This is a genomic window from Anaerotruncus sp. 1XD42-93, assembly GCF_009917605.1.
Lineage (GTDB): Bacteria > Bacillota > Clostridia > Oscillospirales > Ruminococcaceae > Anaerotruncus.
Genome location: NZ_QZEG01000006.1, coordinates 54,718 through 112,388 on the forward strand (window position 1 = coordinate 54,718; position 57,671 = coordinate 112,388).

General features: G+C 52.2%; 57 protein-coding genes and 2 tRNA genes (2 of these 59 only partly in view). 31 read left to right on the top strand and 28 right to left on the bottom strand.

Features of this window, described 5'->3' with window-relative positions; all coding sequences use genetic code 11:
* The 3 genes in view from D5269_RS04025 to D5269_RS04035 are tightly spaced (at most 35 nt apart) and all read left to right on the top strand, a layout consistent with a single transcriptional unit that may run on beyond the window.
* Window positions 1-238: the end of an O-acetylhomoserine aminocarboxypropyltransferase/cysteine synthase family protein gene (locus D5269_RS04025; protein ID WP_016317564.1), read on the top strand. Its footprint begins 1,055 nt before the window's first position; the window shows 238 of its 1,293 coding nt (coding positions 1,056-1,293); its start codon lies off the left edge, out of view; its stop codon occupies window positions 236-238.
* Window positions 239-263: 25 nt separating this feature from the next.
* Window positions 264-941, top strand: coding sequence for a hypothetical protein (locus D5269_RS04030; protein WP_147407935.1), 678 nt, complete (start codon window positions 264-266; stop codon window positions 939-941).
* Between the two features lie 35 nt (window positions 942-976).
* Complete coding sequence (locus D5269_RS04035) at window positions 977-1,645, top strand: metallophosphoesterase (protein ID WP_016317562.1); 669 nt, start codon at window positions 977-979, stop codon at window positions 1,643-1,645.
* 293 nt (window positions 1,646-1,938) lie between these two features.
* Here the strand turns inward: D5269_RS04035 and D5269_RS04040 are convergent, their stop codons facing one another.
* The 3 genes from D5269_RS04040 to D5269_RS04050 all read right to left on the bottom strand — a co-directional run bounded on the left by D5269_RS04040 (window position 1,939) and on the right by D5269_RS04050 (window position 4,037).
* Window positions 1,939-2,523, bottom strand: coding sequence for a DUF2812 domain-containing protein (locus tag D5269_RS04040; protein WP_120484561.1), 585 nt, complete (start codon window positions 2,521-2,523; stop codon window positions 1,939-1,941).
* The gene (locus D5269_RS04045) at window positions 2,520-2,843 is read right to left on the bottom strand and encodes a PadR family transcriptional regulator (RefSeq protein WP_120484562.1); all 324 of its coding nucleotides are present in this window, start codon (window positions 2,841-2,843) and stop codon (window positions 2,520-2,522) included. Before D5269_RS04045 ends, D5269_RS04040 begins: the two co-directional genes overlap by 4 nt.
* A gap of 291 nt (window positions 2,844-3,134) precedes the next feature.
* Window positions 3,135-4,037 carry a M14 family metallocarboxypeptidase gene (locus D5269_RS04050; RefSeq protein WP_120484563.1) on the bottom strand — a complete coding sequence of 301 codons (903 nt, stop codon included), beginning with the start codon at window positions 4,035-4,037 and terminating at the stop codon, window positions 3,135-3,137.
* Between the two features lie 98 nt (window positions 4,038-4,135).
* Here D5269_RS04050 and D5269_RS04055 point away from each other — a divergent pair, with 98 nt between their 5' ends.
* Together D5269_RS04055 and D5269_RS04060 are read left to right on the top strand one after the other, a co-directional pair.
* A complete protein-coding gene (locus tag D5269_RS04055; RefSeq protein WP_243126699.1) occupies window positions 4,136-4,678 on the top strand; it encodes an NUDIX hydrolase in 543 nt (180 codons plus the stop codon).
* A 200-nt stretch (window positions 4,679-4,878) separates the two neighbouring features.
* The gene (locus tag D5269_RS04060) at window positions 4,879-5,856 is read left to right on the top strand and encodes a polysaccharide deacetylase family protein (RefSeq protein ID WP_016317557.1); all 978 of its coding nucleotides are present in this window, start codon (window positions 4,879-4,881) and stop codon (window positions 5,854-5,856) included.
* A gap of 43 nt (window positions 5,857-5,899) precedes the next feature.
* Here D5269_RS04060 and D5269_RS04065 read toward each other — a convergent pair whose 3' ends face one another.
* From D5269_RS04065 to rpmH, 18 genes are all read right to left on the bottom strand, one after another.
* Window positions 5,900-7,555, bottom strand: coding sequence for an SPASM domain-containing protein (locus D5269_RS04065; RefSeq protein WP_166545136.1), 1,656 nt, complete (start codon window positions 7,553-7,555; stop codon window positions 5,900-5,902).
* Window positions 7,556-7,859: 304 nt separating this feature from the next.
* Entirely contained in the window at window positions 7,860-8,420 is a 561-nt protein-coding gene (locus D5269_RS04070) for a YdeI/OmpD-associated family protein (RefSeq protein WP_120484566.1), read from the bottom strand.
* 99 nt (window positions 8,421-8,519) lie between these two features.
* Entirely contained in the window at window positions 8,520-10,268 is a 1,749-nt protein-coding gene (locus D5269_RS04075; RefSeq protein WP_243150713.1) for a Na/Pi cotransporter family protein, read from the bottom strand.
* Window positions 10,269-10,697: 429 nt separating this feature from the next.
* Window positions 10,698-10,772: transfer RNA gene (locus tag D5269_RS04080), tRNA-Glu, on the bottom strand.
* A 39-nt stretch (window positions 10,773-10,811) separates the two neighbouring features.
* A tRNA-Met gene (locus D5269_RS04085) sits at window positions 10,812-10,888 on the bottom strand.
* A gap of 83 nt (window positions 10,889-10,971) precedes the next feature.
* A complete protein-coding gene (locus D5269_RS04090; protein WP_016317553.1) occupies window positions 10,972-11,703 on the bottom strand; it encodes an acyl-ACP thioesterase domain-containing protein in 732 nt (243 codons plus the stop codon).
* A 215-nt stretch (window positions 11,704-11,918) separates the two neighbouring features.
* On the bottom strand, window positions 11,919-13,211 hold the full coding sequence (serS, locus tag D5269_RS04095; protein WP_120484568.1) for a serine--tRNA ligase: 1,293 nt from the start codon (window positions 13,209-13,211) through the stop codon (window positions 11,919-11,921).
* A gap of 27 nt (window positions 13,212-13,238) precedes the next feature.
* Entirely contained in the window at window positions 13,239-14,093 is an 855-nt protein-coding gene (locus D5269_RS04100) for a ParB/RepB/Spo0J family partition protein (protein ID WP_016317551.1), read from the bottom strand.
* A 126-nt stretch (window positions 14,094-14,219) separates the two neighbouring features.
* Window positions 14,220-14,987 (bottom strand): AAA family ATPase, encoded by a 768-nt coding sequence (locus tag D5269_RS04105; RefSeq protein ID WP_120484595.1) that lies wholly within the window; start codon window positions 14,985-14,987, stop codon window positions 14,220-14,222.
* Window positions 14,988-15,374: 387 nt separating this feature from the next.
* Window positions 15,375-16,208, bottom strand: a complete 834-nt coding sequence (locus tag D5269_RS04110; protein ID WP_016317549.1) for a ParB/RepB/Spo0J family partition protein — start codon at window positions 16,206-16,208, stop codon at window positions 15,375-15,377.
* Between the two features lie 113 nt (window positions 16,209-16,321).
* On the bottom strand, window positions 16,322-17,035 hold the full coding sequence (gene rsmG / locus D5269_RS04115) for a 16S rRNA (guanine(527)-N(7))-methyltransferase RsmG (RefSeq protein WP_120484569.1): 714 nt from the start codon (window positions 17,033-17,035) through the stop codon (window positions 16,322-16,324).
* Window positions 17,032-18,921 carry a tRNA uridine-5-carboxymethylaminomethyl(34) synthesis enzyme MnmG gene (gene mnmG, locus D5269_RS04120; RefSeq protein WP_120484570.1) on the bottom strand — a complete coding sequence of 630 codons (1,890 nt, stop codon included), beginning with the start codon at window positions 18,919-18,921 and terminating at the stop codon, window positions 17,032-17,034. Before mnmG ends, rsmG begins: the two co-directional genes overlap by 4 nt.
* Before the next feature lie 14 nt (window positions 18,922-18,935).
* The gene (gene mnmE, locus D5269_RS04125; RefSeq protein WP_120484571.1) at window positions 18,936-20,303 is read right to left on the bottom strand and encodes a tRNA uridine-5-carboxymethylaminomethyl(34) synthesis GTPase MnmE; all 1,368 of its coding nucleotides are present in this window, start codon (window positions 20,301-20,303) and stop codon (window positions 18,936-18,938) included.
* A 197-nt stretch (window positions 20,304-20,500) separates the two neighbouring features.
* Window positions 20,501-21,751, bottom strand: a complete 1,251-nt coding sequence (gene jag / locus D5269_RS04130) for an RNA-binding cell elongation regulator Jag/EloR (protein ID WP_120484572.1) — start codon at window positions 21,749-21,751, stop codon at window positions 20,501-20,503.
* Between the two features lie 54 nt (window positions 21,752-21,805).
* The gene (gene yidC / locus D5269_RS04135; RefSeq protein WP_016317544.1) at window positions 21,806-22,876 is read right to left on the bottom strand and encodes a membrane protein insertase YidC; all 1,071 of its coding nucleotides are present in this window, start codon (window positions 22,874-22,876) and stop codon (window positions 21,806-21,808) included.
* Window positions 22,877-23,146 carry a membrane protein insertion efficiency factor YidD gene (gene yidD / locus D5269_RS04140; RefSeq protein ID WP_196809963.1) on the bottom strand — a complete coding sequence of 90 codons (270 nt, stop codon included), beginning with the start codon at window positions 23,144-23,146 and terminating at the stop codon, window positions 22,877-22,879.
* On the bottom strand, window positions 23,140-23,475 hold the full coding sequence (rnpA, locus tag D5269_RS04145; RefSeq protein ID WP_016317542.1) for a ribonuclease P protein component: 336 nt from the start codon (window positions 23,473-23,475) through the stop codon (window positions 23,140-23,142). Before rnpA ends, yidD begins: the two co-directional genes overlap by 7 nt.
* 102 nt (window positions 23,476-23,577) lie before the next feature.
* A complete protein-coding gene (gene rpmH, locus D5269_RS04150; RefSeq protein WP_016317541.1) occupies window positions 23,578-23,712 on the bottom strand; it encodes a 50S ribosomal protein L34 in 135 nt (44 codons plus the stop codon).
* Between the two features lie 872 nt (window positions 23,713-24,584).
* On the opposite strand from rpmH, the gene dnaA reads away from it, so the two are divergent.
* From dnaA to gyrA, 8 genes are all read left to right on the top strand, one after another.
* Window positions 24,585-25,907 (top strand): chromosomal replication initiator protein DnaA, encoded by a 1,323-nt coding sequence (gene dnaA, locus D5269_RS04155; RefSeq protein WP_120484573.1) that lies wholly within the window; start codon window positions 24,585-24,587, stop codon window positions 25,905-25,907.
* 370 nt (window positions 25,908-26,277) lie between these two features.
* Complete coding sequence (gene dnaN / locus D5269_RS04160) at window positions 26,278-27,384, top strand: DNA polymerase III subunit beta (RefSeq protein ID WP_120484574.1); 1,107 nt, start codon at window positions 26,278-26,280, stop codon at window positions 27,382-27,384.
* Between the two features lie 64 nt (window positions 27,385-27,448).
* Window positions 27,449-27,664, top strand: coding sequence for an RNA-binding S4 domain-containing protein (locus D5269_RS04165; protein WP_120484575.1), 216 nt, complete (start codon window positions 27,449-27,451; stop codon window positions 27,662-27,664).
* Between the two features lie 6 nt (window positions 27,665-27,670).
* Window positions 27,671-28,774 (top strand): DNA replication/repair protein RecF, encoded by a 1,104-nt coding sequence (recF, locus tag D5269_RS04170; RefSeq protein ID WP_147407936.1) that lies wholly within the window; start codon window positions 27,671-27,673, stop codon window positions 28,772-28,774.
* Window positions 28,775-28,863: 89 nt separating this feature from the next.
* Window positions 28,864-29,139 (top strand): extracellular matrix/biofilm biosynthesis regulator RemA family protein, encoded by a 276-nt coding sequence (locus D5269_RS04175; protein WP_016317536.1) that lies wholly within the window; start codon window positions 28,864-28,866, stop codon window positions 29,137-29,139.
* A 44-nt stretch (window positions 29,140-29,183) separates the two neighbouring features.
* Window positions 29,184-31,130: a DNA topoisomerase (ATP-hydrolyzing) subunit B gene (gene gyrB, locus D5269_RS04180; RefSeq protein WP_016317535.1), complete on the top strand. Its 1,947-nt coding sequence runs from the start codon at window positions 29,184-29,186 to the stop codon at window positions 31,128-31,130.
* Window positions 31,131-31,142: 12 nt separating this feature from the next.
* On the top strand, window positions 31,143-31,829 hold the full coding sequence (locus D5269_RS04185) for a YcxB family protein (protein WP_016317534.1): 687 nt from the start codon (window positions 31,143-31,145) through the stop codon (window positions 31,827-31,829).
* A gap of 180 nt (window positions 31,830-32,009) precedes the next feature.
* Complete coding sequence (gyrA, locus tag D5269_RS04190) at window positions 32,010-34,463, top strand: DNA gyrase subunit A (RefSeq protein ID WP_243126703.1); 2,454 nt, start codon at window positions 32,010-32,012, stop codon at window positions 34,461-34,463.
* Between the two features lie 55 nt (window positions 34,464-34,518).
* Here the strand turns inward: gyrA and D5269_RS04195 are convergent, their stop codons facing one another.
* The 6 genes from D5269_RS04195 to D5269_RS04220 form a co-directional block, all read right to left on the bottom strand.
* A complete protein-coding gene (locus tag D5269_RS04195) occupies window positions 34,519-34,776 on the bottom strand; it encodes a hypothetical protein (protein ID WP_120484577.1) in 258 nt (85 codons plus the stop codon).
* A 3-nt stretch (window positions 34,777-34,779) separates the two neighbouring features.
* Window positions 34,780-35,250, bottom strand: coding sequence for an FUSC family protein (locus D5269_RS04200; RefSeq protein WP_016317532.1), 471 nt, complete (start codon window positions 35,248-35,250; stop codon window positions 34,780-34,782).
* 52 nt (window positions 35,251-35,302) lie between these two features.
* Window positions 35,303-35,926 carry a hypothetical protein gene (locus D5269_RS04205; protein ID WP_120484578.1) on the bottom strand — a complete coding sequence of 208 codons (624 nt, stop codon included), beginning with the start codon at window positions 35,924-35,926 and terminating at the stop codon, window positions 35,303-35,305.
* A gap of 240 nt (window positions 35,927-36,166) precedes the next feature.
* Complete coding sequence (locus tag D5269_RS04210) at window positions 36,167-37,648, bottom strand: altronate dehydratase family protein (RefSeq protein ID WP_120484596.1); 1,482 nt, start codon at window positions 37,646-37,648, stop codon at window positions 36,167-36,169.
* A gap of 2 nt (window positions 37,649-37,650) precedes the next feature.
* Entirely contained in the window at window positions 37,651-39,141 is a 1,491-nt protein-coding gene (locus D5269_RS04215; RefSeq protein ID WP_120484579.1) for a tagaturonate reductase, read from the bottom strand.
* Window positions 39,142-39,899: 758 nt separating this feature from the next.
* Window positions 39,900-40,337, bottom strand: a complete 438-nt coding sequence (locus D5269_RS04220; protein WP_120484043.1) for an Rrf2 family transcriptional regulator — start codon at window positions 40,335-40,337, stop codon at window positions 39,900-39,902.
* 144 nt (window positions 40,338-40,481) lie between these two features.
* Between D5269_RS04220 and D5269_RS04225 the strand changes: the two genes are divergently transcribed.
* The 17 genes from D5269_RS04225 (at window position 40,482) to D5269_RS04305 (ending at window position 54,765) form a co-directional block, all read left to right on the top strand.
* Window positions 40,482-41,246, top strand: a complete 765-nt coding sequence (locus D5269_RS04225; protein ID WP_120484044.1) for a 4Fe-4S binding protein — start codon at window positions 40,482-40,484, stop codon at window positions 41,244-41,246.
* 102 nt (window positions 41,247-41,348) lie between these two features.
* Window positions 41,349-41,690, top strand: coding sequence for a hypothetical protein (locus tag D5269_RS04230; RefSeq protein ID WP_243150710.1), 342 nt, complete (start codon window positions 41,349-41,351; stop codon window positions 41,688-41,690).
* A gap of 109 nt (window positions 41,691-41,799) precedes the next feature.
* On the top strand, window positions 41,800-42,528 hold the full coding sequence (locus D5269_RS04235; protein WP_120484045.1) for a GntR family transcriptional regulator: 729 nt from the start codon (window positions 41,800-41,802) through the stop codon (window positions 42,526-42,528).
* Window positions 42,529-42,582: 54 nt separating this feature from the next.
* On the top strand, window positions 42,583-42,990 hold the full coding sequence (locus D5269_RS04240) for a cupin (protein ID WP_120484046.1): 408 nt from the start codon (window positions 42,583-42,585) through the stop codon (window positions 42,988-42,990).
* A gap of 118 nt (window positions 42,991-43,108) precedes the next feature.
* Entirely contained in the window at window positions 43,109-44,485 is a 1,377-nt protein-coding gene (locus D5269_RS04245; RefSeq protein ID WP_120484047.1) for a sodium/glutamate symporter, read from the top strand.
* Window positions 44,486-44,500: 15 nt separating this feature from the next.
* The gene (locus D5269_RS04250) at window positions 44,501-45,334 is read left to right on the top strand and encodes a TIM barrel protein (protein ID WP_120484048.1); all 834 of its coding nucleotides are present in this window, start codon (window positions 44,501-44,503) and stop codon (window positions 45,332-45,334) included.
* A 126-nt stretch (window positions 45,335-45,460) separates the two neighbouring features.
* Window positions 45,461-46,297 carry a sugar phosphate isomerase/epimerase gene (locus tag D5269_RS04255; RefSeq protein ID WP_158604867.1) on the top strand — a complete coding sequence of 279 codons (837 nt, stop codon included), beginning with the start codon at window positions 45,461-45,463 and terminating at the stop codon, window positions 46,295-46,297.
* Window positions 46,298-46,386: 89 nt separating this feature from the next.
* Window positions 46,387-47,751, top strand: a complete 1,365-nt coding sequence (locus tag D5269_RS04260; RefSeq protein WP_120484050.1) for an MATE family efflux transporter — start codon at window positions 46,387-46,389, stop codon at window positions 47,749-47,751.
* 197 nt (window positions 47,752-47,948) lie between these two features.
* Window positions 47,949-48,107 (top strand): hypothetical protein, encoded by a 159-nt coding sequence (locus tag D5269_RS04265; protein WP_158604868.1) that lies wholly within the window; start codon window positions 47,949-47,951, stop codon window positions 48,105-48,107.
* A 33-nt stretch (window positions 48,108-48,140) separates the two neighbouring features.
* On the top strand, window positions 48,141-49,667 hold the full coding sequence (locus tag D5269_RS04270) for a recombinase family protein (RefSeq protein WP_120484051.1): 1,527 nt from the start codon (window positions 48,141-48,143) through the stop codon (window positions 49,665-49,667).
* Between the two features lie 234 nt (window positions 49,668-49,901).
* Window positions 49,902-51,293 carry an SPFH domain-containing protein gene (locus tag D5269_RS04275; protein ID WP_120484052.1) on the top strand — a complete coding sequence of 464 codons (1,392 nt, stop codon included), beginning with the start codon at window positions 49,902-49,904 and terminating at the stop codon, window positions 51,291-51,293.
* A 55-nt stretch (window positions 51,294-51,348) separates the two neighbouring features.
* A complete protein-coding gene (locus D5269_RS04280) occupies window positions 51,349-52,434 on the top strand; it encodes a hypothetical protein (protein WP_120484053.1) in 1,086 nt (361 codons plus the stop codon).
* A gap of 12 nt (window positions 52,435-52,446) precedes the next feature.
* Window positions 52,447-53,247, top strand: coding sequence for a TPM domain-containing protein (locus tag D5269_RS04285; protein WP_120484054.1), 801 nt, complete (start codon window positions 52,447-52,449; stop codon window positions 53,245-53,247).
* 320 nt (window positions 53,248-53,567) lie between these two features.
* On the top strand, window positions 53,568-53,969 hold the full coding sequence (locus tag D5269_RS04290; RefSeq protein ID WP_120484581.1) for a hypothetical protein: 402 nt from the start codon (window positions 53,568-53,570) through the stop codon (window positions 53,967-53,969).
* Entirely contained in the window at window positions 53,966-54,238 is a 273-nt protein-coding gene (locus tag D5269_RS04295; protein ID WP_120484582.1) for a hypothetical protein, read from the top strand. Before D5269_RS04290 ends, D5269_RS04295 begins: the two co-directional genes overlap by 4 nt.
* On the top strand, window positions 54,231-54,416 hold the full coding sequence (locus tag D5269_RS04300) for a hypothetical protein (protein WP_120484583.1): 186 nt from the start codon (window positions 54,231-54,233) through the stop codon (window positions 54,414-54,416). The genes D5269_RS04295 and D5269_RS04300 overlap by 8 nt, the downstream gene beginning before the upstream one ends.
* A gap of 82 nt (window positions 54,417-54,498) precedes the next feature.
* Complete coding sequence (locus D5269_RS04305; RefSeq protein WP_120484584.1) at window positions 54,499-54,765, top strand: hypothetical protein; 267 nt, start codon at window positions 54,499-54,501, stop codon at window positions 54,763-54,765.
* 253 nt (window positions 54,766-55,018) lie between these two features.
* On the opposite strand, the gene D5269_RS04310 is transcribed toward D5269_RS04305, so the two are convergent.
* Entirely contained in the window at window positions 55,019-56,293 is a 1,275-nt protein-coding gene (locus D5269_RS04310; RefSeq protein ID WP_120484585.1) for a glycosyltransferase family 4 protein, read from the bottom strand.
* Window positions 56,294-56,730: 437 nt separating this feature from the next.
* On the opposite strand from D5269_RS04310, the gene D5269_RS04315 reads away from it, so the two are divergent.
* Window positions 56,731-57,671, top strand: partial view of a mannose-1-phosphate guanylyltransferase gene (locus D5269_RS04315; RefSeq protein ID WP_120484587.1) — the 5' portion only. 136 nt of this gene lie beyond the right edge of the window; the window shows 941 of its 1,077 coding nt (coding positions 1-941); it begins with the start codon at window positions 56,731-56,733; the stop codon falls past the right edge of the window.

Here is a 57,671-nt window from a genome sequence, read left to right on the forward strand (position 1 = left end):
CGGGCGGGAGAGCGGTGCAAAGTTCATCAATGCGCTCAAGCTGTTCAGCCATGTCGCCAATGTGGGGGACGTGCGTTCGCTCGTCATCCATCCGGCAACCACCACCCACAGCCAGCTTTCGGAGGAGCAGCTGGCCGAAAGCGGGATCACCTCGTCAACCGTCCGGCTGTCGGTCGGCATCGAGGATGTCAAAGACCTGATCGCTGATCTGGAGCAGGCGATTGCAGCGGCCTGCTGAACGGGCACAGAAAGAAGGAATGGTTATGAAACAAAAAGGACTGATGGCTGCGGTGATGGCTGCCGCCCTGCTGTTCACCAGCTGTGGGGGGAGCCCCGAAAAGGAACTGGACCAGTTCCTCCTGCGGGAGGGGGCGGCGCTGACCGTTCAGCTTGAGGAACTCGCGGGCAGCGAGGCGTATATCGACCTGATGACCGGGGAAGAGATGATCAAAGCTGAGCTTGCCGTAATCAAAGGTTCCGGATTCCAGGCTCCAAAGCAGGTGTATCTGATTGCCTTTCCCGAAAACCATTGGATCGAAATTCTGGACCAGTTGACCGACCGCGAAACTGCTGAACTTCCCGACAACATCCGGGAAGTTGTCAACAGCCGGATCAACAGCACCCTGTTTTCCTCGATGGTGAACGCGGGGTACGGTACAGTGACACTTGCTTCTGCCACACTGGTTTCGTTTGGGAAGTCCTATCCGATGCCGAAGGGGTGGCAAGATAACGCGCTGCTTCTGTTCGAGTGCGAGGGGGACTATTCCAGTCTGGTTTCATTCACCCGGACTGGGGATGGCGTCATCAGCGGCTATGTCAGCCCGCTGAAAAATGGGGATGCAGGCACATGGAGCTCACTGGAAGAGCTGCTTGACCTCGATGGAAGCCTGCAATATTCGGTCTATTCCGGGGAAGATGTGGCCGCTCTGCTGGCCGGCTGACCGGCTGAAAATTTCTGCGAAAAGGGGTATATGCAATGCTCTATGTGACGGGCGACATCCATGCGGATATTCGCCGGTTAAAAGGACGGGCCGCAAAACAGCTGAAAAAAGGGGATATTCTGCTGGTCTGCGGGGATTTCGGATTTTTGTGGGACGGCTCCCCAAAAGAGCTTCGGCTGCTTGACTGGCTCGGGAAACGCCCTTATCAGATTTTGTTTGTCGAGGGCACCCATGACAACATCGACCTGCTGTCCGGCTATCCGGAGGAAACGCTTTATGGCGGGCAGGTGCGCCGGGTGAGCGGGAACTGCTGCCAGCTCCTGCGCGGTGAGTGCTATGAGATTGAGGGGAAACGCGTCTTCGCACTGGGCGGAGGGGAGAGCACCGATATGGATATCCGGGTTGAGGGGGAAACCTGGTGGAGCCGCGAACTGCCTTCTGCCGAAGAGCTGGCACATGCGCGGGAAACCCTTGCGTCGCTCAACCAGCAGGTGGATTATATCATCACCCACAGTGTCGCCCCGACTGTCAACAAATTCCTCGACCGGGAACAGATGCAGATCAACCTGCTGCTGGCATTTCTCAATGAGATTTCCGAGACGGTGCAGTTCAAACGCTGGTATTTCGGCAGCTGCCATCTGGATAAGGCAATCCCGCCGAAATATTGCGCGGTCTATCAGGAAATCCTGCCGGTCATGGATTAGGGCTTGTTTGAAAAGAGAAAGGCCGGCGGTTTTCCGCAGGAAAAACAACTGCAAGAGGGAATCTTTCCGCGCCCCACGCGGTTCCGGCGCAACAGATGCCGCTTTTGTCAAAAAAGGCGGACGCTTTGATTTTTCAAACAGTCTCTGGAAACTGTTTCAGGAGACTCCTGTCCGCGTAAGTGCGTTTCGGCGTTTGCCGGGCAGCGAGGACGGTATTGGGGTCTGGAACCCAAAGCACCCTGAAAAGGAGGGTCCGGGATGAAACCCGGACCCTCCTTTTTGATCTATATTCGTCATTCTTCCAATCTGGCCTGCCTGTTTAACCGCACAAGTTCCATCTGGTACAGAACCAACGGAACCAGGAACAGGGCTGCGAAGCCGATCCCCACCCAATTCCGCATCAAAAGTCCAAAAACAGCGGACATGGAGCAGAAAAACAGGTACGGCTTTCTCAATGTTTTATAGTAAGTTTTCCTGTCCTCACAGGTCGTGTGCAGCTGAAACGCGGTCCCGTCATTGTGTTTTTCCACAATCAAAAGTTCCCGATTGAAGGTGGAAGCATTGGTTGCGATCTGCCCGGATTTCTCAGCCCACGGACGCCAGCGTACCTTTCCAACAGAAAGATTCAGATTGATATTTTTATAGAATACCCGATACCCCATATCCTCAAGAAAAGTACGGTATTCCTCCGCACTGCCTCTCGCCTTCTGCCCGATAAATTCCAAACCGTACTGGACCTGGCCCGGCTCGCACTCTGCAAACTCATACAGGAGTTTTCCTGTGCGCACCAGCCGGTAGCCGCGATCCGCCATCCGGTTCAACCAGGTTTCCTGCGCCGTGAGCAGGCCGCCGAAAAAACGATACACTCTTTTTCTCATATGGCACCTCCAATAATCCCAGCCGCTGTCTGTACCAGCTCCGCAAGACGCGCAAACTCTCTTTCAGCGGCCTGTTTTCCCTGCGCCGTAATGACAAATTCCTTTTTCCTTCCCCCGCTGGCGCCACAAGGTGCAATCCAGCCTTTCTCCTGCAAAGCGTTCAGCGCGCCATACAATGTGCCTGCCCCCAGTAAAAGGCGTCCGCCGGTTTTTTCCTCGACAAACTGCATCACAGCATATCCATGCCTGGGGATGTAAAGGGATAGCAAGATATAGAATGTCACCTCTGTAAGCGCCCCACCTCGCACATGATCCCGCATGGCGCTCCCTCCTTACTACGGCTTCCGTAATAATTATATCAGTAACCGTAATAAAAGTCAATGGGGATGCGAATGCATCCCCATTGGTCAATCCCGGTCAAAGATTGCCGCTTTTTCCCCTGTGCATTTCTACCCTGCGGTTTATCCCGGGCCGGCGGCCTCCCATTCCATCGAAGCGGCTTTCAGCCATCGTGCCACCCTACTTGTACGTCTGCCGCAGCATTCTTCTGCTGTACCCAGCAAAGCCCGTCGGACTTGACGTTCAGGGCTTGCGGCTTTGTTCGATACGCATTATAATAGGATGGAGATTAACAGCATCTCCAACAGCCGCGCATAGATCGGCTCCAGCTCCTCGACGGGGAGTGGATTCCTGCCGCGCCCGATCTCGATTGTGAACGCTGGGCGGTGCAGGCAGTCAATAAACCAGTCTTTGAACCCCGCGTGGGAAGCCATCGGGTCGGGCGGTACCAGCCGATAGCCCGATGCGGAGGCGAGCACCTGCGCCATGAGCTGTGAACGCGCCGGTGTGTGCGCTCCATAACGATAGTAGATCTCCTCCCCCTGGGAATGGAACGCATACGCCTGCCGGATTTGAAAGGTGGTGCAAAAATCCACCAGCGCCCGGCTCTCCGGCTCGCTGTGCGGGGCAGTCCCGCCATATCGGGTCGGCGCGGGGGAACAGATGCCCGCCTGCTGTTCCATCTGTTTTGCCAGCGGATAACCTGCGTCAAAATTGTGGTTCAGGTCAATCCCCCTCGCATTTGCCTGCCAGCGGGAGGTATCTCCCCCGCTCACCCGCCTGACAAACTCCGCAAGGTGCTTTGCCGAACAGGGCCCATTCAGGGAAATCTCTACCCCGTCCGGGTTCAGACAGGGGATCAGCACGACCGAACGGTTTTCGAGTGTCCTGTTTACGTCGATCTCTGCCAGCGGTTCCCCGGTCGCAATCGCACGCAGCAGGTCCTCTGTAAACCGAAAGAGCAGCAATGTGGTCAGCCATTCCATCCCATGTACGCCGCCCACATACAGTGCGCCATGGTACAGCTCCCCAATCCCAAATGCATAGATACTCCGCCCAAGCACCGATTTCCCAATCGGAAATACTTTCACAAACGGATAGGTTTCCCGCAGTTCACATGCTGCCCGGCGGATATTTGCATAACAGGGCGGTTGGGTGTAAAATCCGTCAAACATCGTTCGTTTCACCTCTGTGCCAGTCTATGTGGCGCGGGGCATGTATTATACACTCCGCTTGGAATTTGCGGGGTGCAGCACTGAAAGGAGTGTTTCGCGTGAAACATTATGAAAAAAAAATCAGTTCCGAGCAGATTTATGATGGGATGATCGTCTCCCTGCGGCGGGATCAGGTCGAGCTGGAGAATGGGGACACCGCCCTGCGCGAGGTGATCGACCATCCGGGCGGGGTTGCGGTTCTGGCGGTTGACACGGATGGCAACATCCTGTTTGTTTCCCAGTACCGCTATGCAGTGCAGGAGGAACTGATCGAGCTGCCCGCCGGTAAGCTCGAACGCGGCGAAGACCCGGCTGCTGCTGGTATGCGGGAGCTGGAGGAGGAGTGCGGCTGCATCGCCGGAAGGTTCGAGCCGCTTGGCAGGCTCTATCCGACCTGCGCCTATGACACCGAGGTGATCCACCTCTATCTGGCACAGGACCTGCGCCCTTCCAAACAGCATCTGGACGAAGGGGAATTCCTGACCGTCCGCAAGATTCCTGCGGAGGAGGCGCTGCGGATGGTTCTGTCCGGTGAGCTGCCCGACGCCAAAACCCAGGTTGGTATCCTGAAATGGCATGCAATGCAGCAGAACAAAGCCTGACCAAACGGATTGCCGCGTTTTTTTGGAAAATAATTCTTTTTGCGGCCTGTATGATTGATGCATTCATTGTACACACTAACTCCGAAATAAAAGTTTTATTTCACGACCTTTGCGCCATCCATTGTTAGAAGCTAGACCCTTTTTGGATGGCCTTTGTTTCGCAATCGCTTTTCCCAGTCTATTTTGAAAGGAAGTTTACAATGAAAGCGTTTATCTGTACCTTTATGACGCTGGCTTTGGTCTTCTCTATGACAGCCTGTTCCTCCCGCAAGAGTGAGACGCCCTCTTCCAGCGCGGAACCCTCCTCTTCGTTTGAATCTTCCTCTGCTCCGCCGGTCTCTTCGATCGCACCGTCCTCCGAGCCTTCTTCTTCCATGTCCAAACCGGAGATCGTGGAGGACATCGAAAGTGGCGCATCCAATCTGAAATCCAATGTGGAAAGTATGGTCACCCCGACCATGAGCACCGATTTTGACAAAATCGGTGCTCTTGACGCTGCTCAAGTCAAATGGGGGCCTGGCGTGCAGGTGGATGAGCAGAACCGTACGGTGGGCAGCGAGATGATGCAGGAGCAGTATGGCCGTTTTGATGCCTACTTTATCGCTCCCGAGGACTGCGGAAAACTCTATCTGACCTTCGACGAAGGATATGAAAATGGGTATACCCCACAGATTTTAGACGTACTTAAAGAGAAGCAGGTCAGCGCGGTCTTTTTTGTCACACTGCCGTTTGTAAAATCCGAGCCTGAATTGATCCAAAGGATGATTGACGAGGGGCATGTGGTCGGCAACCACACCAGCCACCACTGGAACCCTACTCAGAAATCACTCGACGAGGCAGCACAAGACATCAAAGAACTGCATGACTATATGAAGGACACCTTTGATTATGAGATGAGCCTTTACCGCCCGCCCGAGGGGGCCTTCAGCGAACAGACACTGGCCATGGTCCAGCAGATGGGATACACCACTGCGCTCTGGAGCTTTGCCTATGCCGACTGGGACCCGAACAACCAGATGGGGTACGACAAAGCGCTCGAGCGCACCTGCCGGTTCATCCACGAAGGCGGGATTTATCTGCTCCATGCGGTGAGCAAGGACAATGCCGAGATTCTCGGCGAGCTGATCGATAACATCCGGGATAAGGGTCTGACCGTCTCTAAGTGGGATTTGAGTTAAAAAAGCGGGGTCTTACAGGTTTCTGCAAGACCTCGCTCCTTTTTTATTGGATCAAAAATGTTTTAGGATGGCTCTCCAAAAGCCCTGACTGACTGAACCATTGCACAAGTTCTTCCACAATATCCATTTGCAGGCGGTATTCGCCGGCTGTTTCGGGCAGTTGAATTGGCATGAACAGGCGTATCCTGTCCTCCACCGCAACAGGCGGCTCAAACCGCGGATAATCCCAATGGTAGATTGTTCCGTCCTGATTGAACCAATGGTAGGAGAAAAAGACATCTTTTTTCGATAAAAGCGGCTTTACCCGTTCCGGGATTTTCAGTTCGATCTCCGCGGTATAGGTGAGCTCCTTTTTCATGGCCTGCGGCAGGTGAATCTTGAGAACGTCGCCGTATGTCTGACCGTCTGCTGTCTCTTCGCGGAAGGTGCCAATATTCTCGGTCTCGTAAAGATAGTAACAGTCGCACCCGTTTCCTGGTAACAGGCGTTCATAATACCTGACCTTCTCTTCCCTTTTTTCCCTGCTGTTCCAGATCAGGTCCCAGTGTTGGATGCAGAACTGGTTGATCGTTGCATTTTTACCCATAATGTTTTTGGAAGCATGGATGCAGTTTGGAAGTTCGATAATCGCCGGAAGATTTCGATAAAGCCTCAGCTGATAGTCCGGCATCCAAGGGCTGGTTACAATATGTTCTTCGGGGGAGATGTACCATTTTCTCGGAATCCAATATGCCGCCTTTGTCCGATCTGAAACATACTGTTGGAGCAGTTCACGTGTGCATTCCGGGCTTAATGTTTCGTCATCATCCATCCGGAAAATCCAGTCTTTTGTGCAAATGTTGAAAATATCAAGTTCGTATGCCTCAAAACAGCCTTTCCCAACCATTACCTCTACCCGGTCTGCCACTTTTGAAATCTCCTCGTAGGCGTATTGATCTGTACTGTCCAGGATGACACATAGTTCATCCTTCAAAGGGACAAGGGAGTGCAGTAGGGAGTGCAGCCGACCGAGATGGATTGCTCTGGTTACCACTACAAAGGAAATACTGCTTTCCCTTGATTCGAGCAACCGGTAGTCTTGCTCAATGAACGTGCTGACCCTATCCGGATTTGTACAGGATTTACATACATCCGGACATCTTTCGAGATCCAAAAGAGGCTGGTTTACAGATGCCTCGAAGTTCAGGAAAGCCTCTGATTGGATAATCTCGCTCAATGGGGTTTCTTTAATATTTCCGATGCGATAGGTATTATCCCAGTCCCTACAGCACAAATGCACATCCCCATAACAATCAATGGGCAGTTCAATATTGATTGGCCTACAGCAGCCATATTTGTTTCTCACCTCGTTTGTATAGATTTCCTTCCGATCATCCAGATCGTCTAAAGACTGATAATTGATAATTCGAGTGATATTGGGGTATCTTTTTTGCAGCTCACAGTAGAAACGATAGCGGCTTTCCCCTCCGTAATTGGAAATGACGATACTGTGAAACAAGTTTAAATACGCATTCTCCTCTATATCGTCTTTTAATAATTCCCCATTTGTCCACAAAAGATAGTCCATCTGCGGTCTTGCTTCGATGATGCTCTGTATCTGATCCAGATATAATAACGGTTCATTATAATAGTGGAATGCAATTTCTCCGGAAAAATGGTGTTCCGCCACGTCGTCAATCACCGAAAGAATTTGATCCATCGTTATGATCTCTGTTTTGTCTTTTTTTAACCGGGCTGATGAAGGAGATTTTTGATGCTGATTACTAAGATTGCATTTTTCACCCAATTCTATAGAGATGATTTTTACTGTACTGAAATCCTTCATCTGATAAACTTCCTTTCTTTCATGGAAGTTTTACTGCTTTCTTTTGAAAGCAGTAAAACGGACGTCCGTTTTACTGCTTTCTTTTGAAAGCAGTAAAACGGACGTCCGTTTTACTTTTTTGAACCATATTTTTCGCCGGGACAAAAAGGTAAAAAACTACCAAAGGTGCGCCTAACAGCTACATCGGTTTGAGATTCTGATTGAGCCTATCCACCATCCAGGCAATTCGCTTTTCCCGTCCAGCATCTGTCTTTGCGTCAAAATATGCTCGCGTGTAGGTTTTCTTCACCGATAAGGACATAGCTCGAAAATTGGTATAGGCCGGCTCATACCCTTCCAGCAGCGCGGATAAACAGGAAATTTGCTCCTCTGTAACCGCCATGGATTTTTTGGCGTACCACTGGCCGTTTTTTTGGGCTTCCTCTATTTTCTTTCTGCCGAAATCGGTCATAAGCCCCCGTTCTTCAAGGCTTTGGGCCAACGCCTTATTTTTCTCCGACCACTTGCTTTTCTCCCTGCGCATAGAAAAATACTTCTTGTAAGTTTTATCGTCAATGCTTTGCATCTGTCCGTCAATCCATCCAAAACAGAGTGCTTCTTCAAGCGCTTCCCCTGCTTTTATCGTTTTCGGTCCGCCAGCCTTCCCAAACAAAAGCCAAATCCCGGCATTTGACAGACAATGATCAGAAAGCCATTTTCGAAATGCCTCCCTGTTGGCAAACTCTATAATATCATCCATCGTGCGCCCTCCTCTGGCTTACCCTGTCCACCGAAGGCGAAAAAACACGCAATGCGTTTATCCCACTTTCTCTGCCAGAAGTGAAAGCAGATTGACCCTTTATTTTTTAATCCGGTTCAGGTACTTGGTGGTATAGACAATATATTTATCCTGATAGCTCTCACTCTGTACCTGTGCCTTTTTATAGAGATGCCGGTCGATCGACTTGCGGTCACCGTCATAGGTGCCCACCGACTCCGCCACGTTGGAGCAAAGGTCCGCGATCCGCTCGATATTGCTCAAGGCCTCAACGAACGGGAACGCTGAATCCAGGGTACACTTTCCCTTGCGCAGACGCTCAAAATGCTTGTCCCGCAGAATCTGCTCCATCTCATCGACCACCTCTTCCAGTGGCTCCACGTTCTGTGCTACCTGCACATTCGCCTTTTTGAACGCATCTATTGCGAGGTCCAAGATTTCCTTGACCGCCTCACTGATCACATGCATCTCTTCAGATGCACGTTTGGAGAGGTTTGACTTGCTCTGGAACAGCTTTTCAGCACATTCCGCGATGTTCTGTGCATGGTCTGCAACCCGCTCGAACTCACCGCAGGTGTGCAGCAGCTCTGAGATTTCGCGGCTCTCGCTTTCGGAAAGTTCCTTCTCCGAAAGGGTCAGCAGATAGGTCTCCACCCGGTTTTCCAGCTTATCCACGACATCTTCGTTTTCATTGATCCGGTCAACGGTCTTGGGGTCAAACGCATCCAACAGGGACACTGCGTTGATAAAATTATGCCGGGCGACCACTGCCATCTGCACCACTGCCTCCCGCGCATGCTCAAGCGCAAGTCCAGGGGAAACCATCAGGCGGTCATCCAGGGTGACAGTTGTAATGTCGATCTCGTTGCTCTGCGGATCATCTTTTACAACTGTGCATGCGATCTTTTCCAGTATACCGGCAAACGGGATAAACAGGAAAGTCGCCACGACGTTAAAAATCGTGTGGAAATTCGCAATACCGCCTTTATCGATCGAAAGGTCCCAGAACGGGAACCCGATCGTATACTGGATCGCATAACAGCCGATCAGGAAGATCACTGTACCCAGAATATTGAAGGTGATATGCACACAGGCCGCACGCTTCGCATTCTTGGAGGCGCCGATCGACGCCAGAATCGGGGTGATCGTCGTACCGATGTTCTGGCCCATGATAATCGGGAACGCCATCGCATAGGTGATCTGCCCGGTAGAAGAGAGCGCTTGCAGGATACCGACCGACGCGGACGACGACTGGATCACCGCAGTGACCACCGCACCGACAATCACGCCGAGCAGCGGGATGCTTCCAAATGCCGCGAACATCTGCGAAAAGGCGGGCAGGTCTGCAAGCGGCTTGACCGCTGCCTCCATTGAGAACATCCCGGTAAACAGGATGCCAAATCCGAGCAGAATCTGCCCAATATCCCTGCGGCGCGCACGCTTGGACCCCATAAACAGCAGGATGCCGATGAGCGACGCGAGCGGCGCAAGGGCTGTGGGCTTCAGGATACTGAGGATAAAGTTGGAGGACTCCAGATCGGTCAGCCGGATGATGTGCGCGGTAATCGTTGTACCGATATTCGCGCCCATGATCACCCCGATTGCATTGCGCAGTTTGAGCACCCGGGCGTTGACCAAACCAACGACGATAACCGTTGTCGCTGAGGAGGACTGAATGGCAGCGGTGACCAGTGCACCGAGCAAGGCTGCCTTAAAGATATTGCTTGTCAGTTTTTCCAGCGTACTTTCAAGCCGTCCTCCTGAAATCCGCTCCAGGCCAGAGCCAAGGATTGACATACCATAGAGGAAGAGCGCGAGTCCGCCAAACATTGAAATCAAACTAAATACATCCATTCACATTCACCATTTCTTTTTTTACATTCTTTACTCACTTCTTTTACGCCTATATTATATCGGATTGGCCCGCTTTTGTATACCCTCTGTCCGCAAATTTGCAGTTTGTTACAAACCAGTTCCCCTAACACAGGCTGTATTGGGGGAATCTACCAACGTTTTCTGTTTTCTATTCCGATGTTCTTTCAGATTTTCCACCGGCCTGCCCTCAAAATGGGGAAAACTATATGCCTTTGGTCAGGCTTGATACACGCAGATTTTATGTGCTCCTGAACGTCCCTGCCAGATAGCCCTACGCGAACGGAGCCTGCTTACGCAGCCAAAATGGAAAGCAGCCAGCCCACTGTTTCGTCTGAGTCTTGCATGGAAAATAAAAAAGTTGCTGAAAACATTTCAGCAACTTTTTGGTGACCTGTACGGGATTCGAACCCGTGAACCCGCCGTGAAAGGGCGGTGTCTTAACCACTTGACGAACAGGCCTTTTATTCAGAAAGCCTCACCTCTCGGTGAGGCTTTCGCTGGTAGCGGTAACTGGATTCGAACCGGTGACACTTCGGGTATGAACCGAATGCTCTAGCCAACTGAGCTATACCGCCATCTTTCGCTCACCTGTATATCATAAGTGAGCGAATATAATTATATCCGACGATTCACAATTTGTCAAGCCATATTCTGCATTTTATCGGAATTTTATTTCAGATTCGAAACAGCGTGCCTCACCGAGCCTGCCTCCCACATAAAATGTGTCCCCGTCCTCTGCGCAGACCAGTTCCAGGTCGATCACCTGGCCGGCCCTCGCTTCCTTCTGGTAAAGGATTCCGAAACTTGCGATCTCCCGTTCGAGCAGGATCTCGAGCGGGACCAGATCACAGACGATGTTGGAGTAAATCGCATTGTTGACATGGAAGTTATAATCAAGATCGCTGTATTTGACCTGGCGCAGATGCCTTTCCCCCGGCCCTTCCGGACGCCTGATCCGATACCCGGTGATGTATTCGCCATCGTTGGGGAACATCTCGATTCCATAGCGGTCAAACTTGGACGGACGCAGGATTTTATGTTCCTGCGGATCGACCAGCAGCCACGCGATACTTACTTCCACCAGCCGCTCCCCTGATATGGTGTCAAAATAGGTGTCGCGGATAAACTGCGCGCCTTTCGGTTTTTTCGGAACAGTGGTGAGCAGGAGCGGTTCGTCGAATCCAGGGCGGCGGTGAATGGTAATCAGCATCTTCGAAACGATGAATACCATCCCGTCCTCATACATCCTGTTGTATCCAATCCCGACCTCATGCAGGTGATAACTGCCCATCTGCTGGGCATGGCGCATGATATTCGCCAATGACATCCGTTTCGTGATGTCGCACTCCGGCTCGATCACCGTGATCTGTTTTGTAAATTCTCTGGGCAAACAACCCCGCCCCTTCTGAAATTTTTGGATGGAACACGGATCAAACACCAAGGCCGCTCCGCTTCACAAACGCTGCCCCACACCATTGCAGGTCTAAAAAGCTGCCTGCAATGGTCTCCCAAACTGTGGACATAGCTTTCTTTCAGAAGCCACCCTGTTCAATCCCTGAATGGCATATATCCTACATCCGGCCTATTGACACGAAAACCTCTTTTTTATTTCTCAGCTGGAACAAGTTTTTCTTTCCCACCCATGTACATCCGCAACGGCTGGGGAATATTCACCGAACCATCCTCATTGAGGTTATTCTCCAAAAAAGCAATCAGCATTCTAGGCGGTGCAACCACCGTATTGTTGAGGGTATGCGCGTAGTAGTTGCCGCGCTCCCTGTTCTTGACACGGATGCCCAGCCGGCGTGCCTGTGCATCACCCAGGTTGGAGCAGCTCCCGACCTCGAAATATTTTTTCTGTCTGGGCGACCATGCCTCGACATCGATGCTCTTGACCTTCAGGTCCGCCAGATCACCGGAACAGCATTCGAGTGTCCGCACCGGAATATCAAGCGAACGGAAAAAATCCACCGTATTTTTCCAGAGATTGCAGAACCACTCCGCACTTTCCTCCGGCTTACAGACCACTACCATCTCCTGTTTTTCAAACTGGTGGATACGGTAGACGCCGCGCTCCTCGATCCCATGCGCACCCACCTCTTTGCGGAAACAGGGCGAATAGCTGGTCATTGTCTGCGGGAGCTGGCTCTCATCCAGGATCGTGTCAATAAATTTGCCGATCATCGAATGTTCGCTCGTACCGATCAGATAAAGGTCCTCACCCTCGATCTTGTACATCATATTTTCCATCTCGGCAAAGCTCATCACACCGGTGACTACATTGCTCCGGATCATATAGGGAGGGATATAATAGGTGAAGCCGCGGTCGATCATGAAATCACGTGCATACGAAAGGATCGCCGAATGCAGGCGAGCAACATCCCCGCGCAGATAATAGAACCCGTTGCCGCTCGTCCTGCGCGCGCTGTCCAGGTCGATCCCGTTGAGACGTTCCATGATATCCACATGATAGGGCACCTCGAAAGCCGGAACAGCCGGATCCCCAAACTTCTCGACCTCAACATTTTCACTGTCGTCCTTCCCGAGCGGTACGGACGGGTCAATGATGTTCGGAATCACCAGCATACGCTCGCGGATTTCCCCTTCCAGACGGGCTTCCAGCTGCTCAAGCTCCATAAGCTCCTTTGCCATCTCCGCAACCTTTGCTTTTGCCTGCTCCGCTTCTTCCTTCTGCCCTTTTGCCATCAGCCCGCCGATCTGCTTGCTGATCGTGTTGCGCTGCCCGCGCAGATAATCCCCGCGGGTTTTGGCATCGCGGTATTGCTGGTCTTTCTCGATCACTTCGTCAACCAGCGGAAGTTTTTCGTCTTGGAATTTTTTTCTAATATTTTCCTTTACTGCCTCCGGGTTCGCACGTACAAATTTTATGTCCAACATGGTTTTGTCCTCCTCATGGTATGGTTTCTATTCTTTGGAAATAGATGCGACGATCTCTTTGAGGTCCGCCTCATCATAAAATTCAATAATCAGCCGCCCTTTGTTTTTCTCCCCCTCAATTTTGACCTTTCGGGAAAGGCTCTGGCTCAACGCAAGCTGCACCTCTGCAAAATAGCTGTTGTCCCAGGCCGTGGGCGGGGCTTTGGGCGGTTTTACCAGCTGCTTGCTTTTTTTGACAATCGCTTCGACCTGCCGCACCGACAACCCCTTCTTGATGATCTCGCGTGCGAGCACCCGGATCATCTCCTCATCCTCGAGCGAGAGCAATGCGCGGGCATGTCCCGCGGACAGCCTGCCGTCCACCACCATCTCCCGCACATCCTCAGGCAGATTCAACAGCCGCATCGCATTGGTAATCACCGGGCGGGATTTGCCCACCCGCTGTGCAACCTGCTCCTGCGTCAGCCCAAACCGGTCCATCAGCTCCCGGTAACCGGCAGCTTCCTCGATGGCATTGAGGTCTTCACGCTGCAAGTTTTCGATCAGCGCAAGTTCCATCGCCTGGGAGTCGGTCAACTCACGGATAACCACCGGCACCGACGAAAGCCCCGCCATCCGCGACGCTCTCCATCGGCGCTCCCCTGCTACCAGCTGATAGGAACCATCCGGAAGCGGACGTACCACCAGCGGCTGCAACACCCCGTATTCTTTGATCGAATCTGCCAGTTCGGACAGCGCTGTCGGATCGAACTGCTTTCGGGGCTGGTCCCGATTCGGCTCGATTTCAGTGATCGCCAGTGTCGAAATCTCCGCCTGGTCAGTACTGTTATCTACAAACAGGGCTTCCAATCCTTTTCCAAGTCCACCCTTTGCTTTTGCCAATCCTGTTCCCCCTTCTGAAAAATCTGTTTCTATCTCCCTATGGCTTTTCAAAAAATTCCGGGACTGATTCGCTGAAGAGAAAACCGAAAAAGGAGGACGGTTTCGACTCTTCGGGCAACTTCCAGTCTATCGTTTGTTTTTCTCTAAAAACTCCTGGGTCAGCTGCTCATACGCTGCGCACCCCTTGGACGCCCGGTCATAGTACATCACCGGCTGTCCAAAGCTGGGAGCCTCCGAAAGACGCACGTTGCGCGGGATCACTGTCCGGTAAATCTTCTGGGGGAAGTATTTTTTCAGCTCCTCCACCACCTGGACGGTCAGGTTCAACCGGCTGTCATACATGGTGAGCAGGACACCCTCGATGTCAACATTAGGGTTATAGAGCCGCTTGACCTGCCGGAGGGTTGCCATCAGTTGGGAAAGCCCTTCCAGTGCATAATATTCGCACTGAATCGGGATCAGGAGGGTATCGCATGCCGTAAAGGCATTGAGGGTAATAATCCCCAGGGAAGGCGGGCAGTCTATCAGGATAAAATCATAAACCGATTTCATCTCTATGAGCGCCTTTTTCATCTGCATTGCCCGATCCTGCATCTCCACCAGTTCGATCTCCGCGCCCGCCAGCTCAATATTGGAGGGCAACAGGTCCACATTCTCAAATTCGGTCTGCACGAGCATCTTTTCCGCCGGAGTATCTCCAACCAGCAGATCGTAGGTGGAAAACTCCAGACCACGCTTGTTGATCCCCAGCCCGGAGGTGGAGTTGCCCTGCGGATCAACATCCACCAGCAGCGTCCGGAACCCCTTTGCGCCGAGCGCAGCAGTCAGGTTGACAGCCGTCGTCGTCTTGCCGACGCCCCCCTTTTGATTCGCAATCGCAACTATCTTTCCCATAACTTCCTCCGTTAAACCAGCACTTCTGTCCTTCTCATCCGTTTTTTCTGTCCCCTCAAACAAGGCTTTCCTGCACTATGAAAACCGCACGATGTGCGGTTTTCAGGTCATTGTTGTATCTTTGCCCAACCTTCCCTATCGTCAACACGCAGAGCGCGCTTGACCGGCAGGATCAAAATCATTTTTTGAGTATTTCAATTATAGCACAGCTTATCCTGTTTGTTAAGAGATTTTTTGAAAATCGCAGATGTTTCACATGAAACATTTCCCCGGAACGCCAAAAAACCTCCGGAAAGGAGGTTTTTTGACAGGGAAACGTGTATAAAATTTATTTACCAACCTGTATGCAGCGGGTGTGCTGTTTCACCGGCCGCATACAGGGATTGGTCACGCAGAATGCGAGCTTCGATAAGCGCTCTTCTTTGGAATCTTCACCAGATAGTGAATGTACTCTTCGTCTTCTTCCTTGCTGGTATCCACCTCGATCCCCGCAAGCCGCATAGTAGAAACCGCTTTGGTGATCGTGTTCATAAAAATTCGCAGGTCTTTTACAACAAACAGGCGGGTGGCGGGTTTGCTCGGCGGCTTCTCCGGTACTGCGGTGAGCAGCGACTCAATATAGCTCTCGCTTTCCCCCACATTCAGCCGCTCTGCAACAATGTACTGGATCGCCTCATTGACCAGCCGTTCATTTGGCAGGCGGAGCAGAGCGCGTGCATGACGCTCGGTCAGCCCATTGTCAAGCATCTTTTGCCGCAGGTCTTCTCCAAAGAAGAGCAATCGGAGCTTATTGGCAACCGTTGACTGCGCCTTTCCCAGCTTTTTGGCGACCTCCTGCTGGCTCATACCGCTTGTCTGCATCAGGGTTTGGATTCCCTGCGCTTCCTCGAAATAGTTGAGGTCCTTTCGCTGAAGGTTCTCGATCAACGCGAAGACCGCAGATTTCTCATCATCCACCCGGTTTACGATCGCGGGAATCTGTTCCATGCCCAGCATCTTGCAGGCCATCAGCCGGCGTTCCCCGGCTATCAGCTGATAGCCGTTTTCCCATTCGCGAACTGTGACCGGCTGGAGCAGCCCATTCTGGGAGATACTGTCCGCAAGCTCCTGCAAAGCTCTTGGTTCAAACTGGCTGCGCGGCTGGTAAGGATTCGAAGAGATTTCCCGGATGTTGAGCAAAAGAACCCTGCTGATGGTTTTCTGTTTTGTAAACATCCCCATTTTTCCACGTCCTTTCCTCGACCTCCTTGACCTGTCACCATATTACCACGAATTATTCGGTTTGACCAGCTTTTTTCATCGCAGAAATCCCCATAAAATCCACAAATCTCGGATCAGATCAACGGGAATTTTGCTATTTTGGCATGGGGACGGGGATATTTTGTCAAAGTCTGCGATATTTTCTCAATCACAACGATTGTGCGGGCGCTTCCGTCCGGCAGAGAAAACTGTCGCACTCCGGCGATTTTCCCACCCATCTCCCGGACCGCCTTTTCAGACTCGATAAGCTCCTGTTCGATCTCGCCGCCTTTCAACGCTGCAAACCGGCCGCCAACGCGGACAAGCGGCAGGCAATATTCAGAAAGCTCCCGCAGATGCGCAACCGCCCGCGCAGTCGCGAGGTCATACTGTTCCCGATAGGCCGCACTTTTCCCTGCTTCCTCCGCTCGGATATGGACACAGTGGTTCTGCTGTCCCAAGGCGGCGGAAAGCTCCTTTAGAAAAAGAATCCGCTTATTCAGGCTGTCCAGAAGGGTCAGTTCCAGCTGCGGGCGGGCAATCTTCACCGGAACCGATGGAAACCCTGCCCCTGTCCCCACGTCAACCAGTCGTGCACCCTCTTCCAGTGAAACCGCATTGAGCAGCATCAAACTGTCCAGGAAATGCTTGACCACAATCTCTTCCGGCTTTGTAATGGCGGTCAGGTTGATCTTCTGGTTCCATTCAACCAGCATCTGCGCATAAAGGTTAAACGCTTCCAGTTGGGCCTGGCTGAGCGATAAACCGATCCCTCTGGCGTAACTGCTTAATTTTTCTGTGTCGATCATCTTGTTTCCTCCCGTCTATGTTGTTCCATCCAGATGAGAAGCACCGATATGTCCGCAGGGCTGACCCCACTGATCCGGGACGCCTGCCCAATATTTGTAGGGTGCAGCCTGTTCAGCTTTTCAATCGCTTCAAGCCTCAGCCCGCGGATTTCCCGGTAATCGAGTGCCTCCGGCAGCGCTTTCCCTTCCAGTTTCCGCATCTGTGCAACCTGCACAAGCTGTTTTTGTATGTAGCCTTCGTATGAAATGGTGATCTCAACCTGTTCCTGTACCTCCGGCGGCAGGTCAGGACGGGATAAGTCAAATGGTGCGAGGTCAAAATAACTGATCTGCGGCCTGCGCAGCAGCTCATAAAGCCGGATTCCTGACGTGATTGGAGCTGTTTCACGTGAAACAAGCAATGCATTCAGCCCTTCCCCTGGTGGGACTGTGGTCTTTTGCAGGCGTTGGATCTCCTGCTCAATCTGCTTCTGCTTTTCCTGACACCGGGTAAACCTCTCTTCACCGATCAGCCCGATTTCGTATCCGATTGGAGTCAGGCGCGCATCCGCATTGTCCTGCCGGAGCAACAGCCGGTATTCTGAACGGGAAGTCATCATCCGGTAGGGATCGTTGCACCCCTTGATAACCAGGTCATCAAGCAGCGTCCCGATGTAGGAACTGGCGCGGTCGAGAATCAAAGAGGGCTTTCCCTGTACCTGACGCGCCGCGTTGATCCCTGCAATCAGGCCCTGTGCGGCTGCTTCTTCATAACCCGAGGTGCCGTTGAACTGCCCCGCCCCGTACAACCCTTTCACCGAACGGAATTCCAGTGACGCCTTGAGACAGGTCGGATCAATGCAGTCATACTCGATCGCATAGGCGCTGCGCATGATTTCAAGCCGTTCAAATCCCTCGATGGTGCGATAAAATTTCGTCTGCACCTCTTCCGGGAGCGAGGAGGACATCCCCTGTAGATACATTTCGTTGGTGTCCAGGCCCATCGGTTCCACAAAAAGCTGATGCCGGGGTTTGTCCTGAAAACGGACCACCTTATCCTCAATACTTGGGCAGTAGCGCGGGCCGACCCCTTCGATCTGCCCGCCATAAAGCGGAGATCGGTCCAAATTGTCGCGGATCACCTGATGTGTGCGCTCATTGGTATAGGCCATGTAACAGCAAACCTGATTCTGCAAACCATCGGGATCCGTTTCGAACGAAAATGGAACGATCGGGTCATCTCCCTCCTGCTTTTCGAGCTTTGAAAAGTCGATCGACCGCCGGTCTACCCGCGCAGGGGTGCCGGTCTTGAACCGCCGCAGCTGAATCCCCAGCTTTTCCAGCGAATCCGAAAGCCGCCGCGCCGGATGCATTCCATCCGGTCCGCTCTCGGCAACATACTCCCCCACAAAAATTTTTCCTCTCAGGTAGGTCCCGGTTGCTAGGATCACCGCCTTTGCACCATAAACAGCACCCATTGCAGTTACAACTCCGGTGATCTTCCCATCCTCTGCCCGAAGTTCCACAATCTCCGCCTGCTTGAGTGACAATCCTTCCTGTGTTTCCACCGCCCGTTTCATATATGCGTGATATGCCCTGCGGTCGGTCTGTACCCGCAGGCTGTGCACCGCGGGACCTTTTCCACGGTTCAACATCCGGCTTTGCAGAAAGGTGGCATCCGCGGCTTTTCCCATTTCTCCGCCGAGTGCATCCACCTCCCGCACCAGATGCCCTTTTGCAGTCCCGCCGATCGAAGGATTACAGGGAAGGTTTGCAACTGCATCGAGCGAGATGGTGAACAGCACCGTCCTGGCGCCCAGCCGCGCCGACGCAAGGGCAGCCTCTATCCCCGCATGGCCTGCACCAACCACCGCGACCTCATAATCATCCGCATGATAATATTGCATCCTTTTTTCTCCTTTCACTTCCCAACACAAAACCGGGAAAAGACCTGCTGCACCACCTGTTCGGAGGCACGTTTTCCAGTAAGGGAAAGCAGCGCATCAATTGCCGCCTCGATGCAAACGCATACCGCATCATAAGATACCCCAGAGGAAAGCGCATCCACCGCCTGCCGCACCTCTTCGCAGGCATTCCGCACCTCGCCGCGCTGCCGTTCATTGGCCACTGTCGCTGCACCCGCATCAAAACTGCCAATCGAAAAAAGCTGTTCAATCTCCCTTTTGAGCAGTTCCAGATCGTCCGGCTGATCCGCAGAGATCACCAGCAGCCTTTCAAATCTCTGCTTGAGCGGTTCCAAATCCATCTTCCGGGGAAGGTCACGCTTATTGACTAGAGCAATCACAGGAACTTCCTTACAGGCCTCCGCGATCAGCAGATCATCCGCATCAAGCGGTTCGGACCCGTCAAATACCGCAAGTACAAGCTGCGCTCGTGCAAGGCGGTCGTGCGCCATCTGCACCCCCTGCCGCTCGATCGGATCGTCGGTCGAACGGATACCAGCAGTATCCGAAAGATGGAGCATCAGGTCTCCGAGCTGCACCGTATCACTCACCACATCCCGGGTTGTCCCGGCAGAATTCGAAACGATACTCCGCTGAAATCCGGAAAGCAGATTCATCAGGGTCGACTTGCCGACATTGGGACGGCCAACAATCGCAGTGTCGATCCCTTCCCGGATCACCCGTCCAGTATCGTAGGTCGCGGATAGCTTCTCCAATGCTTCCACACAACCGCACAGCCCCGCTGCCAGCGCATCCTGGTCAACTTCTACAATTTCCTCTTCCGGATAGTCAATCCATGCCGCGAGATGCGCCGCATATCCGGTCAGTTCGCCGCATATCCGCTCTGCCTCCCGATACAATGCACCGTCCCGCGCCGTAAGCGCAGCACGCGCTGCCTGCCTTCCCCGCGCAGAAATCAGGTCGGCTACCGCTTCCGCCTGTGTAAGATCGAGTTTCCCGTTCAGAAACGCCCGCCGGGTAAACTCGCCCGCCTGTGCAGGACGTGCACCTTTCGAACAACAAGCACGCAGAATCCTTTCAAGCAGATAGATTCCACCATGTGATGCAATCTCAACCACATCTTCCCCCGTATAACTGCGTGGTGCACGAAAAAGCGTCAGGACCGCCTCGTCGATCTCACCGTCGCCATCAAAAACCCGCCCATAAGCGCAGGTGTACCCTTCCATTTCAGAAAGCTGTCTCCCATGTGAAAGCCGTACCATCCGTTTGGCTATCCGGATTGCCTCTGGGCCGGATAACCGAACCACCCCGATTCCTCCCACTCCATAAGGGGTGGCGATTGCTGCTATTGTCTCATTTTCCATACATGTCCTCCATAGTTTTAGAATCCGGCGATGCAAACATATTTTACGAATACTGTCAACCTCTCTGCGGGGTCAAAGCACAATATCTTCGACATTCCACATGAGGCATGAAATTTTTGCAAAGAAAAGGCAGAACAAAACTTGTCCTAGTCAAAAAAAAGAGGAAGTGTTTCACGTGAAACCCCTCCTCTTTTGTGTTACAGTTCTATTTTCCCATAGAGCGGCAGGTCAGCCCCTTCGCCCGATGTCCGGGTGCGCGATGTGGAGAGATTCTCCCGCACCGGTGCAGCCGATTTTTCCGACGGGTCAGGCTTGACAAACGATGGCGCCTCCTGTTCGATCTCTTTCAAATACTCCCGGTCTATACTGGTAGGCGTCGGCTTTATCGTTTCTTCACGACGGCCATCCCTCCGTCCGCGGTCGCTCCGGTCGCGTCTGCCGCTGTCCCTGTCCCTTGGAGGAAATTCCCGGCGTTCCCCCGAACGCAGTCCATCCCCTCTGCGGGGCGGCTTCCCACCGCGCGTTCCGCCTTTTGCGCCTCTTCTGCCCTGCTGGGGTCTGAGGTTGTCCGGCGTGATCACAACACGGCGGTTCGGCTCCTCTCCAATCGAGGTGGAGGAAACCCCTTCAATCTTTGAAACCGTTGCATGGATAATCCGCCGTTCATACGGGTTCATCGGCTCAAGGGTGGAAGAACGTCCATAGCGGATCGCCGATGCAGACAGCTTCTGGGCCAGATGTTCGAGTGTCCGCTCCCGTTTTTCGCGATAGTTGCCCGAGTCGATGGTGACCCGCATATAATCGCCTTCCTCACGGTTGGCGACCAATCCGCAAAGATACTGGAGCGAATCGAGGGTTTCCCCTCTGCGCCCGATGATGACGCCCAGACCTTCCCCCGCAAGGCGAAGGATTACCCCGTTCTCAGTGCGTGCGACTGTGATTTCGGGATGGACGTTCATCTCCGCCAGAACCCCTTTCAGGTAGGACACGGCGGTTTTTGCCTTCCCTTCGACCTCATCCGCACCCACAAAGACAAGCGGCGCAGATTCCCGCTTTTTGGCCTCCTCGGGCTTTTCTTCGGGATTCTCCTTTTTTTCCGGTTTCGGCTCTTTGCGGACAGGAGGCTCCTTCACCAACTCCCGCACCGGCTGCCGTTCCTCACGCAGCGGCTTTTCCGGCTTTGCCGGACGGGCAGATCTGGCGGGTTTTGTATCCTGTGCCGGCTTCGGTTCGGGCGCTCTTGCCGGCTTTTCCGGCTTTTTCTCCTCTTTCACCGGCTCTTCAAAATAAACCCGTACCCGGGCAGGGGTATTGCGGAGCCCGAAAAACCCGCGCTTCGGCAGATTGATAATCTCGAATTCGATTGCGTCCCGCTCGACGCCAAGTTCTTTACATGCAAGGCTGATCGCCTCGTCAACACTTTTGGCTTCTTTGATGCACTCTCTCATAATGCCCTCCTATTGCAATCCCACTTAAACAGCTCTTTTGCATCACTACGGCAATTATTTCAAATCATCATCGGTGACTTCTTTATATATGTCCCCATATTTTTCCGCATCCCGCTTACGCGCTGCCGCGAGCTTCATCCGGTTGATCTCTTTCTGGGACAACGCCTTATCAATATCCAGCTCCCCGTTTTCCCGGGCGCGTTTTTTCGCTTCGATCTTTTCCTTGCGCTGCTGTTCCCGTTTGGCCTCATATTCCAGCTTTGCCTGCTCCGCAAGCTTGACAGGGTTCATAAATTTGTTCAGCAGGAAGGTTTGAATTGCCATCAGAAGATTGGAGATAATCCAGTAAATGCCGACGCCCGCCGGGAACATAAAGCCGAAATAGGCGGACATCAGGGGCATCATCAGCATCATGCCTCTGGTCATGCCGGCAGCCTGCGCACTATCCCCCGCAGAAGCCGCTGTCTGTTTCATCGTAAACATCGACAGTGCAAGCGAGGTCAGGCCGGAGAGAATCGGGATCAGCAGCAGCCAGTTCAGTGCAAATGTGGGAGTCTGGGTCAGGTCAATCGGGCCGATCGTGAGGTTGATGCTGTTTACCTTGTCCACAAAATCCCCAAGCGAGGCAAACGCCTGCGGGTTCTGCTGCACCGCACCCATGACCTTGAGCTGGGCTGTCATATCCTTGGAAAGCATCTCCGGCGCAACGTCAAGGATCGGCGCAGCGATCGTATATGCCTGTGAAAGAACCTCCTGCCCGATGCGCAGAATATGGCTCATTGGTTTATAAATAACGTCGATCAGGCCGAACAGAATGGGGAACTGGATCAGCATCGGGAGACATCCCGACATCGGGTTGTAGTTCTCCTCCTGATAGAGCTTCATCATCTCTTCATTGAGACGTTCTTTATTATTCCCATATTTTTTCTGAAGTTCCTCCATCCTGGGGCGGAACATCTGCATCTTAACCATCGACTTCTGCTGCTTAATCGAAAACGGCACCAGAAGAACACGCATAATCAGGGTAAACAGGACCAGCGCAACGGCGTAGACCGGGACCACCTTATAGCAGGCCCACATAATCCAGCCAAGCGGCCAGCCAACGATCAGATAAATCAGTTGCATCTATTTCTGTTTCCTCTCTTTTCCATTTTTTGCGGGCTCAAACAGGGAAAACACCTCCGGTACGTGGTCAACTCCCCCTGGATGAAACGGATGGCACTTTAAAATCCGTTTGAGCGCCAGCCATCCCCCGCGCAGCGCTCCAAAGCGCGAAACCGCGGTATAGGCATAGATCGAACAGGTGGGGTAAAAACGACAGGTCGGCCGTGGTTTCAAAGGCGAGATCCATTTCTGGTAAAGGCGGATCAACCAAAGGAGTAATCGCCTCATGATTTCTGAAACAGCCGCCTGTTGGCCTGCCGAAGCGCTCTGATCAGGTCATTGGTGGAGGCGTGCACTGTCCTGGTGCGGGCAACGAGTACAAAGTCCCACCCAACAGGAAATTCTCCTTCCAAAAGCCGGTAGGCCTCCTTCATAATCCGGCGTGCGCGGTTGCGCTGCACCGCTTTCCCAATTTTCCTCGAAGCAGTCAGGCCGAGACGGTTGCATCCCATCCGATTTTTCACCGCATAAACCACAACAAGAGGGGTAGCGGTATTCCGCCCCCGGTAATAAGCCCGCTTAAATTCCTTGTTCAGGGTAAGCGCAGTCGTATGGAGCATACCGATCCCTCCTGCCGCAGATCATTCCCGGGCATCCGCCCCAGTTCCCAACATCCTAAAAATAAAGACCACAACTCAAGCTGTGGTCCTGTATTTTCCGGATCAGTGGGTCAGACGCGCTCTGCCTTTTGCTCTTCTGCGCGCGAGGACCTTGCGCCCGTTTCTGGTTGCCATACGTTTACGGAAACCATGCTCTTTCTTTCTCTGAAGCTTCTTCGGCTGGTAGGTTCTTTTCATTCTTAACCCCCCTCTCATCGTGGTCACTAAATTCCATATAATGGAATAGATCTGCTAACATGGATGCAATTATCCTTTTATACCTTGCAGATTAGCATTATAACCCATTTCATGCGGTTTTGTCAAGCCTTTTGCCCGATCCTTTCCGCGGGCGCATGTTGTTTTAGATTCCAGATCAAAACAACGCCCGTCGCTTCTCGGGCTGAAAGCCCGAGAAGCGCGTTTCACGCGACGCTCGGGTAGGATGCGCCTTACGGGTTAGGGGTCAGCGACCCCTCCCCGCAGGCCCCTCCCTTTCGGGCTGGGTGCCGTTTTTTTCCAAAACGAAAGTTTTACTCGATCTTTTCCAAAAAATCGCGGTTTCCAAAGGCAGTGGGGCAACAGAAGTTTGGGTTCCAGCCCAAACTTCCGGGCCGGGTGCCGCTTTTTTCCAAAGCCAAAGTTTTACTCGATTTTTTCCAAAAAATCGCGGTTTCCAAAGGCAGAGCCTTTGGTCGCTCATCGCAATGAGCGAAATACTTTAATCCTGTGAAGCGCTTTTTTCGGGTGAATTGCCGCGAAGCGGCAAGAGGGGGCTTTTTGCAAGAGAAAAAGCCCCCTTAGGGGATTTCGAAACAAGAAGGGGCCACATTCAAAAATCTGGTTTGGAACCACTCTTCCACAGTTTCAACTGTGTTTCTGTCTGCGGCGGGAAAAGCGGTGGCATACTATTATATAATTATATCAACATAGCCTGTTGAATACTTGAAACTTCCTCTAATTTGTGGTACAATATCGAAGTTACCGAATCTGGGGAAAGTTCGTGGAAAACCATTGTCTCCACCGGTTTTTTTCATGGATTTCACCTGTTATCCACCAAAGGAGCTGCATACATGGAATCATTTGCCGACCTGTTTGCCCTTGTTTTGGAAAACTGCAAGGGAAAAATGTCCGAAGTGGCGTTCAGCCTCTGGCTGAAAGATATCGTACCTCTGCGCTTGGACGGATCGACCGCCTTTCTCAAGGTGAACTCCGAATTTAAAATGAACATCGTAAAGGAAAAGTATACCTCAGTCTTAAAAAATTCGTTTGAAGAGGTGCTTGGGTTTGTGGTCAATGTAGAAATCACCTGTGACCAGCCCGCGCCAGCACCCGTGGAACCGGCCCCATCTGTCGATCCGGATGGCTTCGCAATCGGTGGGGAATACGATTTCACCTTCGATACGTTTATTGTCGGCTCCTCCAACAAATTTGCACACGCAGCGTCCCTCGCGGTCGCCGCCAACCCTGCCAATGCCTATAACCCTCTTTTTATCTATGGGGCGTCCGGGCTGGGCAAGACGCATCTGCTCTACGCGATCCGCAGTGAAATCCGCAAAAACCGCCCCGATTATACCATCATCTATGTCAAGGGCGATGAATTCGCCAACGAAATGATCGAATCGATCCAGGACCATACCACCCCTCAGTTCCGGGAGAAATACCGGCAGGCAGATGTTCTGCTGGTCGATGACATCCAGTTTATCGGCGGTAAAGAGAGTACACAGGAGGAGTTCTTCCATACCTTCAATACCCTCTATGAGTCAAACAAGCAGATCGTACTCGCATCCGACCGGCCACCCAAAGAGATCAAAACACTGGAAGACCGTCTGCGGACCCGCTTCGAATGGGGACTGCTTGCAGACATCCAGACGCCTGACTTTGAAACCCGAATCGCGATCATCCGCCGGAAAGCGCAGCTGATGGACATCAGCGTACCGGATGATGTGTCCGAATACATCGCAAACCGGCTGAAAACCAACATCCGGCAGTTGGAAGGCGCAGTGAAAAAACTCAAAGCATATAAACTGCTTCAAGGGACCAGCCCTTCCATCGTAATTGCACAGAACGCAATCCGGGACATCCTGAACGACAGCCAGCCTGTGCCCGTAACCGTTGAACGGATCATCGCAGAGGTCGGCCGCACCTATGGGATCAGCCCACAGGATATCCGGTCCACCAAGCGCAACGCACAGATCTCCTCCGCGCGCCAGATTTCAATGTATATTGTGCGGGAGATCACCCAGATGTCGATGTCGATGATCGGGGAAGAATTTGGAGGGCGGGACCATAGCACCGTCGTTTATGCAACCCAACAGGTTGAAAAAAATATGGCAAACGACCTGCGTTACAAGGAAACCGTCGAGGATATTATCAAAAATATCCGGGATAGCTGAACAAGTTTTCCACCTTTTCCCCAGGTTTTCCACTTTCAACAATCCACAATCTGTGATTTTTGTGAATGAAAAAATCACTCTTCAACATTTTCCACAGAGTTTTCCACGTTTTCTCTACTTTCCAATGGGTTTTCCAACCATCATGTGAAAAAATCTGGCTTTCCAATCCTTCTCCACAACTTTTTCACCCTGCCCTTTTTTCCACTTTGATTCGTCAACCCGCTTCCCATGCGGTTCTTCAGATTTTTTCACATTTCCAGCCCATCTACTACTACTACTATTTTTATCTATCTATCTTTATAAGCAGCGGTACCGATTTCTCCCTGTGGAAACCACAAATCCAATCAAACGATAAACGGAGGTCGTTTTTATGCATGTCATCTGCAACAAACAACTGCTGGTAGAAGCCGTTTCAAACGTATCTCGTGCAGTCTCTTCTAGAAATACGCTCGCAGCACTTGAAGGCATATTGCTTAAAACGGCTGCGGGAACCATCTCCCTAACCGGCTATGACCTCGAACTGGCAATCACCACCGAAATCGAAGCCGACATCCGGGAACAGGGAGAGATTGTTCTGCCCGCAAAACTGTTTTTAGATATGATCCGCAGGATGCCAAGCGAACAGGTCAGCATCAAAACCGATGAAAAAATGCTCACAATTATCAAAGGAGATGTCACCGAATACACTATCCTGGGGATTCCCGCATCTGAATTTCCTGAGCTGCCATCCATTTCACAGACTACAGGACTCAACCTCCCTCAGCGCATCCTGAAAAACATGATTGGCCAAACCCTTTTTGCTGTCTCGACAAGCGATAGCAAACCGGTCCATACCGGTTCCCTCTTCGACATCCGAGGCGGAGAATTATATGTCGTATCGGTGGATGGCTACCGGCTGGCAATGCGCAAAGAACCGACCGGCTATCAGGAGGATTTGATGTTCATTGTACCGGGCAAATCACTTTCAGAGGTCGCCAAACTCCTGAAAGAGGAGGATGCCGACGTAGAACTGACCGTTTCAAAGCGGCATATCATCTTTCAGATCGGCAGCTATCATGTGGTATCCCGCCTTTTGGAAGGGGAATTCCTCGACTATAAAGCGGCGATCCCAAACGGATCACAAACCACAGTCCGGATCAATACCCGGGAACTGATTGGTTCGATCGACCGTTCTTCCCTGCTGATTTCAGACAATATCAAAAGCCCTCTGCGGCTCTATTTCCAGGAAGGGATGATCCGGATTTCCTGCTCTACCGCAATCGGTAAAGCATACGACGAAATTCCCTGCAAGCAGGAGGGCGCAGACGTAGAAATTGGATTTAACAGCCGGTATATGCTCGACGCATTGAAAGCATCCGAGGGAGACGAAATCCAGTTGGTTCTCAACGGCCCGCTCTCCCCTCTCAAACTAACCCCGGTTGAGGGGGACAGCTTCACATTCCTCGTGCTTCCGGTCCGGCTCAAATCTGAATCCTGAAAATATTAGAGGCAATAAAAACCAGATCGTTTTATTATAAAAAAGGCTTTGAAAAGGAAATAAGATGGAACAAAAGATCAAAGTAGAAATCCATACCGATTACATCAAACTGGATGCCCTGCTTAAATATGCAGGAGCGGTGGAAACCGGAGGCCAGGGAAAAGAGCTGGTCACTTCAGGGGAAGTCCAGGTGAATGGTGAACTGTGCAGGATGCGCGGCAAAAAAATCCGCCGGGGAGACCGGGTACAGATTGGCGGGAAAGAGATCGAGGTTATTTAAGTGAGGGTGAGCCGGATTAAGCTCTGTGATTTCCGCAACATCCGTTCGATGGAGCTGGAGCTTTGCGAAAACGCGAATATCATCTATGGGGACAACGGACAGGGGAAAACCAATTTTATCGAAGCAGTCTGGTTGTTCACCGGCGCAAAGAGTTTTCGCGGTGCAAAGGACAGCCAGATGATCCGGTTTGACTGCCCACAGGCTGCGTTAGAGCTGGATTTTTTTGGTTCTGGACGGGAACAGCAGGCAATGATTACGGTAGAAAGCCGGCGCAGCGCCTCGCTTAACGAGATACCGCTCCGGTCCGCCGCCGAGCTTGCGGGACACTTTTGCGCAGTGGTGTTCTCCCCCGCACATCTCACCCTGATTAAAAACGGCCCACAGGAAAAACGGCGGTTTATCGACACTTCAATCTGCCAGATCAAGCCCAAATATGTTCATATTCTGAACCAATATACACGTGTGCTTGACCAGCGTAACCGGCTGCTCAAAGATATGGCCTATGAGACCAGCCTGTTCAATACGCTGGACATCTGGGATGAACGCCTGGCGTCATTTGCGGCGGTGGTCATCAAAACAAGGGCGAGCTTTCTTGAACGGCTCAAACCGTTTTCACAGGAGGTTTATGCGGGGATTTCACGGGAACGGGAGACGCTCGATTTTCATTATGTCTCTTCCCTGCCCTGTGAACCCGGGTTGGGGATTCCGGAGATCGAACGGCAGCTTCTCGACCGGCTGCAAAACCAACGCAGCGAGGATGTAAAAGCACGAGTCACCATCTGCGGCCCGCACCGGGACGACATCGAAATCACCCTCAACGGGAAAAGCGCGCGGTCCTATGGCTCGCAGGGGCAGCAGCGCAGCTGTGTGCTTGCGCTCAAGCTGGCAGAATGTGAGCTGATCCGGGAGACCGTTGGGGAATACCCAGTCGTGCTGCTCGATGATGTGATGAGCGAGCTGGATGTTTCCCGCCGGGATTATCTGCTCAACAACCTGCGGGACCGCCAGTTGATTATGACCTGTTGCGACAAAGCCTATTTCAAAACGCTCGGGAGAGGGATCGGGGCACGCATCCAAAATGGGGAGGTTGTGTCCTATCGGAACTATTAGCATCCCTTCTCTGGGTCAAATCATAAATTCAGTAATTGAAAAGCCGGGGACAGCTGGTGGGCAGCGCTTCTTCCCCAAAGGAGGAAAAGATGTATCTGCATCTTGGACAGGACACAGTCGTGCGTTCCAGGGAGGTCGTCGGGATATTTGACCTGGAGAACACGACTATATCCAAGCTGACAAAGGAATTCCTGACACAGGCAGAGAAGCAAGGCAGGGTGCGCAACGTTTCTTATGAACTGCCAAAATCATTTGTGATCTGCGCCTGGAAGGGGAAGCAGACGGTTTATATCACGCAGATTTCTTCCGCAACGCTCAAAAAGCGGGCGGGTTTCATTGATGGTATCGCAAATATCAGCCGGTAAACAGATACCGGCGGTTTTTTCGGAAAACGGAAAGGAGTAGTTTGATGGAAGATGTAAAGAATCTGCCTCAGCAGGAACAGGAATACGATTCCTCTCAGATACAGGTTCTGGAGGGGCTGGAGGCGGTCCGCAAACGGCCGGGCATGTATATCGGTTCAACTGGGGAAAAGGGTCTTCATCATCTGGTATATGAGATTGTAGACAACTCGATCGACGAAGCACTTGCGGGCCACTGTGATAAGATCACAGTCGAGCTTCTGCCGGGAGAGATCATCCGTGTGCGGGACGACGGGCGCGGTATCCCGGTCGGCATCCAGTCGCAAACCGGGCTTCCTGCGGTCACGGTTGTATTTACCATCCTTCATGCAGGCGGTAAATTCGGTGGAAGCGGATATAAGGTATCCGGCGGCCTGCATGGGGTAGGCGCTTCGGTCGTAAACGCACTTTCCGAATGGCTGGAGGTCGAGGTCTGCGACGGTGAACACCGGTATTACCAGCGGTTTGAATATGGAAAAGAATGTGAGCCGCTCAAGATCATCGGTGATACCTCCGAGACAGGCACACAGGTTGCATTCAAGGCAGACCCTCTGATCTTCCAGGATACGACCGTTTACCATTTTGATACGCTGTTGACCCGTCTGCGGGAGCAGGCATTCCTGAATGCAGGCGTACGAATCGAGGTGCGCGACCTGCGCGGAGAAGAACCGGTCGATGTTGACCTGCACTATGAGGGTGGAATCCGCAGTTTTGTCGAGTATATCCACCAGCGCAAAGGGGTGGAGCCGGTTCATAATGAGGTGATCTATCTTTCGGCGCGGGACGGGGATACGACCGCTGAAATTGCAATGCAGTATAACGACAGCTATAATGAGCTGCTGCTCTCATTCGCAAATAATATCCATACCACCGACGGCGGTACCCACGAGGACGGTTTTAAATTTGCGCTCACCCGGGTGCTGAACGACTATGCACGCAAAAACAACATCTTGAAGGAGAGCGATAAGAACCTGAATGGCGAGGACGTCCGGGAAGGACTGACCGCAGTGATCTCGGTCAAACTGACCGATGCGCAGTTCGAAGGGCAGACCAAGGCCAAGCTCGGAAATACCTCGATGCGTGCAATGGTAAGCGCGCTGGTAAGCGACAAGCTGACCACCTATTTTGAAGAAAACCCATCGGTTGCGCGGGCAATCCTTGAGAAGTCGATCAATGCGGCGCGCGCGCGGGAGGCTGCACAGAACGCCCGCAAGATGGCACGACGCAAATCCGCGCTCGAGACCGCTTCCCTGCCGGGCAAGCTGGCTGACTGTTCCCAGCGGGGACAGGAGGGTACCGAAATTTATATCGTCGAGGGAGATTCGGCGGGTGGCTCTGCGAAGATGGGGCGTGACCGTAAATTTCAGGCGATCCTGCCGCTTTGGGGAAAGATGCTGAATGTGGAAAAGGCGCGCCTGGATAAAGTCTATGGCAATGACAAGCTGATGCCGGTCGTCACAGCGCTGGGCACCGGGATTGGGGACGAATTCGACCTTTCCAAGCTGCGGTATGGCAAGATCATCATTATGGCGGATGCGGATGTTGACGGTTCGCACATCCGGACCCTGTTGCTGACCTTCTTTTTCCGGTTCATGCGCCCGCTGATCGAGAATGGCCATATCTGCATCGCACAGCCTCCGCTCTTTAAGGTCAGCCGCGGCAAACAGGTTCGGTATGCCTTCTCGGACGAAGAGCGTGACAAATGTATCCAGGAGCTTGCGCCGGATGGCAACGGAAAATGTGATGTTCAGCGGTATAAGGGCCTTGGTGAGATGGACCCGGAGCAGCTTTGGGAAACGACAATGAATCCCGCAAACCGGACAATGCTGCGGGTTTCGATGGAGGACGCGGTTAAGGCGGACGAAATTTTTACCATCCTGATGGGGGATAAAGTCGCGCCGCGTAAGGAATTCATCGAGCAGAATGCAAAATACGTGAAAAATCTGGATATTTAAGGAGGCGAACAGATGAGTGAGCAGGATTTTGACACCGAGATTGTGAGCGATACCTCCGAAGAGATGATGCAGGAGCTACTTGATGAAGCCGCCGCCGGGGATGTGGAAGTTTCCGAAATCCGGGAAACGGAACAGCGGCTGGCGAAGCTGTTCACCCTTACCTACCACATCCCATTTGAGGATTATGTCACATTCCAGATGATTATGGGCAGGGAATCAATCGAAAAGGGGAGGAAAAGGACCATCCTGCTTGGTTCTATCCAGCTGGCGTTCGGGATTATCTATCTGGCTGCACTCTGGTTTATGAGAATCCCTATGAATGGGCTTTCCTGGTTTATCGTTGCAGTGCTGATCGGGTCTGGTATCTATGGGCTTTGCTACTATCGGTTTTTTTACGAAAAAGCCCTGCGCAAGATGCTGAAGAAGCAATATGAAAGGGTTACCTATCTGCGCAGCGAGATTACAGTGGATTTCTATCCAAACCGGTTTATCGAACATGTGGGGGATCAGAAGGCGGAAACCTTCTGGCACACCATCCAGTCGGTCAGGACCAGCGAAAATCTTTATATGATTATGCTGGACGAAAAACGATGCCTCCTGATCCCAAAACAGGAGATACAGGCACAGGCCGGCGCGCTCAACGCGCTGCTTGAAGAAGTCTGCAAAAACTTTGAAAAGCCCCATCAGATCGTCAGTTAGGGCCTGCAAGCGGCAGGATTTACCCAAAAAACTGCCGTTGGACGGTTCGTTTGAAACTGACGCATCGGAACAGGAGATGAATACATGAGCAAAGAGAGAGGAAACGACAACGAAAAGGACGCGCTGTTTGTCCCGGACATTGTCGAACAACGGATACAGCAGGTGGACATCGAAAGCGAGATGAAAAAATCATTCCTTGATTATTCGATGTCGGTCATTGTCAGCCGCGCATTGCCGGATGTACGTGATGGCCTGAAGCCGGTACACCGGCGGATTCTCTATACCCTGCACGAAAACGGGCTTACTCCCGATAAGGCATACCGCAAATGTGCGGATACGGTCGGATCGGTGCTGGGCCGGTACCATCCGCATGGGGATGCGTCGGTCTATGACGCAATGGTGCGCCTGGCACAGGATTTTTCTATGCGTTATCCGTTGGTCGACGGGCATGGGAACTTTGGTTCGGTCGATGGTGACCCGCCGGCTGCCTACCGTTATACCGAAAGCCGGATGAGCCGGATGTCGCTTTCGATGCTGACCGATATCGACAAGGATACGGTCAATTTCACCAATAACTACGACGACCGCCTCAAGGAACCGGTTGTCCTCCCCTCCCGTTTTCCGAACCTGCTGGTCAACGGTTCTACCGGGATCGCGGTCGGCATGGCAACCAATATCCCACCCCACAATCTTGGTGAGGTAATTGACGCAGTCAACCTGCTGATCGACAATCCGGATGCGGGATTGGATGAGCTGATGCAGCATATTAAAGGGCCGGATTTCCCGACAGGCGGGGTGATTATGGGCCGGGCCGGTATCCGGGCAGCATATGCGACCGGACGGGCCAGACTGATGCTGCGCGCCCGCGCCGAGATTGAGGAGATGAACGCCGGGCGGGAACGGATCGTTGTGACCGAGATTCCCTATATGGTGAACAAAGCGCGCCTGATCGAACACATTGCCGAGCTGGTTAAAAACAAGCGGATCGAGCAGATTTCTGACCTGCGGGACGAGTCCGACCGGGATGGTATGCGCATCGTAATTGAGCTGAAACGGGATGCAAATGCACAGGTGGTGCTGAACCAGCTCTACTCCTACAGCCAGATGCAGGATACGGTCGGTGTGATTATGCTTGCCCTGGTTGACGGGATACCCAAGGTCATGCCGCTCAAGGAGATGCTGACCCACTATATCGACTTCCAGGGAGAAGTTGTCACCCGCCGGGTTAAATACGACCTGCGCAAGGCAAAAGAGCGGGAACATGTGCTGGAAGGGTTGAAGCTGGTCTGTGACCATACTGACGAGGTTATCTCGATCATCCGGCATTCAAAGGATTCCAACGATTCCAAGGTCAACCTGATTGCCCGGTTTGGGATCACCGATATACAAGCGTCAGCGATCGTTGCCATGCAGCTTGGGCGGTTGTCCGGTATGGAGCAGATCAAAATCGAAGAGGAACTTGCCGCTCTGATCGAACGGGTGGCAGGTTACGAGGAGATCCTCGCAGATTATGGAAAGGTGATGCAGATCGTCAAGGACGAACTTTCGGTGATGCGGGAGAAATACGCCGATGAGCGCCGGACCGAGATTGTATCGGTCAGCGGAGAGGTGGATATTGAGGATTTGATCCCGGTCGAAGACTGTGTAATTACCCTCACCCATTTCGGCTACCTGAAACGCCAGCTGATGGACTCTTATAGAACCCAGCGGCGCGGTGGACGCGGCATCTCCGGCATGACCCGGCGAGAAGAGGATTTTGTCGAGGAACTGTTCGTCTGCTCGACCCATGATTATGTTATGTTCTTCACCAGCAAAGGACGTTGTTTCCGGCTGAAAGGATATGAAGTCGGGGAGGGATCCCGTACCTCACGTGGGACCAATATTGTCAACCTGCTCCAGATCGACGCGGATGAAAAGGTCACTTCGATGATCAAAGTCAGCGAATTCGATGAGGACCAGTTCCTTGTGATGGTCACCCGCAAGGGAATTATCAAGCGCACCCCGCTTTCTCAGTATAGAAATGTGCGCAAGGGCGGCCTGATTGCGATTGGGCTGGACGAGGACGACGAGCTTGCCTGGGTTCGCCTGACTGACGGCAGCAGTGAACTGATCGTCGCAACCCGCCAGGGTATGGCGATCCGGTTTGACGAGCAGGATGCGCGGCCGCTTTCCCGTACAGCGCGCGGCGTGAAAGCGATCACCCTCGATGAAGGGGACGAGGTCATCGGTATGGCGCGGGTCCGGGATGGCGCTTTGGTTCTCACCGTTTCGGAAAACGGTCTGGGGCGCAGAAGCGATATTGGCCAATATCGTTTGCAGTCCCGCGGCGGTAAGGGGATCCGGAACTATTATGTTGAGAAAAACGGTATGGTTGCAGGGGTCAAGATGGTGGATGAGGATGACGACATCATCATGATTACCGATGACGGGGTCATTATCCGGATTCCAGTCAGCGAAATTACTGTGCAGTCGCGGTATGGCGGAGGCGTGCGCGTAATGCGGGTGGCGCAGGACAGCCGGGTGGTAACACTGGCACGCACCCCAAAAGATGAAGAGATTGCGGACGAAACCGGGGAATCTGATTCTGAAGGGCAGGAGGATACTGTGGAGCCGGAAGGCAAAACCGAATCGTAGTTCCTGAAATAGAAAAACCGCCCGATGCATAAAATGCATCGGGCGGTTTTATCTGTTATATCCGGAATTGTGATGGCAAGGTCATAATAGGAAGGGCTTCAGCCATATCAAAGGCGGGAGCTTGGTTCTTATGCAAGGGGGCTTTTTCACTTGCAAAAAGCCCCCTCTTGCCGCGTCGCGGCAATTCACCCGAAAAAAGCGCTTCACAGGATAAAGTATTTCGCTCATTGCGATGAGCGACCAAAGGCTCTGCCTTTGGAAACCGCAATTTTTTGAAAAAAATTGAGTAAAACTTTTGATCTGCACCTTGCATTCTTTATTTTTCCGGTTGATCTGTTCGGGCTGGTGGGCGGATTGCAAGGTTGATTCCGACTGCCACCGCGATGCCAACCGTATTGTTCAGCGTCCTGCCCAGAGCATAGAGCCAGGGATTCCCTACTGCGGTGGAAAGTACGATCACCAGATAGGTCACACAACCCATTACCGTGGCCCCGTTTTTTCCGATCACATTACAAAGCATAATCAACAGGGTGACTACTGCCGCTACCAGAAGCAGATGCAGCAGGTCGGAAGAATGGTAACGCCTGTCCAGCAGGACAAACAGTGCGCCAAAAATGCCTCCGATTACCGTCCCAATGATTCGGTTGACACCCGCCAGAAGGGAGTCCTCAATGGTGGGCTGCATCGCGATTACTGCCGCGATGCAGGCGAATGCCGGATCGCCGGGAAGAAACTGGTACAGCAGCAGGCAAATAAAGATTGCCAATGCGGTTTTGAGGTTGCGCATACCGACATGCAACTGTGGAATTTTACGGATTGGGCTTCCTCCTTTCAATCTTTCAAACAGCTTTCAGTGTGATCCGATCCCCTTCCTGAAGGATCGATGCGGTTTTCTCTCCAGCGGACAACGTAATCTCTACGAATGATGCTACGTCGCAGTCAGCTGCTCGATAAACAGACAGTGTCCCGTTCTCATCCACTGCAAGAACCGAATCATGGTCAATGTCGGAAAAGTCGAACAGGATCATCTGCCGATTTGCGGAGTCAAAATATCCCGCCTGGGAGCGGTGGAGTCCAGATCCCCAGGAACAGGTAAAATATAACTCGGACTTTCCATCCCTGTTCAAGTCGGCGACCGCAAAGGAAGTCAACCCATATCCTCCGAACCATTCTCCAAGCGGGTAGACAACATCTTCATACAGCAGATAGCCGGCGCAGGAGCTGTCAAACTTGAAAAGATGGAAGCCGTACTGGTCTGAAACCGTTTGCGGGGATATGCGGTAGCATCTGCCGGACTCCTCATAGCTGGTATTCTCCAGAAGTTCCAGAAACGGTTCCACTCTGTCCCCGGAAGGTTCCATCTGAAAGGTTACGATCTCTGTGGAATTTTGCTCCCCAATCTTTCCGCACCCTACGGACAAAATCAAAACAAGGATCAAAAATGCGGATAAAATCCTTTTCATAGATACACCTTTCTGTTTTCAGTTTATCCTGAAATGAAAAATACTAAGTTTATCATACCATTCTGATTTGTTTTTTTCAAGGGATCGTTCAAGAAAGAAATACCCGCGTTTTTCTAAAATGCGAATACATGTCAGAAAAGCGCGGGAAATGTTCGATTTTTTGGGTTCCCTGCTGCACGTTTAAGGCCAGTGTGACAGCTGGGAGAAAACAGATGAATTGTGAGAGGCAATCAGGTACTATTACAGGGTAACACCATCTTTGAAGATTGCGAGATCACGCATCCCATGCTGCTCACCGACCGTCCGTTCCCCACTCGCGACCCGCAGCACATAGTCAAAAAACGTCTTTGAAAGCTGATCCATCGGGACGCCTTCGATCGACTGCCCTGCATTAAAGTCGATCCATCCCGCTTTTTTCCGGCTGAGTGCACTGTTGCTGGCGATCTTCACGGTGGGCACCGGACATCCAAACGGGGTGCCGCGTCCGGTTGTAAAGAGCACGATCTGTGCGCCTGAAACAGCCAATGCGGTCGATGCTACAAGGTCGTTTCCCGGCGCTTCAAGCAGATTCAGCCCGTGTTCGCAGATTGGGTCGCCATAAGAGAGCACGTCGACCACGGTGCCGCTGCCGCCTTTCTGGGTACATCCAAGCGATTTGTCCTCAAGGGTTGAAATGCCGCCCGCCTTGTTTCCCGGGGAGGGATTTTCATAGATGGTCTGATGGTAACGGATGAAGTAGTCCTTGAATCCGTCGATCAATGCAACCGTTTTCTGAAATGTTTTTTCATCCCTGCATCGGTTCATCAGGATGGTTTCCGCCCCAAACATCTCAGGAACTTCGGTCAGGATCGAGCTGCCTCCCTGTGCGGTCAGCATATCCGAGAATACCCCGACCAGGGGATTTGCGGTGATGCCCGAAAGCCCGTCTGAACCGCCGCATTTCAGGCCAATCACCAGCTCCTGCGCAGAGCAGGTCTGACGCTTGAAGCTCCCCGCATAAGAGGCAAGCTGTTCAAGCAGGGAGAGCGCATCGGCGATCTCGTCATCGCTCTCCTGGCAGACGAGAAATTTTACCCGGTTCGGGTTGGTTTCACCGAGCACCTTTTTGAACGCGTCGAGATTGTTGTTCTCGCAGCCAAGCCCGAGCACCAGCACACCGCCTGCATTGGGGTGGCGCACCAGCCCGGCCAGCGCTTTCTGAGTGTTGAGATGATCCCCACCAAGCTGAGAACAGCCATACGGATGTGGAAATGCATAAATCCCGTCGATGCTTCCGCTCACCAGAGCTTGTGCCTTTCGTTCGATCAGGCGGGCAATCGAGTTGACACATCCTACTGTCGGGAGAATCCAGAGCTCGTTTCGCACACCGACCCTTCCGCCTTCCCGCAGAAACCCTTCAAAGGTGGCGGGCGGCAGGGGTGTAGGCGGAGTGAGCGCAGGCTCATAGCGGTATGCCAATTTATCGTTCAGGTTGGTTTTCAGATTGTGGGTATGCACCCAGCTCCCCGCTGAAATATCGGATTTTGCCGAACCGATCGTGTAGCCGTATTTGGTCACGCATTCGCCTGCGGATATTGGACAGATTGCCATCTTATGGCCGGTTGCGATCTCTTCACATGCAGTCACGAATTTTCCGTTTGCTTCGACCGTTTCCCCTTTTTCGATTGTCCGAAGCGCAACGCCGACATTGTCCGCCGGGTTGATAACCAGGAATTTCAGCAGATTCATCCGACCGTCAGCCCCTCTTTCTGTTCGACCAGCGCATGGATGGCCGCTTTCATCCCCTTGGTTTTGATCTCATCAAGATACCCGGCAGCCATCGGGACAAACCCATCATATCTGGTCAGGTCCTCACCCCAAAATCCGGTCTGCGAGGCCAGCGCCTGTACAAATTCATTGGAGGACAGACGGGTGGAATGTTCCGCAAAAAATGCGAGAGCAGCTGCATCATCCTTAATTTCGTAGGGCTGTCCATCCCGATTTCCCTGAAGGACGCCGTTTTCCAGCTTGTCCGAGGTATAAAATGCCATCAGGGCCGCAAAGGAGAAGGTCAGCAGATGTGGGAGCCTGCCGGATGTGTTGTAATAGTCACGCAGCGAAGGAAGGATACGGGATTTCCATTTTGAAACCGAGTTGAGGGAGATATCGAGCAGGCGGTGTTTGATGAACGGATTTTCAAAGCGTTCAAATACCGAATTGGCGAATGCAAGCACCTCTTCCCGCGGCAGCCTGACCCCCGGTACGATCTCCTCCATCACCACTGTATTCATGAAGGTTCTCAGATCCGGGTCCTTCATGATCTCCCCGACAATCTCGAATCCGGCAAGATAACCGGCCAGGACAGTCGAAGTGTGCGCACCGTTCAGAATACGGACCTTGCGTTCCCGATAGGGGGTCTGGTCATCGGTGAAGATAACCGGGAGGCCCGCTTTTTCAAGTGGAAGAATATCTGAAATATCCCGCCTGCTCTCGATCACCCACAGGCCGAACGGCTCCGCAGTGTCCACTAACTCGTCGATATATCCGAGCTGTGCGGTGGTTTCTTCGAGATTGTCGCGGGGGTAACCGGTTACAATCCGATCAACCAGTGTGCAGCAGAAAGTGCAGGATTCTTCTACCCAATTCCGGAACGTCTCCCCCAGCCCCCACAGCGAGATATACTGGTTTACGCAGTCATGAAGACGGTCCCCATTATGCTCGATCAGCTCGCATGGGATAATGGCAAGACCTTTGCCGGCATCGCCTTCAAATTTTTGGAACCGTTCAAACAGCAGTTTGGTCAGCTTGCCGGGATAGGTGGACGGAGGCTCGCTCTCAAACCGGTCGTCCGCATCAAATACGATACCAGCTTCAGTGGTATTGGAAATGATAATCTGGAGGCTTTCCAGGCAGGCGGTTTCAACCAGTTCCCCATAGGATTCGTAAGCGTCGATGGTTTTCTGTATGCTGGTAACAATCCGGGCATCATTCACAACCTTGCCATCCATCTGTCCCCGGAGGATTACGGTATAAAGGTTGTCCTGCTGGCGAAAACGCTCCAAATTTCCGAACGGGATCGGTTTGACCACTGCGATGCCAATATCGGAGACGCCTTTTTCATTGGAAATATCAACCATATAGTCCACAAATGCACGTAAAAAGTTGCCTTCACCAAACTGCATCAACCGCAGAGGGCGCTGCCTGACAGCGGCCATCTCTTTGTTAAGCGTTTTCATCCATCTATCCCCTTTTCTGCAAAATTTTCTGATTAAATGGTAACGTAAGCGCTTACATAACCATAATAATTGCAAATTTTGAAAATGTCAAGATAAAAGATATATTTTGTCTTTTTTCTTTCACAATATCGCTGATTTCTATAAAAAAAGACGGTAAAGTAAAGTTTTCTATTGAATTTATCAATAAAGTGAAAAAACTATTGTAAAGCGCTTACGATTTCCGTATAATGCTACTATAAGGACAAAAAGCCAGAAATCTGTTTGGTATCTACGGCAAAGAGCTTTTCCCTTGTGAAAAGCCTTTCTGGCTCTGGCTGCAAGACAGAGCCAATCCCCTTTTAATGTACTTTCGGACGGAGAAAAAAGCTTCTTAAAGCGTTTGGTTGAAAACAGATTTTCGGCTGCCAAGAGATGGATACAGGAACCTCTGGGTCTGTGGTGGGGATCGCCGTAGGAGGCTTGCTTATAGCGGCCTTATTTCGGGCTGCATGGCCATCCTGCACGCTCTGTGCGATGGCGGGTTTTTGTCTGCTGTTAAGAACCCGTATTCACAACTATTCGACACTGTCTGAGCGGGTCTTTTGCCGGCCTGCCGCGTTGAAAAATCTTGCAATACACAAAGTATTGTCTGCATTTTTTCGCCTTGCAGGGCAGCAAAATCCCTCGCCCATCCGGCATCCTCTGATTATGGATACAGGTTCTAACAATCGGCACAGGGTATATACCTGTGCATTGCTTGCCATGATCACCATGATCGTCTACGTGTTCTCCGTTTGCTGGTGGTACTTATCCATAATTTCTTCCATACTGATATTTTGCAGACTTTTCTGTAAGTCCTCTCGGACATTTTGATAGGAAGAATCCAGTACACCATGAATGCTTCTCCCTACTGGACACAGGCAGGATGGAGATGCATGGATGCCAATCAGTTTATTGAGAAAATCCGGCTCAATTGCATTGCAGATACGATACAAAGTAATCTCGTCCAAAGAACAATTAAGCGTCGTACCACCAGTGCCAAACTTGACAGAGAGAATGCCGTCCTTTTTTAATGCACTGACGATATTCCGTATGGTTACAGGATTCACGCCAGTGGAGAGTGACAACAATTCACTTGTAACTTTCTTGCTTTCTCCATACTCACAAATAAAAACAAGACAATGTATGGCCACAGAGCATTTGGTACTTATGTGCATATGGCTATCCTCCCCGTTTCAACGCAATTGTATATCGGCTATGATATCACAAAAAAATTGCGGTGTAAATATTGACATTGCATCAGATGTGGAGTATACTCTTTGCGGTATAAATCTAAAAATTACACGTTGGAGGTACATGATATGAAATATGCACAACTGATTTTCAGCCCGACAGGCGGAACAAGAAAAGCGGCGGAGATGGTTACAGCGGAGTGGAGTCCGTCTGTAGAAAACATTGACCTAACAAATCCTGCTGTAAATTACTCGAAATACAAGATGGAAGCAGATGACCTTGTTCTGATTGCATTGCCCTCTTATGGTGGGCGTGTTCCTGGCCTCGCCGCTGAAAGACTGGCAAAGATTCCGGGTAATTCCGCAAAGTGTGTGTTGCTATGTGTATATGGTAACCGGGCTTATGAGGATACGCTGGTTGAAATGGCAGACGTGGCAAAAAAGGCTGGGTTCTCCGTTGTTGCCGCTATTTCCGCAGTTGCGGAGCACTCTATTATGCACCAGTATGCGTCTGGTAGGCCGAACCAAGAAGATGAGCGCCAGCTCAAGTCCTTTGCGAAAGTAATCCTTGAAAAATTCAAGGCAGGAACATTGGATGGAGGGCCGCAGATCCCAGGCAATCGACCTTACAAAAAGGCAGGGGATGCGAGCTTGGTCCCAAAGGCTGGTACAAGCTGTAACGGCTGCGGACTCTGCGCAGATAATTGCCCAGCAGGGGCAATCTCTAAAGAGAATTTGAAAACAGCGAATCCCAAGAAGTGTATCTCCTGCATGCGGTGCGTTGCGAGGTGTCCCCAAGGTGCCCGGAAGGTAAATGGTGCGTTGGTATCCGTTGCATCGCTGGCAATCAAAAAGGCTTGCAGCGAGAAGAAAGAAGCCGAACTTTTCATATAGTGGCAAAGCAGAGGGAATCGTTTGATTATTGCTGATGAATACTGAACAAGGGGGGATTTCACTCGGTGAAATCCCCCTTGACAAATGTTCTCTTGCCACTTTATGGAGATGCAGTGGAAGCACGCTGTCTGCCTGCACACCGGCGAGTATTTCCATGGGCCGTTTGAAACCACCGACAAGCAGCTTCCCATGATCCTGCTGATGAGCGAAGGCCGCACCCGCACACTGGATGAGCGCTGCCTGAAGTTCCTGAACACCTATGCCGAAAACTTTATCACCATCGACTTTGCCAAGATCAACAAGGGCCGGATCGACCCCAGCGTAGTGGAGTTTTTCAACCCTGTGGTGATGATTCCGGTGGAGCGTTACTATGTTTCCCAGATGGCGGAGCTGCGGGGCCACTCGATGGACGATCGCCGCTACATGTGGAAGGTAGAATATTAAGGCTTAATTTTCTTGTCTGGCTTGCTTTTTTCTTGTGCTTTTGTTATCTTATATAAATGGATGTTTTTTTCCATTCGCTTTAGATATACACAAGTAAGGAGTTTTAACCATGCTGGACGCGAAAACTGCTACCCCCTTGTACGTTCAATTGATCGAAATTTTAGAACGGCAGATTGCATTTGGAGAATTGGAAGCTGGGGAGCGGTTGCCATCTGAAAGTGAATTGGCCAAACAGTTCGGTGTTAGCATTATCACAGTGCGCAACGCAGTGGGAGAACTGTGCAAACGCGGGCTATTGGAGCGTAAACAGGGCAAGGGAACCTTTGTGCGGAAGGTGAAATACATGCGCGACAGCCGCACCCTGTCCAGCTTTACAGAGTCCTGCCGCGACCAGGGGATGATTCCCGGCGGGAGAACTCTGGAGAAGAGTACGGTTGTCCTCAACCCGAAAATAGCCCGCCGCCTGGAGCAGGCCCCTGGCAGCCAGGGGATCTACATGAGCCGTTTGCGATTTGCGGACCGGGAGCCGGTTATCATTGAGCGGAACTATTTTCCCATGAAATACGCTTTTTTGATGGAACAAGAATTTGATAACAACTCTTTGTTTGAGTTCCTGAAGGAAACCTATCAGGTGACGGTCACCCGCTCGGATAAAGAAATCGAGATGTGCCGCGCAACCAATACAGAGGCGGAGCTGCTCAAGGTCCCGGTAAATGCACCCCTGATTTTGGTAAAAAGTACGGCGTATGTCCAGACAGGCGAACCGATTTATGTAGGTACACAGGTGATGAACGGCGAACGGTTCACTCTTCAAATCACGCAGGGAATTGTGCTGTAACGCCGCAGCACAGACCCTTGTTTGCCGGAGTCCAACCAAAAGGAGGCTGACACGATGTACGCAGATATTTATTCCCATGAAGCAGAGGGGATCCAGTGTGTATTCGATAACAAAAAATGGGTCGTTTGCATCAAAAACTGGAAGCCCAACAACGATGTGGATCAGATTCAGTATCTGGAAATTCACCACGCGACAGATGAACAGTTCATCCTGGTAAAAGGCAAGGCGCTCCTGCTGGTTGCCAGCCGGGATGAAAAGGGTTTTGATATTCAGGTGATCCCGATGGAGCAGGGGAAGGTGTACAATGTCCCTCAGGACACCTGGTTCAACACGATTACCCAAAAGGACACAAAGCTGGTCTATGTTCAGGACGCTGGCACCACAGGAGAAAACAGTGAGTATCAGGACATGACAGCGGAAGAGTTGGAATCTGTACGGCGGACAGCCAAAGGGCTGCTGTAATATCCGGCTTTTTTTTAGAACCGAACTATAATGTTATAAAATAATATAGTTCATTTTAGAATCATATTTTGGAAGAGTTTTACGCGAAGTCAAATATTGTGAAGGGGAGGTATCCTCCATGGAGTTTACTTGCTACTCGATGCTGATTGATTTTACCATTGCGGCTATATTCCTATTCGTTGCAAAGCTCCTGCGCGAGAAGATCAAAATCCTGCAAAGCCTCTTTATCCCTGTCAGCCTGCTGGCCGGTTTCCTGGCCCTGATCGCAGGCAAGAACGGCCTGAAGCTGATCCAGTTCTCCGGCCAGGCTGGTTCTTATTCCGGTATGCTCATTATCGCTGTGTTCGTCTCCCTTGGCCTGAGAGGCTTTAACTTCTCCAAGGGCGGCATCAAGGAGAACTTCGACCGGATCGGCAGCTATTACTGCCTGCGCAACATCGGCTGGTGTTTCCAGTACAGCTTCCCCATCATTTTTTCTGTGCTGATCCTGGGCATTTTTGCGCCTGACCTGAATCCCGCTTTTGGGATGCTGATCCCCGCCGGTTTCCAGGGCGGCCACGGTACAGCCGCGGCTTTGGGCAATACCCTGGGCGGATTGGGCTGGGAAGCCGCCAATGACCTGGGCATGACCAGCGCTACCATCGGTATCCTGACCGGTATCTTCGGCGGTATTGCCCTGATTAAACTGGGTACCATAAAGGGCTATACAAAGTTTGTCAAAGACTTTACCCAGCTTCCGAATGATATGCGCACCGGACTGATTGAGGAGGGCAACCGCCCTGCCCTGGGTGAAGAGACCGTCTCCCCGATGGCCATTGATCCTCTGGCCTGGCACCTGATGCTGATCCTGATCCCTACTGGCCTGGGCTATCTTTTGACCAATTACCTCCAGGACCTCACCGGGTATGGCCTGCCCAGCTTCTCCATCGGCTTCCTGGTCGCCATCGTGTTCCACTTTGTGCTGAAAGCGATAAAGGCTGATAAATATGTGGACAACCGGATCGTCAGCCGCATGGGAAGCTGCTGCACCGATTTCCTGGTCTTCTTCGGCGTGGCTACCATCAACATCCCGGTGGTGTTGGAGTACATCGTTCCTTTCTCCCTGCTGATGCTGTTCGGTATCGTATGGGTTGTGATCCACTTTGCAGTGATCGCCCCCCGTCTGCTCAAGCAGGAGTGGTTCGAGCGCGGGATCTATGTCTACGGCTACTCCACCGGCGTTACCGCGATCGGTATGGCGCTGCTGCGCATCGTCGATCCCGAGAACAAGAGCTGTACCTTGGATGATGCCGCGATCGTCACACCCATTGAGTCGATTATTGAGGTTTTTGCGCTGGCCTATGTCCCTGTGGCCTGTGTGCAGGGCAACTGGGTCATCGGTGTGGCACCTATCCTGATTTACATGGCAGGTTTGATCGTTGCCAGCCTCATCTTCCGGTGGTGGCATAAGCATCCCCGCAGTGTTTTTGACGAATCCCTGTTGGAGAAGAGATAATCGGGAGGTGACAGCATGGGCGCACTGCGCATGGAACAACTCAGCGGCATGAACCTGCATTACCAGCACCATAGCCTGGAGTATTTTTTGGATCAGCAGGTTGCGCTGGGGATCAAAAATGTGGAACTTTGGGGCGCCTCTCCCCATCTGTATGTGGACGATGCTTCGCCGGAACGGCTCCACTATGTCCGCAAGGCCATCAAGAGCCGGGGCCTGCATTTGATCTGCTACACGCCGGAAACGGTGGTATACCCTATCAATATTGCGGCAGAGGAGGAACATATCCGTTGGCGCAGCCTGCAATACCTGTCCCGGGCAATCGAAATCGCTGCGGAACTGGGCTGTGGACGGATGCTGCTTACCCCGGGATGGGGATATGTGGAAAGCGGCAGGGAAAAGTCGATGCCCTATGCGCTCCAATCCATAGAGGTTCTGACCAGAAAGGCGGAAAAGGAGGGTGTTATCCTAGCGCTGGAGCACTTGTCCCCCATCAGCTCCAACCTGATTAACACCGCAGCCGATTTGAAAATGGTATTGGGTCAGATTCCAAGCCCCAACCTGAAGGCCATGCTGGATACCTGTCAGGTATGCCTGGTTGGGGAACATGTCCGGGACTACTTTGAAGCCCTGGGGAAAGACCTGATCCACATCCATATTGTGGACGGCATGCCGGGCGGGCATCTGGCTTTCGGTGATGGAACCATTCCCCTCCAGGAATTTGTGGAAACCATCGGGGCCTATGGCTACACGGGTTTCCTTTCCATGGAAATTTCCGATCGCCGGTATTTTGAAAAGCCCGAACTTGCTGACAAACAGTCCATGGACCTGTTCCGCAAATGGATTGGATGAGGAACTTGCAAGCGCTACTCTATCTCTACGAATATGGCGGAAGGCAGGGCGATCCAAGCTCTGTCTTTCGTCGTTGTTGGCCGTATCATCAACGGCAGAATCAAACGTGATTTATGGAGGCACCGTATGAAAACATTGAAAACAACGCAGATCGCCAGTTCAAACTATCACTATATCAAATACAGCCTCCCCTATTTTCTGGATTCCATGGCGAGGCTGGACCAGCATCTGATTGAATTTTACGCCGCAAGCCCTCATCTGAGCATCGAGGATGCTACATACGCAACCGTGAATGACCTGAAACGGGAATTGGATGCCCGGGAGATTAGGGTATGCTGTCTGACACAGGAGCAGTGCGTCTATCCGATCAACATAGCCTGCGAGGATGACGCCATCCGGGAGCGCAGTGTCCAGACTTTTTTCAAGACCATCGAATTTGCGGCACAGCTGCAAGCGCCATATGCACAAATCGTCTGCGGGAGGGGCTATTTTGACAACCCGGAGGAAGATGCATGGAAGCGCAGTGTACAGTCGATGGCCCGCATTGTGGATAAAGCGGAACGGTACGGCGTGACGATGGTGATTGAGGCCGCCAGCTATAACACAACCAACGTGGTATACGACAGCCCGCGGATTCGCCGGATGCTGGACGAGATAAGCAGCCCAAATCTAAAATGTATGCTGGATACCTGCGCAGTGGCCATGGCGAAAGAGGATATCCGGGAGGACCTGGCACTCCTTGGCGCGGATATGGTTCACCTGCATTTTGCGGATGGGACGCCGTTGGGACATCTGATCCCCGGCGAAGGGAACCTCCCGCTATTGGACTATTTGAACGCTTTGGATGAGTTCGGATATACAGGGGCAATCCCATTTGAAATTTATAACCGCCTGTATGATTTCGACCCGGAGGAAACGATGAAAAAGTGCCTGGCATATTTGACGCGGGCGATCAATGGTTGATCCGTTAGAAGTCCTTTTAGGGGCAATTCTCCCAGCCGCCATGCGGCTGGGAGAATTGTCTGCCATGATTGCGGAAAGAGATGAGCTTTATGACAAAAAAGGAACAGCATACGATTGACATGTGCAGCGGAAGCCTGCCGGGCAAAATTTTGCTCTTTGCCCTGCCTCTGGCCGCCTCGAGGCTGTTGCAGCTGTTGTTCAATGCCGCAGACATTGTGGTGGTCGGCAAATTCGTAGGCAAGGAGGCACTGGCGGCTGTAGGTTCCAATACAGCGTTGATCAATCTGTTGATTTCCATCTTTGTAGGGCTGTCGATTGGTACGAACGTAACCTTGGCGAGAGATATTGGGGCCAAACAGATGGATGCGGTACGGCGGGGCGTGCATACCTCCGTCTGTCTTGCTTTATTCAGCGGGGTTGTTCTGATGGTATTCGGCATGTGCGTTGCTCCGCAGCTCCTGCGGTGGATGGACTCTCCGGACGATGTGATCGACCTGGCTTCCCTGTATCTGCGGATCTATTTCCTTGGAATGCCCGCCACTATGACCTATAACTTCGGCGGTGCGGTACTGTCTGCGCAGGGGGATACCCGGCGTCCGCTGTACGCGTTGTTTCTTGCGGGAGTTGCCAATGTGGCAATGAATCTGCTGTTTGTCATAGGCATGGGCCTGGGAGTAGCCGGTGTTGGCTTTGCTACCGCGATCTCTCAATATATTTCTGCGGGACTGGTGTTGTGGTTCCTGGCCCAGGAGCAGGACGCGATTCGCTTGGACTTCCGCCAGCTGCGGATGGACCCGGAAATTGTCCGGCGCATTTTTCGGGTGGGTTTGCCCGCTGGTTTTCAGGGGATGGTGTTCGAGCTGTCCAACGTAGTCATTCAATCTACAGTGAATACGTTTGGCTCCACCATGATGAGCGGGACTGCTGCCTCGCAAAATATCGAGGGATTTGTTTTCGCCATGATAAACACGTTTTACCAGGCTGCAATGACCTTCACCAGTCAAAACTATGGTGCGGGGAAATATGAGCGCGTGGACAAAGTGACGGTTTACTGTCAAATCTTTACGGTTGCGACTGGCCTGATTTTAGGAAACCTGATGTTCTATTTTGGCCATGACCTCATTGCAATTTATGTACAGCCGGGCCCGGAACAAGAAGCGGTGATTCAAGCGGGATTGATCCGCATGGGCCATGTCGGGCGGCTATACGCCTTGTGCGGTATTATGGACACGATGGTTGGTTCTCTGCGCGGCCTGGGCTGCTCTGTGGTGCCCATGCTTGGCTCGCTGGTCGGTTCGTGCCTGCTGAGGCTTGTGTGGGTTTATACCATTTTCCCACGCAATCCGACGCCTGAAACCCTGTTTCTGTCCTATCCGGTCACATGGATTGTTACCGCGGTCTTCCAGATTGGGGTTTATCTGTTTATTCGAAAAAGTATTTTTGAAAAAGTGTAAGGCGAAATCACTGCCTAAAGTTGATGCAGAGCTTGAGGGCAAATCTGCTCTGGAAGTTTCCCCTGAACGCATCATAAAAACAGGAGAGCCGCCCTAAATCTGCTTAACTGCGCAATATGCCGGGACTTCACACATATAATGGTAGCGGATGGGATTCCAATACGCCCCCTGCGCAGGGCTGCTTAGGAGGTACGGCTATGGCTGGTCTCAAAGAGGAATACACGGACATGAAAGGCCGGAGACATCGTGTAGAGCATCTTACTGTTCATGCGGAAGATTCGGCCGATCGGGAACGGGTCAAGGAGGAACTGTTTCTTGCTTTGACCAGCGCGGAAAAGCGGATTCCCGCATCATAAACAGATATCGTTTACCATTCGGGAACTGGTCAAATGGCAATCATCCTGTATGCCCGCAGATCCGTGGAACGTGAGAACAGCATCAGCTGCGAAACCCAGCTTGCATATTGCAGATCGGTTATCAAGCCCGATGAACAGGACGAGAAGGTATTTACCTTTGTGGACAATGGCTTCTCCGGCGGCAACGTCAACCGCGACGGCTTCCAGAAAATGATGAAGCTGGTGCGGCAGGGGAAAGTGAAGAAGGTTATCGTTTATAAGCTGGACCGTATCAGCCGCTCACTGTCAGACTTCGTGAATATTTTGCAGGAGTTCAAGGAGCACAGGGTAGAATTTGTGTCCTCGCAGGAATCCTTTGACACGTCCTCGCCTTATGGGGAGATGCTCGTCAAGCTCCTGATGGTATTTGCCGAGTTTGAGCGTACATCCATTATCAACCGTGTCACCCAGGCGTACGCCCACCGCAGCGAAATGGGATTCTATATGGGCGGCAGGCGGCCCTACGGGTTTGAGTTGATACCAACCGTCATCCATAATGTCAAAACCAAGAAGCTGAATCCCATCCCCGATGAGGCGGAGCAGGTACGGTACATTTTCGAAGCCTACGCCCGGGAGAACCTGTCCCTGCGGCGGCTCCAGGACACTCTGGTGGCTGAAGGCAAGCAGCCCTTGAACGGAAGCAGCTGGACAACGGCAAAGCTGTCCACGCTCCTGAAGAACCCGATCTATGTCAAGGCTGACTCTGATGTGTACGACTATTATGACTGCCGCGGCGTTCAGATGGTTACGGACGTGTCTCTGTTTACCGGGGAGAACGGTGCGCAGCTTTATGGCCATACCAAGCATGACTCCGGAAACGCGGATTGGTCGGATATGAAGCTGGTGCTTCTGACCCATCCCGGTATTGTAAGTTCCGGCATCTGGCTAAAATGCCAGCACAAGCTGGAGCAGAACCGGAAGATTGGCAACAGCGTCAGCAACTCCACCAGTTGGCTGGCCGGGAAGGTGGTCTGTGAGAAGTGCGGCCATACGATGACCACCATCAAGGGGAGGATCAATAAGCGTGGGGAGATACGGCGGTATTTCAACTGCACCGGAAGGTCTCATAAGAAAACCTGCACCGGGCCAAAGGTGACGATCTATGCCGGGGATTTGGAGGATATGATCTGCGAATGCATCTCCGCAAAGCTGGAGGACCTGAAAGAGACGGAGTGTACGCCCCAAAAGGGCAATGCGGCAGGGATCAACGATCTGAAGCTGAAAATCAGGGCCATTGAGAGGTCGGAGAAACAGCTCCTGGATGTCATGTTGGCGGGTGGATTCAACGATGCTCTTCTGACACTGGCAAATCAGAGAGCCGTCCAGCTCGAGCGGGATCGATTGGCGCTGCATCAGCGTATAGAAGCCCAAAAGAGCAGGAGGGCAACGGGCATCGCTGTCAATCTGGCCCAGTTATGGAGAACCGCCGGCGATAAGCGGAAGAAAGCGGTTGCTATGGCGATGATACATAAAATCTTTATCAGCGAGGACGGCAGCACGAAGGTGCTTTGGAACCTATAACAAAACGCCAGGGCAGAGCGCCCTGACGTTTTTTTGAGAGCAGGCTAACATCCCAAAAGAGGACAGCTTCTTATAAATCCGGCATTTTAGCTCCCTGCTGATGATTGAAAAGTGTATGAGTGTGTGGTAATATAATCTTGCAAATAGGCGGTGTGTTTATCAGTGCCCCCCAAAATGCAACGTATTTGTGGGAAATGTAAAAAATGAGTTTGAGCACAGAAAGAGGGATGCGCTATGGGACTTATTAAAGCTGGATTAGGTGCGCTTGGCGGTACACTTGCAGATCAATGGAAAGAGTATTTTTATTGTGAAGCGATGGACAAGGACGTCATGGTCACCAAGGGCAGGAAACGCACAGGCTCCCGTTCCTCTAACACCAAAGGGAATGACAATATTATCTCAAATGGCAGCGTGATTGCGGTTGCTGACGGACAGTGCATGATGATTGTAGAACAGGGCAAGGTTGTGGAGCTGTGCGCAGAGCCGGGGGAATTTCAATATGACACGTCCACAGAGCCGAGCATTTTTGCCGGAAGCCTTGGCAGCAGCATACTGGGGACGTTTCAGACGATTGGCAAGCGGTTCACCTTCGGAGGTGATACCGGGAAGGACCAGCGGGTGTATTACTTCAATACCAAAGAACTGATCGACAACAAGTTTGGCACGCCGAACCCAATCCCGTTCCGTGTAGTAGACTCCAAGATCGGGCTGGATGTGGATGTCTCCATCCGCTGTTCCGGCGTTTATTCCTATAAAATCGCGAATCCGATGCTGTTTTATGCCAATGTCTGCGGCAATGTGGAGCAGGAGTATACGCGTGATGAGCTGGATGGCCAGCTGAAAACAGAATTTATCAGCGCGCTGCAGCCTGCGTTCGGAAAACTTTCCGATCTGGAATTGCGCCCGAACCAGATTGTCGCACATAACACCGACCTCGAGAACGCAATGAATGCTGTACTTTCGGCAAAATGGGGCGAACTGCGCGGGTTGAAAGTGGTCAGTATCGCGCTCGGCTCGGTCACTTTGCCGGAAGAAGATGCGCAGATGATCAAGGAGCTCCAGCGGACAGCGGTTTTGCAAAACCCGAATATGGCCGGGGCGACTTTAGTCGGCGCACAGGCAGATGCCATGAAAGCGGCGGCTTCCAACTCTGCGGGCGCCATGGCTGGTTTTATGGGGGTCGGGATGGCGATGAATGCGGCGGGCGGCATGAATGCACAAAACCTGTTCGCTATGGGACAGCAGCAGGCAAAGCAGCAAACTGCGTCACAGACGGGGGCATGGAAATGTTCCTGCGGGGCAACGGCATCAGGAAAATTCTGCCCCGAATGCGGCGCGGCAAAGCCTGTGGCGCGTGACGGATGGAAATGTTCCTGCGGGGCAACGGCGTCAGGCAAATTCTGTCCGGAGTGCGGCGCGGCAAGACCTGTGAATCCGGACGGATGGAACTGCTCCTGCGGAGCAGTGAACAAAGGGAAGTTTTGCCAGAACTGTGGGGCGAAGAAACCGGCGGCGGCACCTCTCTATCAATGTGACAAGTGCGGATGGGAACCGGAAGACCCCCTGCATCCGCCGAAGTTCTGCCCGGAATGCGGGGACCCGTTCGATGAGAAGGATGCGCGTTGATGGGATAGAGGCAGGTTCGGGAAGCGATTCTTTTTAATCAAGAGAGGTGGAGACGGTGGCTGTAATACAGGAATATAAATGTCCCTGCTGCGGCGGTGCGATTGCTTTTGACAGTACCATACAGAAGATGAAGTGTCCTTACTGTGATACAGAGTTCGAGATGGAAACGCTGGCAGACTACGACAAAGAACTGAAAAGCGAACAGCCGGATGACATGAATTGGGAGCCTGTTTCCGGTGAGGAATGGCAGAATGGAGAAATGGATGGGCTGCGTTCCTATGTTTGCAAATCCTGCGGCGGCGAAATTGTGGGGGACGAAAATACAGCGGCTACCGCCTGCCCGTTCTGCGGCAACCCTGTCGTTATGATGGGACAGCTTTCAGGCGCGCTGAAACCGGATTATATCATCCCGTTCAAGTTGGATAAAAAGGCAGCAAAGGAGGCGCTTCGGAAGCATTATGAAGGCAAGCGCCTGCTTCCGAAAGTGTTCAAGGATGAAAACCATATTGATGAGGTCAAAGGTGTATATGTGCCATTCTGGCTGTTTGATGCAGAGGCTGATGCCAATATGCGCTATAAGGCGACCCGGATCAGGTCCTGGAGCGACAGCCAGTACCATTACACAGAAACCAGCTATTTTTCGGTAAGCAGGGGCGGGCGCATTGGGTTTGCGCGGGTTCCTGTTGACGGCTCCGAGAAGATGCCGGATGATTTGATGGAATCCATTGAGCCCTTTGACTTCTCGGAAGCGGTGGATTTTCAAACAGCGTATCTGGCGGGCTATCTGGCGGATAAATATGATGTGGATGTCGAGCAGAGCATGAAGCGCGCCAATGAGCGGATCAGGAAAAGCACAGAGGAAGCTTTTGATGCAACGGTGCAAGGTTATGCAACGGTTATAAAAGAAGCAGGCAGCATCCAGCTGTGCAACAGCAAGGTGAAATATGCGCTTTACCCTGTCTGGCTTCTCAGCACCAAATGGAATGGCCAGAATTACCTCTTTGCCATGAATGGGCAGAGCGGGAAGATGGTGGGGAACCTGCCGCTGGATAAATCGGCATATCGGAAATGGCTGTTTGGCCTGACAGGCATAATAGGCGCGGCAGTGTTTGCTGCCTCCTATCTGTTTTGGCTGTTGTAAGGGGGGCTGAGGATGAAAAAGGGATTCTGCGGTGTCTTTCTCACGCTGTTTTTATGCATCGCTTTGGTGACCCCCGTGTTCGCCGAGCCAGGTCTGCCGCGGCTTATAGACGAAGCGGAGCTGCTTTCCGCCGGTGAGGAAGCTGCCTTATTAAGCCAGCTGGACGAGGTCAGCGAGAGACAGGAAGTGGACATCGTAGTGGTTACGGCCAATTCCCTGTCGGGGGCGTCTGCCAGGGAATATGCCGATGATTTCTACGATGATAGCGGCTATGGTTTCGGAGAGGACCGGGACGGCATCCTCTTCCTCATCAGTATGAAAGAACGGGAATGGTACATATCAACCAGGGGATATGGAATAACGGCGGTTACTGACGCGGGATTGGAGTACATGTCCGAACAGTTTCTGGGTGACCTGAGCGAAGGCAGCTATGCATCGGCGTTTACGACCTTTGTCCGGCTGTGTGATGACTTTATAACGCAGGCAAGGACGGACATGCCGTATCAAACAGGGCGTCTTCCGAAGGAGCCGTTCGAAGTGTTTGGCAGCCTTGTAACTGCATTGGCGGTCGGTTTTGTGATTGCATTGGTTGTGACAGGGCTGATGAGGACGCAGCTGAAGACAGTGCACAGGCAGTCGATGGCAGGGAACTATATCGAAACTGGCAGCATGCGCTTAACAAGGGAGAAAGATCTGTTCCTGTATAGAAATATTGTCCGTACTAAAAAAGTGAAAGACCCGCCCAAAAGCAGTTCGGCGACGCACACCTCATCTTCGGGTGCAAGACACGGCGGTGGCGGCGGGAGATTTTAAAAGGCACACTGGATATGGGAATAAAGCCCCCATATCCAGTGTGCTTTTGGGAGCTGGCGGATGCCATGCTGTTAAGTATCTTCTGTAGGCTGCCGCCCACGGGGAATAAAATCTGCTTAAACCAGTACGGTTTGCTTCGCCGAAGTTAGCAATTTAAGTAAGAACCCGTATTCACAACCATACACAAAGTATTGTCTGCATTTTTTCGCCTTGCAGGGCAGCAAAATCCCTCGCCCATCCGGCATCCTCTGATTATGAATACAGGTTCTAAATGATCCTGTGCGCCGCAGCCACGTAAAAGGGGATCAGGCGCTGTTTCTATGAATGCTTGCTGCCGCTGTGGGGAACTTTCAAAAGATTATTTCAGCCGATATCGGGACTTTGAACCGGATTGCGGAGAACACCGCCCGCCGGGAATGGAAAACCCTCGGCGCGACCGGGCCTCACCCAGCCATGATGATATGCAGTCGTTTTATGAGGACGGTTCAGCGAGGATGCTTGCTTTTGATGACCGGTACCTCTACGAAATCCGACATCCGGAGCGGATGCCGCCGCGCGCGGAATACGACGCTGTAATTTCGAAGGCGTGGCAAAACAAGTGGAAGCTGTTGGAACAGACGGGGATTCCGGAAAGCGAATATGAGGATCAGGTTGTCCACACGGTCATTCGAACCGCCTGTGAACAGCTGGGCATCTACTATGAGAGGAGAAAACGCAGATGACCGAGTATGAGCGTCGGCAGCAGGAGCTGGATGAACAGTTTACGCGGGAATTAGAGCAGTTGAGCGCGGACAGCGCCGTCATCGAGGAGCAGATTAAAGAGGAGTGGTACAAGACCCACAAACGCGGATTGGGGCGTGACGGCGGTCCGGCAGAGCAGCTAAAGGCACTTTTACAAGAAGACATAAAAAAATTCATACAGATCAAACGGAAGTATGAAGCGATGGGTCTGGACTTGGAAGCGCGCAGAAGGAGGAACGCGGATGAATGAACTGATCGAGTATCGCTGCAAAGGAACCTATCGCGGAAAGCTGTGCAGGAAACTGCTCTGCCGCGCATCCCCGGGGCATCAGATTGAAGTGCGGTGCGACCGATGCAAACAGATGAACGTCTTCGGGGAACCGGAGGATACAAAACCGAATCAGCAAGAGCGTCACGAGCGCCGGTAAACCTGTATGGGGGCACCGGCGTTTTTTATATCTTTTTTTGCCGGCAGGCGTAAAAATGCAATTTTGCCGGAGGGCGTAAACCTTGAAAGGAATTGTTATGGACGAAAACCAAGTGAACACACCAGACACAGCCGGCCAGGCACAGCAGGAGCCGGAGCAGCAGACAACCGGGGAAAAAACCACAGGTTATCAAGTGGCGCGGGGCACTCTCGGTGTCTATCGCGGAGCTGGAACTGGATGGGACGGTAAAAGCTATGTTGACGATTGGAAAATCGTCTGTACCGGAAACGATCGACGGACTACCGGCGGCCTGAACATCAAACAACGGAGGTTGGATATATGCTTTTGAACAATGGGAGAGAAGAGTTTGAACTGTCCTACACAATCGGAGAACTCACGAGACTGAAAAAAGTCTGGACAGCAAAAATCTGCGGAAGGAGCTATTGAAAGCGGTTAAATACGATTGCCCCCCTTTATGCGACGTTACACACCGAGTATAAATGCTGAAAAGTTCAGGGGTTTACGATGTTCTGGGCAGCTCATAATTTATGGATAAGTAAGGTACAAAAGGAACGGACGATCCGGATCGCCCGTTCCTTTTTCTATTCCGGCCGGCTGTAAATCTCGTCGATGCGCTGCTGGATGCATCTTCCAGCGCGTTCGAGGCTCAGCTGTTCGGTGACAGATCGTTTGGCGTTCTGGGAGATCTGCTGGTAAAATGCCGGATCCTGCCAGAGCTTCTGCATGGCTTCAGCGGCCTGCTCCAGGTCTGCATCCGCCCAGCGGTTCCCAGCTTTGTATGGGCCATAATCCTCTTCAATCGGAACCAGCGAATAGTCGATCATGCAGGCGGTTTCCTGGCTCATGAATTCGGTATTGGCCGACCAGTTGGTGGCAACCACAGGGGTCCCGAGCAGCATTGCTTCCGCCAGAGCCAGACCGAACCCTTCCGCGCGGTGCAGGGAAACGAGCACATCCACACAGCTTACCAGGCTATTCACCTGGACTTTGGTTAAAATATCAGAAATCAGATAGATATTCCGATATCCCTGGAAGCTGGCCCGGAGCATGTCCAGATCCGCCTGCTGGGGGTTGTTTACCTTGATGACCAGCCCCACCTCCGGATTCTCGACCGGGAAAGCCCGCTTATAGGCGGCGATAACCCCCAACGGGTTTTTACGCTGGATGGTGCTGTTGCAGTCATACATGGTGAGGTAGAGGAACTGGTTTTCCGGGAGGTGGAACCAGCTGCGTGAACAGGCGGCGTCGGTTGGAGCACTGATCGCATAAGGGACTGTTCGAACAGGAAGAGAGGTTTTTTTGCGGATGCTTTCGCTGACAAACTCCGCAGGGGTCCATATTTCGTCCAGCAGCCCCATGCAGAGACACCACTCATCCGGGAATTCCTCCAGTTCCCAAAGCCAGAAGCCGATGTTATAGTGCTGCGCCCACATAGACGCCGGAAGCTGAAAGTAGGCGGCAACCAGCTCGGAGGGGTTGATGTGGATGAGATTGATATTGAACGGGACCGTATTGGTGATTTTTGAATCCCATGTAGAATCGGAATGGCGCATCTGGCCGATCTGATCGACGTTGTAGATCGTAAACGCCGCGCCGCTCTGCGCCAGTGCATCCGCAACCAGCCGGCAGCTCTGTCCCAGCCCGATCTCCCCTTTGATGTAACCGATCAGATTGACACCGTCGGGAGCGGCGGAGCGGCAGAACCGGTGCTGGAAGGAAGAGAGCACGACCGCCAGCTTTCTCCGTGTAGCCCATGGCTGCACCCGCTTGAGGAGCGCAGATGGAACGATTTTTTTTAAAAAAGGCTTGCAGGCGGTTACGATCCTCCACAAAAAACGAAACACAGAATGATGCATAAAACCTCCATGGAAAAGAGATGGGATTTAGCGGGCCGTATGGGTTGCAATTTCGACCGTGTTCAAGTATAATCATAAGTATATCTGAAAATTCGCAAAAGCGCAAGCAGCGGCCCATTTGAAACCATTTTTATGAAAAGGTCTGCCAGTCTGCTCAAAGGCCGCGGCGTTGGGGACAGGGTTCCTGCCGCCGCGTGTATATGGCGGAATACGCCATCCGGAAAAGCGCTTTTTTGAGGGTGTCCTGGTCCTGGCTGGTCAGAGCGGAGAGAGGGGTTTTGGGTAAAAATCCCCCTGATATAAAGATTATGGGACAAACCCTCAAGCGAACCTTTCAACAACCAGGAAGAGAAAAATACAGGTCTGCCCAGGGAAACCCGGGCAAAGCCGGCTGGTTTTGCCTTTCCGGACAGGCTCAGTAAGTAAGGGGCGTTTTCATGAAGACAACAGCAGTGATTATGGCAGGAGGAAAAGGAGAGCGTTTCTGGCCCAAGAGCAGGAGCAGCTTTCCGAAACAGTTCCTTTCGTTGACGACCGACGGAAAAACCATGCTCCAGCATACGGTAGAGCGTCTGCTGCCGGTGGTGGACCTCGGTGATGTTTATATCGTGACAAATCAGGATTATGTGGAGATCGTAAAAGAGCAGATGCCCGAGCTGCCGCCAGAGAATATCCTCGCGGAGCCGATGGCAAGAAACACCGCCCCCTGCATCGGTCTGGCGGCGGCGGTGATCCAGTCAAAATACGAGGATGCGGTGATGCTGGTCCTCCCTTCCGACCATCTGATCAAGTATACCGAGATGTATGTGGACACCCTGCGGCAGGCGATCGATCTTGCGCAGGAGGGGGAGAACCTTGTAACACTGGGGATCACCCCGACCTATCCGGAAACCGGGTACGGATACATCAATTTTGTCAGGGACGAGGCCAACAAGCAGCGGGGGATTTACAAGGTCAACCGGTTTGTGGAAAAGCCGGATATCGACACCGCGAAAGAATACCTCAGTTCGGGACAGTACCTCTGGAACAGCGGCATGTTCATCTGGAAGCTCTCCACGATTCTGGAAAAGTTCAGGCAGTTCATGCCCGATACCTATGCGGGCCTGGTCAGAATCCGGGATGCGGTCGGACAGAAAAATTTTGATCTGGTCCTGAAAACCTGCTTTGCCGGGTTCCAATCCGAGTCGATCGACTACGGCATCCTGGAAAAAGCGGAGAATATCTATACCATCCCGGGCACCTTTGGCTGGGATGACGTGGGAAGCTGGCTCTCCCTCGAGCGCATCAACCGGACCAATGAATTCGGAAACATGGTGCAGGGGGATGTTGTCACGATCAAAACCAAAAATACAACGATTGTCGGCGGGTCAAAGCTGAT

Coding starts and splice junctions, on each gene's coding strand:
- D5269_RS04030 (WP_147407935.1), top strand. CDS start 264: ATGAAACAAAAAGGACTGATGGCTGCGGTGATGGCTGCCGCCCTGCTG.
- D5269_RS04035 (WP_016317562.1), top strand. CDS start 977: ATGCTCTATGTGACGGGCGACATCCATGCGGATATTCGCCGGTTAAAA.
- D5269_RS04040 (WP_120484561.1), bottom strand. CDS start 2,523: ATGAGAAAAAGAGTGTATCGTTTTTTCGGCGGCCTGCTCACGGCGCAG.
- D5269_RS04045 (WP_120484562.1), bottom strand. CDS start 2,843: ATGCGGGATCATGTGCGAGGTGGGGCGCTTACAGAGGTGACATTCTAT.
- D5269_RS04050 (WP_120484563.1), bottom strand. CDS start 4,037: ATGTTTGACGGATTTTACACCCAACCGCCCTGTTATGCAAATATCCGC.
- D5269_RS04060 (WP_016317557.1), top strand. CDS start 4,879: ATGAAAGCGTTTATCTGTACCTTTATGACGCTGGCTTTGGTCTTCTCT.
- D5269_RS04065 (WP_166545136.1), bottom strand. CDS start 7,555: ATGGATCAAATTCTTTCGGTGATTGACGACGTGGCGGAACACCATTTT.
- D5269_RS04070 (WP_120484566.1), bottom strand. CDS start 8,420: ATGGATGATATTATAGAGTTTGCCAACAGGGAGGCATTTCGAAAATGG.
- D5269_RS04075 (WP_243150713.1), bottom strand. CDS start 10,268: ATGTTTGGCGGACTCGCGCTCTTCCTCTATGGTATGTCAATCCTTGGC.
- serS (WP_120484568.1), bottom strand. CDS start 13,211: ATGTTGGACATAAAATTTGTACGTGCGAACCCGGAGGCAGTAAAGGAA.
- D5269_RS04105 (WP_120484595.1), bottom strand. CDS start 14,987: ATGGGAAAGATAGTTGCGATTGCGAATCAAAAGGGGGGCGTCGGCAAG.
- D5269_RS04110 (WP_016317549.1), bottom strand. CDS start 16,208: ATGGGGATGTTTACAAAACAGAAAACCATCAGCAGGGTTCTTTTGCTC.
- rsmG (WP_120484569.1), bottom strand. CDS start 17,035: ATGATCGACACAGAAAAATTAAGCAGTTACGCCAGAGGGATCGGTTTA.
- mnmG (WP_120484570.1), bottom strand. CDS start 18,921: ATGCAATATTATCATGCGGATGATTATGAGGTCGCGGTGGTTGGTGCA.
- mnmE (WP_120484571.1), bottom strand. CDS start 20,303: ATGGAAAATGAGACAATAGCAGCAATCGCCACCCCTTATGGAGTGGGA.
- jag (WP_120484572.1), bottom strand. CDS start 21,751: ATGAGAGAGTGCATCAAAGAAGCCAAAAGTGTTGACGAGGCGATCAGC.
- yidC (WP_016317544.1), bottom strand. CDS start 22,876: ATGCAACTGATTTATCTGATCGTTGGCTGGCCGCTTGGCTGGATTATG.
- rnpA (WP_016317542.1), bottom strand. CDS start 23,475: ATGCTCCATACGACTGCGCTTACCCTGAACAAGGAATTTAAGCGGGCT.
- rpmH (WP_016317541.1), bottom strand. CDS start 23,712: ATGAAAAGAACCTACCAGCCGAAGAAGCTTCAGAGAAAGAAAGAGCAT.
- dnaA (WP_120484573.1), top strand. CDS start 24,585: ATGGAATCATTTGCCGACCTGTTTGCCCTTGTTTTGGAAAACTGCAAG.
- dnaN (WP_120484574.1), top strand. CDS start 26,278: ATGCATGTCATCTGCAACAAACAACTGCTGGTAGAAGCCGTTTCAAAC.
- D5269_RS04165 (WP_120484575.1), top strand. CDS start 27,449: ATGGAACAAAAGATCAAAGTAGAAATCCATACCGATTACATCAAACTG.
- D5269_RS04175 (WP_016317536.1), top strand. CDS start 28,864: ATGTATCTGCATCTTGGACAGGACACAGTCGTGCGTTCCAGGGAGGTC.
- gyrB (WP_016317535.1), top strand. CDS start 29,184: ATGGAAGATGTAAAGAATCTGCCTCAGCAGGAACAGGAATACGATTCC.
- D5269_RS04185 (WP_016317534.1), top strand. CDS start 31,143: ATGAGTGAGCAGGATTTTGACACCGAGATTGTGAGCGATACCTCCGAA.
- gyrA (WP_243126703.1), top strand. CDS start 32,010: ATGAAAAAATCATTCCTTGATTATTCGATGTCGGTCATTGTCAGCCGC.
- D5269_RS04195 (WP_120484577.1), bottom strand. CDS start 34,776: ATGCAAGGTGCAGATCAAAAGTTTTACTCAATTTTTTTCAAAAAATTG.
- D5269_RS04200 (WP_016317532.1), bottom strand. CDS start 35,250: ATGCGCAACCTCAAAACCGCATTGGCAATCTTTATTTGCCTGCTGCTG.
- D5269_RS04205 (WP_120484578.1), bottom strand. CDS start 35,926: ATGAAAAGGATTTTATCCGCATTTTTGATCCTTGTTTTGATTTTGTCC.
- D5269_RS04215 (WP_120484579.1), bottom strand. CDS start 39,141: ATGAAAACGCTTAACAAAGAGATGGCCGCTGTCAGGCAGCGCCCTCTG.
- D5269_RS04220 (WP_120484043.1), bottom strand. CDS start 40,337: ATGCACATAAGTACCAAATGCTCTGTGGCCATACATTGTCTTGTTTTT.
- D5269_RS04225 (WP_120484044.1), top strand. CDS start 40,482: ATGAAATATGCACAACTGATTTTCAGCCCGACAGGCGGAACAAGAAAA.
- D5269_RS04230 (WP_243150710.1), top strand. CDS start 41,349: ATGGAGATGCAGTGGAAGCACGCTGTCTGCCTGCACACCGGCGAGTAT.
- D5269_RS04235 (WP_120484045.1), top strand. CDS start 41,800: ATGCTGGACGCGAAAACTGCTACCCCCTTGTACGTTCAATTGATCGAA.
- D5269_RS04240 (WP_120484046.1), top strand. CDS start 42,583: ATGTACGCAGATATTTATTCCCATGAAGCAGAGGGGATCCAGTGTGTA.
- D5269_RS04245 (WP_120484047.1), top strand. CDS start 43,109: ATGGAGTTTACTTGCTACTCGATGCTGATTGATTTTACCATTGCGGCT.
- D5269_RS04250 (WP_120484048.1), top strand. CDS start 44,501: ATGGGCGCACTGCGCATGGAACAACTCAGCGGCATGAACCTGCATTAC.
- D5269_RS04255 (WP_158604867.1), top strand. CDS start 45,461: ATGAAAACATTGAAAACAACGCAGATCGCCAGTTCAAACTATCACTAT.
- D5269_RS04260 (WP_120484050.1), top strand. CDS start 46,387: ATGACAAAAAAGGAACAGCATACGATTGACATGTGCAGCGGAAGCCTG.
- D5269_RS04265 (WP_158604868.1), top strand. CDS start 47,949: ATGGCTGGTCTCAAAGAGGAATACACGGACATGAAAGGCCGGAGACAT.
- D5269_RS04270 (WP_120484051.1), top strand. CDS start 48,141: ATGGCAATCATCCTGTATGCCCGCAGATCCGTGGAACGTGAGAACAGC.
- D5269_RS04275 (WP_120484052.1), top strand. CDS start 49,902: ATGGGACTTATTAAAGCTGGATTAGGTGCGCTTGGCGGTACACTTGCA.
- D5269_RS04285 (WP_120484054.1), top strand. CDS start 52,447: ATGAAAAAGGGATTCTGCGGTGTCTTTCTCACGCTGTTTTTATGCATC.
- D5269_RS04290 (WP_120484581.1), top strand. CDS start 53,568: ATGAATGCTTGCTGCCGCTGTGGGGAACTTTCAAAAGATTATTTCAGC.
- D5269_RS04295 (WP_120484582.1), top strand. CDS start 53,966: ATGACCGAGTATGAGCGTCGGCAGCAGGAGCTGGATGAACAGTTTACG.
- D5269_RS04300 (WP_120484583.1), top strand. CDS start 54,231: ATGAATGAACTGATCGAGTATCGCTGCAAAGGAACCTATCGCGGAAAG.
- D5269_RS04310 (WP_120484585.1), bottom strand. CDS start 56,293: ATGCATCATTCTGTGTTTCGTTTTTTGTGGAGGATCGTAACCGCCTGC.